This window comes from Streptomyces sp. Alt3, assembly GCF_030719215.1.
GTDB lineage: Bacteria > Actinomycetota > Actinomycetes > Streptomycetales > Streptomycetaceae > Streptomyces > Streptomyces glycanivorans.
This window is the reverse complement of the sequence record NZ_CP120983.1, coordinates 8231262-8288932: the sequence shown is the minus strand read 5'-3', so window position 1 is coordinate 8288932 and position 57671 is coordinate 8231262. Positions and strand designations below refer to the sequence as shown.

General features: G+C 70.0%; 40 protein-coding genes and 6 pseudogenes (2 of these 46 cut by a window edge). 23 read left to right on the top strand and 23 right to left on the bottom strand.

Annotated elements, in window-relative coordinates; all coding sequences use genetic code 11:
- Together P8A20_RS36790 and P8A20_RS36785 are read right to left on the bottom strand one after the other, a co-directional pair.
- A protein-coding gene (locus tag P8A20_RS36790; RefSeq protein WP_147961027.1) for an IclR family transcriptional regulator crosses the window boundary here: on the bottom strand, window positions 1-276 show its start. Its footprint begins 513 nt before the window's first position; only the first 276 of its 789 coding nucleotides appear in the window; it begins with the start codon at window positions 274-276; its stop codon lies beyond the left edge, outside the window.
- Between the two features lie 201 nt (window positions 277-477).
- A complete protein-coding gene (locus P8A20_RS36785; protein ID WP_306105075.1) occupies window positions 478-1500 on the bottom strand; it encodes an acetylxylan esterase in 1023 nt (340 codons plus the stop codon).
- Between the two features lie 486 nt (window positions 1501-1986).
- Between P8A20_RS36785 and P8A20_RS36780 the strand changes: the two are divergent.
- A pseudogene (locus tag P8A20_RS36780) lies at window positions 1987-2330 on the top strand (helix-turn-helix domain-containing protein); the annotation flags it as partial.
- A 196-nt stretch (window positions 2331-2526) separates the two neighbouring features.
- On the opposite strand, the pseudogene P8A20_RS36775 reads toward P8A20_RS36780, so the two are convergent.
- Window positions 2527-2649 (bottom strand): annotated as a pseudogene (locus P8A20_RS36775) (IS110 family transposase); the annotation flags it as partial.
- Window positions 2650-2810: 161 nt separating this feature from the next.
- On the opposite strand from P8A20_RS36775, the gene P8A20_RS36770 reads away from it, so the two are divergent.
- Both P8A20_RS36770 and P8A20_RS36765 read left to right on the top strand, forming a co-directional pair.
- A complete protein-coding gene (locus P8A20_RS36770; protein WP_147961025.1) occupies window positions 2811-3143 on the top strand; it encodes an SCO4225 family membrane protein in 333 nt (110 codons plus the stop codon).
- A 103-nt stretch (window positions 3144-3246) separates the two neighbouring features.
- A complete protein-coding gene (locus P8A20_RS36765; protein ID WP_306105074.1) occupies window positions 3247-3885 on the top strand; it encodes an SMI1/KNR4 family protein in 639 nt (212 codons plus the stop codon).
- A gap of 511 nt (window positions 3886-4396) precedes the next feature.
- On the opposite strand, the gene P8A20_RS36755 is transcribed toward P8A20_RS36765, so the two are convergent.
- Window positions 4397-4600: a hypothetical protein gene (locus P8A20_RS36755; protein ID WP_306105073.1), complete on the bottom strand. Its 204-nt coding sequence runs from the start codon at window positions 4598-4600 to the stop codon at window positions 4397-4399.
- 154 nt (window positions 4601-4754) lie between these two features.
- Window positions 4755-4848: pseudogene (locus tag P8A20_RS36750) on the bottom strand (IS5/IS1182 family transposase); the annotation flags it as partial.
- Between the two features lie 139 nt (window positions 4849-4987).
- Here P8A20_RS36750 and P8A20_RS36745 point away from each other — a divergent pair.
- The 3 genes and pseudogenes from P8A20_RS36745 to P8A20_RS36735 all read left to right on the top strand — a co-directional run bounded on the left by P8A20_RS36745 (window position 4988) and on the right by P8A20_RS36735 (window position 7879).
- Entirely contained in the window at window positions 4988-5560 is a 573-nt protein-coding gene (locus P8A20_RS36745; RefSeq protein WP_306105072.1) for a hypothetical protein, read from the top strand.
- A gap of 54 nt (window positions 5561-5614) precedes the next feature.
- Window positions 5615-6823, top strand: a complete 1209-nt coding sequence (locus P8A20_RS36740) for an IS701 family transposase (protein ID WP_306105071.1) — start codon at window positions 5615-5617, stop codon at window positions 6821-6823.
- A 152-nt stretch (window positions 6824-6975) separates the two neighbouring features.
- Window positions 6976-7879, top strand: a pseudogene (locus P8A20_RS36735) (IS5 family transposase).
- Between the two features lie 48 nt (window positions 7880-7927).
- Here the strand turns inward: P8A20_RS36735 and P8A20_RS36730 are convergent.
- Entirely contained in the window at window positions 7928-8692 is a 765-nt protein-coding gene (locus tag P8A20_RS36730) for a GNAT family N-acetyltransferase (protein ID WP_306105239.1), read from the bottom strand.
- Between the two features lie 539 nt (window positions 8693-9231).
- On the bottom strand, window positions 9232-9822 hold the full coding sequence (locus P8A20_RS36725) for a hypothetical protein (RefSeq protein WP_306105070.1): 591 nt from the start codon (window positions 9820-9822) through the stop codon (window positions 9232-9234).
- Window positions 9823-10120: 298 nt separating this feature from the next.
- Here P8A20_RS36725 and P8A20_RS36720 point away from each other — a divergent pair, with 298 nt between their 5' ends.
- The gene (locus P8A20_RS36720) at window positions 10121-11047 is read left to right on the top strand and encodes a DUF3048 domain-containing protein (RefSeq protein WP_306105069.1); all 927 of its coding nucleotides are present in this window, start codon (window positions 10121-10123) and stop codon (window positions 11045-11047) included.
- Between the two features lie 26 nt (window positions 11048-11073).
- On the opposite strand, the gene P8A20_RS36715 is transcribed toward P8A20_RS36720, so the two are convergent.
- Window positions 11074-11313, bottom strand: a complete 240-nt coding sequence (locus tag P8A20_RS36715; RefSeq protein WP_147961019.1) for a hypothetical protein — start codon at window positions 11311-11313, stop codon at window positions 11074-11076.
- A gap of 161 nt (window positions 11314-11474) precedes the next feature.
- Here P8A20_RS36715 and P8A20_RS36710 point away from each other — a divergent pair, with 161 nt between their 5' ends.
- The 7 genes from P8A20_RS36710 to P8A20_RS36680 all read left to right on the top strand — a co-directional run bounded on the left by P8A20_RS36710 (window position 11475) and on the right by P8A20_RS36680 (window position 19707).
- Window positions 11475-12875, top strand: coding sequence for a cytochrome P450 (locus P8A20_RS36710; protein ID WP_306105068.1), 1401 nt, complete (start codon window positions 11475-11477; stop codon window positions 12873-12875).
- A 484-nt stretch (window positions 12876-13359) separates the two neighbouring features.
- The gene (locus tag P8A20_RS36705; protein WP_306105067.1) at window positions 13360-14649 is read left to right on the top strand and encodes an MFS transporter; all 1290 of its coding nucleotides are present in this window, start codon (window positions 13360-13362) and stop codon (window positions 14647-14649) included.
- Window positions 14650-14983: 334 nt separating this feature from the next.
- The gene (locus P8A20_RS36700; RefSeq protein WP_306105066.1) at window positions 14984-15739 is read left to right on the top strand and encodes a glucose 1-dehydrogenase; all 756 of its coding nucleotides are present in this window, start codon (window positions 14984-14986) and stop codon (window positions 15737-15739) included.
- Between the two features lie 170 nt (window positions 15740-15909).
- Entirely contained in the window at window positions 15910-16575 is a 666-nt protein-coding gene (locus P8A20_RS36695; RefSeq protein WP_306105065.1) for an SDR family NAD(P)-dependent oxidoreductase, read from the top strand.
- A 444-nt stretch (window positions 16576-17019) separates the two neighbouring features.
- Window positions 17020-17934 carry a helix-turn-helix transcriptional regulator gene (locus P8A20_RS36690; RefSeq protein WP_306105064.1) on the top strand — a complete coding sequence of 305 codons (915 nt, stop codon included), beginning with the start codon at window positions 17020-17022 and terminating at the stop codon, window positions 17932-17934.
- A complete protein-coding gene (locus P8A20_RS36685; protein ID WP_306105063.1) occupies window positions 17931-18731 on the top strand; it encodes an SDR family NAD(P)-dependent oxidoreductase in 801 nt (266 codons plus the stop codon). The genes P8A20_RS36690 and P8A20_RS36685 overlap by 4 nt, the downstream gene beginning before the upstream one ends.
- Before the next feature lie 196 nt (window positions 18732-18927).
- The gene (locus tag P8A20_RS36680) at window positions 18928-19707 is read left to right on the top strand and encodes a hypothetical protein (protein ID WP_147958104.1); all 780 of its coding nucleotides are present in this window, start codon (window positions 18928-18930) and stop codon (window positions 19705-19707) included.
- Between the two features lie 187 nt (window positions 19708-19894).
- Here the strand turns inward: P8A20_RS36680 and P8A20_RS36675 are convergent, their stop codons facing one another.
- From P8A20_RS36675 to P8A20_RS36665, 3 genes are all read right to left on the bottom strand, one after another.
- Window positions 19895-22909 carry a hypothetical protein gene (locus P8A20_RS36675; RefSeq protein ID WP_147958103.1) on the bottom strand — a complete coding sequence of 1005 codons (3015 nt, stop codon included), beginning with the start codon at window positions 22907-22909 and terminating at the stop codon, window positions 19895-19897.
- On the bottom strand, window positions 22910-24790 hold the full coding sequence (locus P8A20_RS36670) for an HSP90 family protein (RefSeq protein ID WP_306105062.1): 1881 nt from the start codon (window positions 24788-24790) through the stop codon (window positions 22910-22912).
- A 450-nt stretch (window positions 24791-25240) separates the two neighbouring features.
- Window positions 25241-26218, bottom strand: coding sequence for a hypothetical protein (locus P8A20_RS36665; protein WP_306105061.1), 978 nt, complete (start codon window positions 26216-26218; stop codon window positions 25241-25243).
- A 452-nt stretch (window positions 26219-26670) separates the two neighbouring features.
- Here P8A20_RS36665 and P8A20_RS36660 point away from each other — a divergent pair, with 452 nt between their 5' ends.
- Both P8A20_RS36660 and P8A20_RS36655 read left to right on the top strand, forming a co-directional pair.
- Window positions 26671-27753, top strand: coding sequence for a hypothetical protein (locus P8A20_RS36660; protein ID WP_261988541.1), 1083 nt, complete (start codon window positions 26671-26673; stop codon window positions 27751-27753).
- Window positions 27754-28120: 367 nt separating this feature from the next.
- Window positions 28121-28567, top strand: a complete 447-nt coding sequence (locus P8A20_RS36655) for a hypothetical protein (protein ID WP_147958198.1) — start codon at window positions 28121-28123, stop codon at window positions 28565-28567.
- A 42-nt stretch (window positions 28568-28609) separates the two neighbouring features.
- On the opposite strand, the gene P8A20_RS36650 is transcribed toward P8A20_RS36655, so the two are convergent.
- A complete protein-coding gene (locus P8A20_RS36650; RefSeq protein ID WP_306105060.1) occupies window positions 28610-30100 on the bottom strand; it encodes a sensor histidine kinase in 1491 nt (496 codons plus the stop codon).
- Window positions 30087-30767, bottom strand: a complete 681-nt coding sequence (locus tag P8A20_RS36645) for a response regulator transcription factor (RefSeq protein ID WP_147958200.1) — start codon at window positions 30765-30767, stop codon at window positions 30087-30089. Before P8A20_RS36645 ends, P8A20_RS36650 begins: the two co-directional genes overlap by 14 nt.
- Before the next feature lie 123 nt (window positions 30768-30890).
- On the opposite strand from P8A20_RS36645, the gene P8A20_RS36640 reads away from it, so the two are divergent.
- The 4 genes and pseudogenes from P8A20_RS36640 (at window position 30891) to P8A20_RS36625 (ending at window position 33425) form a co-directional block, all read left to right on the top strand.
- Window positions 30891-32381 carry a glycosyltransferase family 39 protein gene (locus P8A20_RS36640; protein WP_306105059.1) on the top strand — a complete coding sequence of 497 codons (1491 nt, stop codon included), beginning with the start codon at window positions 30891-30893 and terminating at the stop codon, window positions 32379-32381.
- A gap of 5 nt (window positions 32382-32386) precedes the next feature.
- Window positions 32387-32595 (top strand): annotated as a pseudogene (locus P8A20_RS36635) (ISAzo13-like element transposase-related protein); the annotation flags it as partial.
- 158 nt (window positions 32596-32753) lie between these two features.
- Window positions 32754-32966: a hypothetical protein gene (locus P8A20_RS36630; RefSeq protein ID WP_147958202.1), complete on the top strand. Its 213-nt coding sequence runs from the start codon at window positions 32754-32756 to the stop codon at window positions 32964-32966.
- Between the two features lie 147 nt (window positions 32967-33113).
- Window positions 33114-33425: a hypothetical protein gene (locus tag P8A20_RS36625; protein WP_147958203.1), complete on the top strand. Its 312-nt coding sequence runs from the start codon at window positions 33114-33116 to the stop codon at window positions 33423-33425.
- Window positions 33426-33553: 128 nt separating this feature from the next.
- Here P8A20_RS36625 and P8A20_RS36620 read toward each other — a convergent pair whose 3' ends face one another.
- The 9 genes and pseudogenes from P8A20_RS36620 to P8A20_RS36575 form a co-directional block, all read right to left on the bottom strand.
- Window positions 33554-33709, bottom strand: a complete 156-nt coding sequence (locus P8A20_RS36620; protein WP_261988539.1) for a hypothetical protein — start codon at window positions 33707-33709, stop codon at window positions 33554-33556.
- Window positions 33710-34087: 378 nt separating this feature from the next.
- On the bottom strand, window positions 34088-34978 hold the full coding sequence (locus P8A20_RS36610) for a TauD/TfdA dioxygenase family protein (protein WP_147958204.1): 891 nt from the start codon (window positions 34976-34978) through the stop codon (window positions 34088-34090).
- Window positions 34979-35048: 70 nt separating this feature from the next.
- Window positions 35049-44468 (bottom strand): non-ribosomal peptide synthetase, encoded by a 9420-nt coding sequence (locus tag P8A20_RS36605; RefSeq protein WP_306105058.1) that lies wholly within the window; start codon window positions 44466-44468, stop codon window positions 35049-35051.
- Window positions 44468-48490, bottom strand: a complete 4023-nt coding sequence (locus P8A20_RS36600) for a non-ribosomal peptide synthetase (protein WP_306105057.1) — start codon at window positions 48488-48490, stop codon at window positions 44468-44470. Before P8A20_RS36600 ends, P8A20_RS36605 begins: the two co-directional genes overlap by 1 nt.
- A 650-nt stretch (window positions 48491-49140) precedes the next feature.
- Window positions 49141-50522, bottom strand: a pseudogene (locus P8A20_RS36595) (MFS transporter).
- Between the two features lie 53 nt (window positions 50523-50575).
- Window positions 50576-51499 carry an amidohydrolase family protein gene (locus P8A20_RS36590; RefSeq protein ID WP_306105056.1) on the bottom strand — a complete coding sequence of 308 codons (924 nt, stop codon included), beginning with the start codon at window positions 51497-51499 and terminating at the stop codon, window positions 50576-50578.
- Window positions 51500-51519: 20 nt separating this feature from the next.
- Window positions 51520-52203, bottom strand: coding sequence for a 4-carboxy-4-hydroxy-2-oxoadipate aldolase/oxaloacetate decarboxylase (ligK, locus tag P8A20_RS36585; RefSeq protein ID WP_147958209.1), 684 nt, complete (start codon window positions 52201-52203; stop codon window positions 51520-51522).
- A gap of 75 nt (window positions 52204-52278) precedes the next feature.
- Window positions 52279-53304, bottom strand: a complete 1026-nt coding sequence (locus P8A20_RS36580; protein ID WP_147958210.1) for an amidohydrolase family protein — start codon at window positions 53302-53304, stop codon at window positions 52279-52281.
- Window positions 53301-54488: a 4-oxalomesaconate tautomerase gene (locus P8A20_RS36575; protein ID WP_147958211.1), complete on the bottom strand. Its 1188-nt coding sequence runs from the start codon at window positions 54486-54488 to the stop codon at window positions 53301-53303. Before P8A20_RS36575 ends, P8A20_RS36580 begins: the two co-directional genes overlap by 4 nt.
- A gap of 171 nt (window positions 54489-54659) precedes the next feature.
- Between P8A20_RS36575 and P8A20_RS36570 the strand changes: the two genes are divergently transcribed.
- Entirely contained in the window at window positions 54660-55340 is a 681-nt protein-coding gene (locus tag P8A20_RS36570; RefSeq protein WP_147958212.1) for a GntR family transcriptional regulator, read from the top strand.
- Window positions 55341-55722: 382 nt separating this feature from the next.
- Window positions 55723-55983: a hypothetical protein gene (locus tag P8A20_RS36565; RefSeq protein WP_147958213.1), complete on the top strand. Its 261-nt coding sequence runs from the start codon at window positions 55723-55725 to the stop codon at window positions 55981-55983.
- Between the two features lie 170 nt (window positions 55984-56153).
- Here P8A20_RS36565 and P8A20_RS36560 read toward each other — a convergent pair whose 3' ends face one another.
- Window positions 56154-56603: a hypothetical protein gene (locus tag P8A20_RS36560; RefSeq protein ID WP_306105055.1), complete on the bottom strand. Its 450-nt coding sequence runs from the start codon at window positions 56601-56603 to the stop codon at window positions 56154-56156.
- A gap of 561 nt (window positions 56604-57164) precedes the next feature.
- Between P8A20_RS36560 and P8A20_RS36555 the strand changes: the two genes are divergently transcribed.
- A protein-coding gene (locus P8A20_RS36555; protein WP_147958224.1) for an AfsR/SARP family transcriptional regulator crosses the window boundary here: on the top strand, window positions 57165-57671 show its beginning. Its footprint extends 2535 nt past the window's final position; the window shows 507 of its 3042 coding nt (coding positions 1-507); its start codon is at window positions 57165-57167; its stop codon lies beyond the right edge, outside the window.

The window sequence follows — 57671 nt, the reverse complement described above, 5'->3', positions numbered from 1 at the left end:
GGCGGCCCGGTGCACGGGGTGGCGGTTGGTGGCGGTGGCGGCCAGCGGAAGAAGGCCGAGACTGAGGCGGTAGAGGTTGCTGACCGGATCGCGTTCGACCATGTCGAGGCGTTCCAGGGTGGACAACAGGCGGGAGGTCGTCGAGGAGCCCAGCCCGGTGAGCTCGGCGACGTCGGAGACACGGAGTTCGGGCCGGCCGGAGTCGAGTGCGCGCAGCACCGAGACCGCTCGTTCGACGCTCTGGTTCGTCCCTGCATCAGTCGCCCGCGTAACCATGGCCCTCCTCGTTCTGCAAATCCCTTGCACATTCTGCATCAGCATATCGCGCATGGTCGGCGTCCGTACCTGGAATCAGCGACCGTGGCGGTCCCGCGACGTCCTGCGGGCCGGGCGTCGACGGCGTCGCGGAACCACCGGGTCACGGGGCAGGAAACCGTGAGCTCCTCGGCACTGCGGGTCCGACCGTGCGGCAGGAGGTCAGGCGGCGGGGCGCGGACCCGCGGCACCGGCCCCCGACAGGAAACGTCGCTGGGCTTCTTCCAGGGCTGCCGTCTCGGCCCGCTCCCCCGGGTGGTCGAAGTGGCCGGCCCTCAGGACCAACAGCTCGCGCGGTCCGGCCAGGCCGTTGTACACCGCGAACTGCCCCGGAGGGGGCACCGACGGATCGAACAGGGCGGCACCCACATGTACGGGGATCTTGATGTGCCGGGCCGCCGTCGCAGCATCGAAGTACGCCAGGACGTCCAGCACCGAGGGGTCCTCGGCCAGCCGCGTACGCACCGACTCACCGCTGCCCGTGCACGGGAGTGTCACCCGGAGCGGATGGTTTCCGAAGGTCGGCACCGTCAGCCCGGCGGCGTGGAAACGGTCGTCCCAGGGGAGCGCCAGTGCCCCGATGCCGCCGCCGAAACTCGTGCCCAGGTAGGTCAGCCGTCCGGCGGCCTCCGGCACCAGTCGCCGAAGTGCGGTGGCCGCGCACCAGACGTCCGCCACACACCCGCCGATGAGGTACGACTCCCGGGCGCCGATACCGTGCAGGACGTGCCCCGCCGACTTCGGGGGAACGCCGGGCAGCAGGCTCCGCGTCCCCAGCCCACGCAGGCAGGGCCAGATGGTCGCGGTCTCCGGCGGGGACTGCCAGGAGTCCGGGGCCACCCGGCCTCCGTAGCCGTGTGTCGCCACACAGCCGCGTGTGACCCGGCCGTCGGCGGGGACGGTCAGCCATCCGCCGATACGGACGCCGTCGGCGGACGTGTACGAGACGTCGGCGACCCGCATGCCGTCCACCGTGGCCCAAGGCCCCTCGACGCGAGGCGACGGGTCGACTCGCAGCGCACTCGCGTAGCGCTCTCGCCAGAAGTCGGCGAAGTCGTCCGGGCCCGGCGGCGCCTTCACCGCGAGGAGGCGCGGCAGGTCGTAGCCGTGGGTGGGGTCGAAGGGAAAATCATGGGGCAGCGGGCCGAGTTCGCCGGTGTCCGTCGTGAGCGGATGGGTGGACAAGATCTCTCCTTGTTCGGTGTGCGGGACGACGAGCACATCTTCCGGAACGGTTCTCGGCGCGACGCGGCCTGTCCTGTCGGCGCCGATCCCCCGCTACGGGCCTGACAAGCCGACTCGGCGGTCGCGTCCTGCTGGGCGGTGTGGTCACGGGCAACTGCTTCGACGGGAACGGCGGTGGTCGGTACGGGGCGGCGGTGAGGGAGGCCGGGACGACGCCGGTCCGTCGCTCGATCTCCCGGTCCGGGCCGGATGGGCGCGGCCCTCCGCCGCCGTGCGCGCGTCGCGAATCCGTCGCCGGGCATCGGACCGAGGGCCTCGCGGTCGGCCCGAGGACCTCACAGTGCCCGCCGGTGGAATTCCCGTCGTGATCATCGCTGCCCGCGAGACCATACGGTGCTCGGCCTGCACCTTGCAACAGGTCGCGGCCCGGCCCTCCAGCCCGACTTCTCCGTCGACGCCGGTCAGCGGCTCGACCGCGATTCCGCAGTGGCTGGTGTGATCACGGGGTCGGAGCCTTCCTGGATAGCCCCGTTCGCCGGGCTGAGCCCGCGTGTCCTAGGCAAGCCGGTGACGGCACTGCGCCGCGAGGGTGTGGATCCGGTCCGCAATAGCCGCCCGTGGTCACTTCCGCTGGACGACCGTGTGCTGCTGGTAGTGACTTACTGGCGCACGAACTTGACGTTGCGTCAGCATAACCCTCTCTTCGGTATCTCAAAGTCCGCGGCCGACCGCATCATCGACCACCTCGGCCCATTGCTCGCGCTGCAACCCCGCAGGGGTTCCGCAAGGACACTGTGCTCATCGTGGACGGCACCCTTGCGCCCACCCGCCTCCGAAGCAACCCTCCCGGTGCCCCGGAGCCCCGACCCAGGACGAGCCGGACAACACGACCTGGAAATCGTCATCGCCCTGTGTCAGAGCTTCGAAATGCGCCGCGAACCCACCGGCAAACGCATCAAGCCACCATCACACTCGCCAACGGCCCCATCGGAAGCGCAGCAGGCCAAGTCCTCTGACCGGATCCCACCCCACCCGCCGGTTGGCTGCCCTGGTGACCTCGCCAGGCAGGTCGTCGTCGAAGCCGACGATCATCTCCAGCGCGGCGAGCGTCTCGTCCTCGCCGTCGATCGCCCGCAGCGTGTGCGGCATTTCGAGGACCGGTCTTCCCTGGCATTCAGATCAACCTCCGCAGCAGATTGGCCGGCGTGAGTATGGCTACTCATGTGGCGGATAACGGCGGACGGCATTGTTCAGATCGTCAGCAGATCAGTCACCGCACCGGGCATTCCGGCATCCCCAGGAGATCCGACATGGACAAGAATTCTCGCTCGCTGCCCCAGGCTCTCCGCCACTACCTGGTCAACCCTCTGGCCCTGGGATATCTGGGCGTTGTACTCGCGGTGTGCCTGTGGGTGACCGTAGATGCCATCTCCCACTCTTCGTCCGGAGACGCCAGCTTCGCCGGAATGTGGGCCATCCTGGCCACCGCACCGACCTCGATGCCGTTCCTCGTCGCCGGCCCCGCAGGATTGATAGGCATTCCCATCGGTGCCATCGTCCAGGCCGCCGCGCTCGGCGCCCTGTACCGCCACATCACCGAACGGCAGGCCCATGGCACCGGGAGCGGCGTCAGCAACGCCTGACTGAAGCCTTTGCCATGCCCGCGTCACTGGCGGCAACCGCGAACCTGCTCTCGCACGCGGTACTGCCGGGCGGCCTTCGGCATTGTCGTAGCCACCTGGCACCATGATCGGCATGAGTGAGACAACTGAGCCTGGAGACAATGGCGTTGCCGCCGTTCTGACCACGCCACAGGCGTGGCGTGACTTTCTGGAGCAATACAGCAAGCTGTACGTGAAGGTCCGTGCCGACGAGGAAGAGCTGGACGAACTCCTGGACGAGGATCAGCTGGAGGCGCTGGACCAAGACGGGCAAGTCGAGCTGTGGCTGGGTGAAGCCCCTGCCCGAGAGGAAGCTCTGGCGGCAGCCGAGGAGCGGCTCGGCGTGCGGTTCCCACCCGGCCTGCGGGGATTCTTCCTGGCGAGCGACGGGTGGAAGCGCCTCGATGACCATGTGGACGGCGCCCATCCGTGCGGCCGCGTCAGATGGATGCGGGACAGCGAGGCAGGCAGCCGCGTGATCGAGACCTACGCCTCCATACCCGGCAACGAGGACGACGTTCAGCTGTTCCGCAGGTCCATCGAGATCGCCCGGGGAGAGGACTTCTGGCTGCTCGATCCGACCGACGCCGGGCCGGACGGCGAGTGGGCCGCCTACGAGTTCGCGCCGAAGTACGGCGACACCACCAAGCACCCCAGCTTCTCCGCACTCTTCCGCTCCGGGTACGAGAGCATGGAGGAAGATGCGGACGAGGACATGGACTGAGTCGGTTCGTCAGCCTTCACGCCCACGCCAGGAGTGAGGCAATGGCGACGGGCACTTCGTAGGACCGAGCGGTTTCGTCGTACCGGGTGATGATCCCTCGTGAGCGGAATGCCCCGGCGGCGGAGCCACGCGCGGAGCGCCTTCGAGTGGCCCTTGCCGCCCAGGACGTGATCGGGCCGGGTACCGGGGCGGCCCGGTCCGGCCCTGGACACCCGGATTGCTTCCATCACGGCGGTGAACCCCGCCTGTAGGCGAGGGCCGGTGAATGACGACCGGCTCGCTCATCTCTCCGGCGTGCGATGCCCAGCAGGCTGCGGCATCCCGGGGAGCGGACCCGGAAAGTAAAGTGGCCGGCACCCTCAGCCCGCCGAAGCGGGTGGCACAGGGACCAGCCGACGCCAAGAAGCACTCCAGAAGAGAACCGCTCCTCAGACGGTCCTTGACCCCGGTTCCTGGATACGGGTCATGCGTCTTGCGCCAGCGTGGTTGATGTCGTTCAGAAGGTGTTCTCTCAGGCGATCGGACTGCGATGTCCGAGGCGGCAGTGACGGATCGGCGCGCTGGGATCGGTCCGCTCGGTGTACACGTGCACCGCTGAGGCGTCGGTGTTGTCGGTTAGCACCGCGATGTTGTTCTCGTCGAGCAGCGGGCCGCCGGAGTCAGGCCCGCGAGGCGTACCGCCGACCGGTTGCAGTGCCGCTATCGGCGACGGCACAGGTTTCCTCCGCCTGCTCCGGCAGGCGTCGACAGTTGTGAGCGGCGGTTTTTACCTCCTCTATGACGCCGGTGGCGCAGGACCGCCGGATTCCATGTTCGATCAGAGCGGCAACGGTCAACTACAGGTGCTGTGCCTGCTGTCCAGCCGGACCGGCGGATCCGGAACAGGATTCCGTTGAGCACCGTGCGGTGGTCGTTCCACCGGCCGCCTCGACCACCCGCAGGCGGCAGAAGCGGCTCCAGCAGCGATCACTCGCGATTCGCCAGGTCCCCCGGCCCATGCCCCAACCAACGAGAGACCGGTCGGAAAGTCACATGATCCGCCGGACAGTGCTTAGGCGATCGCGGCTGGCTCGGCCATCGCACCGGGCGGTAGTCTCTCGCCATGAGTCACGGGGGGGGGAACGAGGGCTCTCTGGTCCTGGAGGCGCAGGAATTGCTCGCCGCAGGGCAAAGGGACGAGGAGGCTTTCGCGGTGCTGGCCGCGAGGACCGGCAACTGGGGCACCTGTGTGTTGGCCGTGTGCTTGGCCCTGGGCGTGCCCCGGACTGACGCCGAGGCCCGGCTCCGCGAGGTTGAGCCACTCTTCTCGGACTTCGCGGTGGGCGAGGAGGAGGACCTCGCTTTCCTTCTCAAGTGTGGGCACGTCTTCATCGTGGATCGAGCACTTGGGGAACACGACGAGCGTATCCGCGGCCTTTTGGGAATCGCCGCTGGTGCCCGCGGGGGCTATCCCAGCGGCCTACTCGCGTGGTTTCGCACCGGGGAACTCACGAAGATCTTCCTCTACTTCGCCAAAACCCGGTTCCAGGACTGGCGCGGCTCACCACCCGACTTCTGGGCCGCCATGACTGCGGCTGGCGAACTTCTGGACAGCCCGGACTGTCCCGCCCACGAAGAGGTGACTGCGGGGCTGGAACGATGCCGCGCGCAGGCAGCGGTCATCAGCGCCGACTAGTAGGGCTTTGTTAGGTATCTAGGCAGGTGGTCGCTGTGCTGGTTTCCTGCTGGTATGAGGGCAGATGAACTCGGGACGTGTCGGGACCGGTTGGAGGACTTCGCCGGGGAGGTGTTCGCGCCTTTGGCGCGTGCTGACCAGCGGGCGAAGGGCGGGCTGTATCTGCAGGGCCTGCTGCTGGACGGGCGCCGGAAGTCAATGCAGCCGATGGCCGGACGCCTCGGCGTGGACCATCAGCAGCTGCAGCAGTTCATGACCTCGTCGACCTGGCCGGTCAACGAGGTCCGCGCCAGGCTGGCCCGCCGGGCGGTGGCTGTGGTCCGTCCGCAGGTGTGGGTGGTGGATGACACCGGGTTCCCGAAGGACGGGACATCCTCGCCCGGGGTTGCCAGACAGTACTCCGGCACTTTGGGCAAGGTCGGGAACTGCCAGATAGGGGTCAGCGTGCATGCTGCCTCCGACACCGCGTCGTGCCCGTTGTCCTGGCGGCTGTTCCTACCCGGCAGCTGGGACCAGCCGGAGGCTGCGGACCGTCGGGCTCTCTGCCGGATCCCCGAAGGGGAGCATCACCGCCCGAAGTGGCAGCTGGCGCTGGACATGCTCGACGAACTGGCCGCGCTCGGACTACGTCCGGCAGTGCTGGTCGCGGACACCGGATACGGGGCGAATGCCGACTTCCGCCACGGTCTGGAAGACCGCGGGCTGGCCTATGCCTTGCAGGTCAAGGGCGAGATGACAGCCCATGCCGAGACCGCTGAACCTTACGAGCCGCCCTATGGAGGACTCGGGCCCAGACCGTTGCCCCGCTACCGCACCCGTCCGGTCAGCCTGCGCGAACACGTCCTGGCCGCAGGACGCGACAAGGCAGTAGCGGTCACCTGGCGCAAGGGCTCGAAAGCCGCCATGTCCGCCCACTTCGTGTTCCTGCGGGTCCGCCTCGCCGGCCGTCGCCCGAAACCCGCCCCCAACGGTGTCATCGGTCTGCGGTGGCTGATCGCCCAGTGGCCCGAAGGTGAGAACGAGCCGGTCAAGTACTGGATCTCCAACCTGCCCGCCGACATCCCCGCCCGCGATCTCGTCCGCCTCGCGAAACTCCGCTGGCGCATCGAACACGACTACCGCGAGCTGAAGACCACCCTCGGACTGGACCACTTCGAGGGCCGCTCGTTCACCGGCTGGCACCGCCACGTCACCCTCGTCACCGCAGCCCACCTCTTCCTGACCGAACAGCGGTCCTGCCCAAAAGTCCCTGCCAGGGCCTGACCCTCTACCAGGCCCTGGCCCTCCTCCAGCACCTGTTAGCCACCTGGACCGGCACCTGCCCCACCTGCCAGCAACCCACCCCATGGCAGACCTACGACACCACCTAACAAAGCCCTACTAGGGCGTGTATCGAAACGGATCTTGAGCTGTGAATGATCACCGTTCAGGGGACGAGGAGATCTCACGGACGAGGAGATCTCACGGACGAGCAGTGGGCAGTGCTGGAACCGTTGCTGCCGAAGGGCGCGAGAGTGGGACGGCCCCTTGTCTGACCGCGCCGGCAGTTGATCGACGGCATACGGTTCCGCGTGCGGACCGGTGTGCCGTGGCGGGACGTGCCCGTCGAGTACGGACCATGGAGCCGGGTCTACGACTTGTTCCGACGGTGGCAGCGCAACGGTACCTGGCAGCGGATCCTCATTCGGCTTCAGTCCCTGGCCGATGCGAGAGGAGCGATCGTCTGGGACCTGAGTATCGACTCCACGGTCTGCCGCGCTCACCAGCATGCAGCCGGGGCCCATAAACGGGGTGACCTGCAGAAGGAACCGCCTGGCGGTGTGTTCACCGAGCCCGGAGATCACGGGCTGGGAAGGTCCCGCGGCGGATTCACCACCAAGTTGCACCTGGCGGTCGAGCAGGGCCAGAAGCCCATGTCGATCGTGATCACGGTAGGGCAACGCGGCGATTCGCCGCAGCTCGAGCCCGTGCTGGAGAGGGCGTGTGCCCCGCCTAGGGCCGGGTCGGCCGCGTGTCCGCCCCAACCGGGTCCGTGCGGACAAGGCGTACGCCTCCCGCAGGAACCGCGGCTACCTGCGCCGCCGCGGCATCCGCTGCACCATTCCAGACAAGGCCGACCAGGCACGCAACCGCAAGAAGCTCGGTTCCCTCGGTGGCCTGCCGCCCGGCTTCAACGCCGAGGACTACAAGGCTCGGCATGCAGTCGAGTGCGGCATCAACCGCCTCAAAAGGAACCGGGCCGTGGCCACGAGATTCGACAAGCTCGCGGGCCGCTACGAGGCCACTGTCCTCGTAGCGGCCATCAATGAGTGGCTGTGAACAGCTCAATCAGGGGCGACGGACGGACGTCCGTGGAGTCGTGGAGGTTCAGGTGTTGATGGCGTGTTCGACGAACTGGCCGCAGGCGCGGAACCCCAGGCGGCGGTACACAGGCTCGCCGTCGGCCGATGCCTGCAGGACCGCGATGCCATGGTCTCGCTCGCGGGCAGCGTGAAGGGCCACGAGCGTGATGGCTCCGCCGTAGCCGCGCCGGCGGTGGGCGGCCAGGGTGGAGATGTTGTAGACGCCGGCGACTCCGGCGTGGTGGAACACCTCGGCGGAGCAGACCGGACGGTTCTCCACGTAGCCCACCAGGTACCGGGCCGGACAAGTCGCGGCCAGCGCCTGGGAAGCAGCCCGGGCGAAGAAGTCGCGGACGGTTTCGGCGGGTGGGTTCCAGTTCGCGGCGAGGACCGTGGCGTAGTCGGCGAGCTGCTCGGGCGTGGTCACCGTTCGGATGTCGAGACCCGGAACAGAGGGAATCGGCAGGATGTCGTCCAGCTCGGCCCACATGGCCGTCTCACGCTCGGACACCGGCAGGCCAGCTGCTGTCAGGCGGGTGGTGAGGTCTGTCGGTGTCGAGGCAGGTCCCACCCACCAGGAGAAACTGCGGCCGGTACCGGCCAACGTCCCGACAGTCTCGGAGATACGGGCTGCGGCGTCGTCGGCGGTGAAGCGGGCCGCAGCGACGATGTTGAACGTGTCGTCGTCCAGGCCGCTGTCCGCGACCAGGAGGTCGCCGGTCTCCGTGACCGTCGCACCGGACATGCTCCGGTGCAGATGGCAGGCGTGTTCCGCCAGGTTCCGTTCCATCCTGTCCGTCAAGTCGGCTTCATCGGGAAAGTAATCATTCATAGGGATCGATACCAGCACGACCGGGCGAAGACTGCATGTCATTTTGGGCGGTGTCACGCCGACGACCAGCACTTTCGATACACGCCCCAGCATCGCGGCACGGAACTGATGCAGGCCTTCCCCTTCTTCAACGCAGCCAATCTCTCTGAGTCCTTGTGCGTGCGCGATGGGTGATCACCGAGAAGGTGACCGACCGCGAGAAGCGCCACCCGGTCGGCGGCACCACCGTCCACAGCGCATGCGCGAAGGTCCGGAACACCGAGGTCCACGGCAGGGGCTCCAAACCCGTGGGCCGCCGGCGAGGACGACCACGTCAATCCGGGCACCTACCGCATGGAGGGCGCCATGGTGGCTGGCCCTCCCGCGCACGACCCGGTTCCGGGAAGAAACCTCCGGCGTCTGCCCCAGCGTGCGCGACCTGGTGAACGCCGGCCCGACTGTGACAGCAGCAACGTGCTGCCCGTCGCCCCGGTCCTCGCGTTCGAGGCCTGGGAGCGTCAACTGAGGGTGCTGGCGAACAGGGGATCAAGCGGATCGCCCTCGGACCCGACGACGCGGCAGGCCGCGGCAACCGGTCCTCGGGAGAGTTCCACGAGCCGGGCCAGGGCTGCCGCCGCGGACGTCAGTCCCGCCGGATCGAGGCCGAGCGCCCGGGCCGCGCGGTCGCGTCGGCGGTCGAGGCCGGGCATGTCCTCCCGGTACTCCTCGGCGACCGCCTGGAGTTCTCCGGCCGTCCGTCCGGGAGCGTCCCGCCACCACGGTGCCACCAGACACAGCCGCACCAACTCCGGCAGTCCGAGGGCGAGCGGTCCGGCCTCCCCGTCGAGGCTGACGTACACCACGGGGCGTTCCTCTCCGCCCTCGCCGACGAAGCAGAACGCGTCACCTGAGCCCGCGCGCGCAAACTGCTCCAGCCGGGCTCCGGAGGCAAGCCGGACCCCGTCCTCCAGTTCCTGGTCGGCCGGGTCCGTCGCGTCGAGATCCGCGACGCCGACGAAGAAGTCGATGACCGCCTGGTCGGCACCCAGGAGAGGCAACAACGCGCCGTGGTGGGTGGGTACGTCGGCTGGCGCATTCGATCCGTTCACCTGGAAACCGTAGCTGGGGCCTCCGACAGCGGCGGCGCCAGACAACCAGGGGCCTGGGCGGGGAAAAGGTGGCGAGACCCGCAGGCTTGGTGCACGACCTGTTCGACTAGCTGGTGCTCAAGCTTCCACGAGGCGTATCGACGGTCGCCGAGCTTCGGAAGGACTGGTCGAATTCCGAGAAGAGAGCATCGCGCCCGAGACGCTCCGGCCGGTCTCCTACGTGATGATGGACAAGAAAGTCTTCGCCGCAGCAGACACGCGCCGATGCCGCAGAGTCGGCTCGAAAGGGGCGCCAGCCATGCCTACCTCCAGAACGAACAGACCGGCCGCCGCCGCGCTCGCCGCGCTCACGCTCGTCATCGCCGCGGCCTGCGGCAGCCCGGGCGGAGGGAAGATGACATCCGGAGCACGCGCCGAGGTGCTCGCCGTGAAGATCGACAACGTCGCCGCGGCCCGGCCGCCGACCGGACTCGAGAAGGCAGACATCGTCTACGTGGAGCAGGTGGAGGCAGGCCTCAGTCGCATACTCGCCGCCTACTCCTCCGGCCTGCCGCCCGTCGTCGGCCCCGTACGCAGTGCTCGCGAAACGGATCTGGAGCTGCTCCGGCAGTTCGACGAGCCCACGCTTGCGTACTCGGGCGCCCAGTCCGCTCTCCAGCCGTCGATCGAAGCTGCCCCCCTCGATGCGCTGCCGCCGTCGAAGGCACCGGACGCCTATTTCCGTGGTGGGGAGCGCGCCGCACCACACAATCTGTATCTGCGCCCGGGGAAGGTCCAGCACGCCTCCACCGGGGTGAACGCGGCCGAGGACATCGGGCTCCGCTTCGCCGCGCCGCCCCCGGGCGGCACCCCCGTCAACGAGCGAAGCGTGTCCTACCCCTCGGCACGGTTCACCTTCACCTGGGCCTTGGACCGGGACGAGTGGCTGGTGAGCATGGACGGAACCCCCGCCCGTACGTCCTCCGGGGACCGGCTCGCAGCAGCCACAGTGGTCCTGCAGAACGTGGACGTGCAGCCTTCCCGCTTCCGGGACCGAGGAGGCAACACCTCGCCGTTCAGCGCGACCGTGGGTTCCGGCTCGGCTGTGGTCCTGCGTGACGGCAAGTCGTACGACGTGACATGGCAGCGCGACACCGCCGAGTCAGCCACCGGCTTCACCACCAGGGACGGCAAACCGATGACGTTCGCGACCGGGCAGGTCTGGATCGTGCTCCTACCGAATTGACGGCGGCTACATCACCCTCGACGGTGTCACCGAGGACGGGCGTTTCCATTTCCGAGGCCCGCGGCGAGCTGACCGCCGAACAGCGCGTCCAGGTCACTCGCCTCGTACCCCGGTGCCGGCGAGGGCGACTCGATCGCATCCGCAGACAGCTGCCGCCGCAGTTTCGTCGCCACCCCTCCCAGGTGCCAGCAGTGCGCCACCGGTACCGAGGGCAGGAGGTCGGCCATGTCCTGGCTGCACGTCTGACGGTCGGCACGAGCGGTCACCACCGGAGCGAGGTCTGTGCACCGCGCTTCATCGTCCGGCGAGCCTATATCACACCCCAGCCATCTGTCGCAAAGATCGAAGGTCAGTGGCATCCGGTGATGTGATCATGGGAATGCATGGGCCGCAGTCCGGACCCCCCACGTCAGGAGCAGATGACACCATGCATCCCCCCACCGCGCCGTCGTCCCCCACACCGGCCGCGCCCGGCGGCCTCCCCTTGATCGGCCATGTACACCGACTCGCCCGCGATCCCCTGCCGTTCATCACCTCACTTCGTGAGCACGGCAGCGTCGTGCGTATACGCATAGGCCCGACGCCCGCCTATGTCGTCACCGACCCCGCGCTCACCCGACGCGTGCTCGTGACAGAAGCAGCGGACTTCGCCAAGGGCGGCAAGATCATCGACGCCTTGCGCGTCTTCTTCGGTGACGGCCTGGCCACCGTCGCCGACGGTGACGCCCACCTCCGTCAGCGGCGCCTCATGCAGCCGATGTTCAACAAGGCGCACATCGCGACCCGCGGCCCCGCCATGATCGACCAGGTGCGCGCGATGGTCACCTCCTGGCCGGAAGAAAGCCGTCGCGACGTCTTCGCGGACATGAACGATGTCGCCCTCGCTGTCTTCCTCGTCGCCCTGTTCGGCGACGGCCTCCCTGCCCACCTGCAGGGCGAGTTCACCGCCCTCATGCCCGAAATCATGAAAGGAACGATTCGGCAGACCGTCCTTCCCTCCTGGCTGACGCGGTTGCCCCTGCCAGCACACCGGGCGCACGCAGAACGCGTCCGGCGCCTCCGTGAGCTCGTCGACCAGGCCATCGAGCACCGCACAGCCTCCGCGCCCGCTCACCGTCCCGCAGCCGAGCTACCCCAACCCCCCGCGTGCCCCCACGATCCCCCGGCACAGCAGGAGGCCGGATTGTTCGACACCCTTCTCAACGCGGAGCATCCACTCACACACCAGCAGCTGCAGGACGAGGCGATCACGCTCTTGACCGGCGCGATCGAGACGACCGGAACCACCTTGGCCTGGACGCTCTACGAGATATCCCGGAACCCCCAGGTGGAAAAGCGGCTTCGCGCCGAGATCGCCGCCGTGTGCCCCGGCCGCCCCCTGGTGCACGACGACCTCGACAACCTCCCCTACGCGCGAATGGTGCTGCAGGAGAGCATTCGCAAGTACGGCCCTGCGTGGATGGTGACCCGGTCGGCCACGCGGGACGTCGACCTCGGAGGGCACCACATCCCCCAGGGCGCCGATGTCGTGTGGAGCCCCTACCTTCACCAGCACGACCCGGCCTTCTTCCCCGCGCCCGAAGCATTTGACCCGGACCGCTGGACAGCCGAGCGTGCCCACCTCACACGAGGATCGTTCCTCGCCTTCGGCGACGGCCGACGCAAGTGCATCGGCGAGAACTTCGCCTGGACAGAGCTGCAGATCATCTTGGCCACCATTCTTCAGACGTGGCCACGGTTGGAACTCACCTCGCGCCCCCCTAAGGCTCAGGCCGTAGTCACTGTCAAGCCCGACGCGATGACCATGACCTTCCAGCAGCAGCCCTAGAGGCGCAGAAGCAGGTGGCAGCCTCCGCAGCCGCCACCTGCTTCGGCCCATCCGACGCTATCGGCTGGCGCTTGTTGCTGAACGCCCAGGACAGAGCATTCCTGTTGCGTGGGTCGGGTGTTGCGGGCTGAGCCATTTGCGGGTGGAAACGTTCACCGGCTCCCGAACGGGCCGGTTCGAGAAGTTGATGAAGGCGCGGCAGGAGCGGGGGGAAGGGGCCTGCTGCCAACGATCACGACATGATCCTCTCTCAGCGCTTCGCCATCGGAAGCCGCGGCATTCACGTCGACTCGATCCGTTCGCCACGAATACGCATCGCGGTACGACACCAACAACAGAACAGCCGAGCCGTCCCGCGCCCGTCGTGCTCCCGACCCGGCGATGTACTGCCAGTACACCCTTCATCAGTGCCTCGCCCCCCTTCTTGAATGCCGGTTTCCTGGGATGCGTAATCCCGCAGTGACACCCCTTTTGGAGCACCAGCATGCAAGGAGCGACCCTCCAGGCCCCCGTCGACGAACGCGTCGCGGAAAGGCCACCTGCCTCCCGCCGGCTTCCCGGCGTGGTCTACGTGATGGCCCTGGGGACGTTCCTGATGGGCACGACCGAGTTCGTCGTGGCGGGTCTGCTGCCGGAGATCGCGGGCGACCTGCAGGTGAGCGTGGCCCGGGCCGGCCTGGCGATCACGGTGTTCGCGGTCGGGATGATCATCGGTGCGCCCCTGATGTCGATGCTGACCCTTCGGCTGCCCGCCCGGTGGACGCTGGTACTGGCCCTGGGCGTCTTCGCCGCGGGACATGTGATCGCCGCGGTCGGTGACAGTTTCGGGCTGCTGCTCGCAGCGCGGTTCCTGACCGCACTGGCGACCGGGGCGTTCTGGGCGGTGGCGAACGTCGTGGCCACCCGGGCGGCCGACCCGGCCGCGAGCTCGCGGGCCGTCGGGGTGGTTGGTTCCGGTGCCATGCTCGCCAACGTCGTCGGTGTTCCGCTCGGCGCTTTCGCCGGACAGCTGGTGGGCTGGCGCGGACCCTTCTGGATCCTGGCCGTCCTGGCGGTGGCCGCGACAGGGCTGATCGCGCGCTCGGTCCCGAACGAGCCCCGCGGAAGGCAGACGGTGTCGATCCGCTCGGAGCTGTCCGCGCTGCGCTCGGGCCGGCTCTGGCTGGTGCTGGTGGCCTGCGCGACCACGAACGCCGGGGTGCTCGGCACATACACCTACATCGCTCCGCTACTGACCGACCGGGCGGGGATCGCCGGGAGCCTCGTACCCCTCGTCCTCGTCGGATTCGGTGCGGGCGCCCTGGCCGGGTTCCTCATCGGCGGCCGGGCCGGCGACGTCCGCCCCTACGCGACCACCATCCTGGCCGCGGGATCCAGCTCGGCGGCCCTGCTGGCCCTGGGCCTGTTGTCGGCTTCGGCCGCCCCCACGGTGGTGCTCGTGGCCCTGCTCGGGCTGGTCGGCTTCCTCGGTACCCCGGTACTGATCGCCCTCGGCGTCCGCTTCGCAGGCAAAGCCCCCACGCTGGGCTCCGCCCTGACCGTGTCGGCCTTCAACCTCGGCACCGCGGCCGGCTCCTGGATCGCCGGGCTCACCCTCGACTCGCCCTTCCACACAGCCGGGCCGCCCCTGATCGGCGCCGCCATCGCCGCTCTGACCCTCATCCCCACGATCACCATCGCGCTGGTTCAGCTCCGTCGCACCCGGCCCGCCCTCGACCAGGGCACCAATCGCGGGACGGCGCCACCACAACACCAAAACAGGATATTTCGATAGATTTCCTAGAAAGCTGTGCACTCCTGATCACATACAGGCCCCCCGGGCGCTGGGACACGCAGCAAGGAGAGCCACCATGCGTGAAGTAGTCGTGCACACCGCCGGAGATGTCCGGTTCGGAATCTCGACGACCCACCCTCGTCGCCACCGCAGGTCAGCCGCACGAGGAGCTGATCCCCTCGCCGCTGGCCGCCTCCGATGTGCTCGGCACCGGCTGGTACGGCGCCGCGCCACCAAGGTCCTCCTGCACCCCTGAACCGACCCGTGCGGCGCCGCCCGATGGCGGCGCCGCAGCCCCCCGCACATCCCGATCACCGAACAGGATTCTTCACTGATGAACCCCACCTACGACTTCACCGGCCAGGTCGCCCTCGTCACCGGCGCCGCCTCCGGCATGGGCCTGGCCACCGCCCGTGCCTTTGCACAGGCCGGCGCCGCTGTCGCGCTCGCCGACCTCGACCAGAAGGCCGCCGAACGCGCGGCGCAGGAACTGACCGCCGCCGGCCATCAGGCCATCGGGATCGGCTGCGACGTGGCCGACGAGGACCAGGCCGCCGCCATGGTCGCCCGCACCGTGGAAGCCTTCGGACGCCTGGACATGGCCTTCAACAACGCCGGCATCCAGGTTCCGCCTACCGACGCCGCCGACGAGACGGCTGCGAACTTCGATCGCGTCAACGCGGTCAACCTGCGCGGCATCTGGACGTGCCAGAAGCACGAACTGCGGCAGATGCGCATCCAGGGCTCCGGCGCGATCGTCAACTGCTCCTCCCTCGGCGGCCTGGTCGGCCTGCCCGAACGCGCCGCGTACCACGCCTCCAAGCACGGAGTGATCGGCCTGACCAAGAGCGCCGCCGTCGAGTACGCCCCCAAGGGCATCCGCGTCAACGCCGTGTGCCCCGGCGTCATCGAGACCCCGATGGTCGCCGGCATGCTCGAGGGCCAGGCCGAGATCATGAAGCAGCAGCCCATCGGCCGCCTGGGCACCGCCGAAGAGATCGCCGCCGCCGCCCTGTGGCTGTGCAGTCCGGCCGCCTCCTTCGTCGTCGGCGTCGCCCTCCCCGTGGACGGCGGCTTCACCACCCACTGAATCCGTTCCACCTGCACCGCTACCTGCCCGGCCTCTTCGGCCCCGTTTCAGGGCCGGCTCGACCCGAACAAAGTCATCGACGAGGGTGACGACGTCGTGCCCGGGCTCGCTCCCCGTCGCCGACCAGGACACCGCCGCCCTGACCACTGCCTCAACCAAGGAGGAACCCTGTGACCACCTTCGCCCTCATCGGCGCCGGCCCCGGCCTGGGCCTGGCCGCCGCCCACCGCTTCGGCACTGCCGGCCACCACGTCGCCCTCATCTCGCGCAACGCCCGGCACCAGGACGACCTGGCCGCGGAACTGGCTCGCGAGAACATCCACGCCCGCGGGTTCACCGCCGATGTCCTGGACCCTGCCTCCCTGACCGCCGCCCTGCGCGAGGCCGCCGACACACTCGGGCCCGTCGAGATCCTCCAGTTCAGCCCCGTGCCCCGCGGTGACTTCATGAAGCCGGTCCTGGAGACGACCGCTGCGGACCTGGACGATCCGCTGGCATTCTCGGTCAAAGGCCCGGTGACCTGCCTGCATGCAGTCCTGCCGGGGATGCGGGAGCTGGGCCGGGGCACACTGCTCTTCGTCAACGGCGGCAGTGCCGTGCGCCCGAACCCTCGCGTGGCCGGCACCTCGGTCGCGTTCGCCGCAGAGAGTGCCTACGCGGCGATGCTCCACGACGTCCTCGCGCCGGAGAACATCCACGTCGCTCAGCTGATCGTCCCCGGCGCCATCCACCCGGACGCCGAGCACTCCAGCCCCCAAGCACTGGCCGAGCGCCTGTACACCGTCCACACCGAGCGCGGCGCCTTCCGGCACTACTCCGAGCCCATGCCCACCTGAGTGTCCCGCACCGCCCCGCATCGCACCTGCGCCCCACCTCGGGTGCCACGGAGCGGGGGGCCGAGGTTTCTGCCCTGCGCCGGGGTCGGCCGTGCGGTAACGACGGCGGGGCGCCGCGGGCCGGCACGGTGGCGGCGAGCCCGCGGCCGAAGCCGGTGGAACAGCCCGTGATCTGCCAGGTGGTCATCGAAAAAATCATCGCATCGTGAATTATTTCAAATGGTCGGAACCCTTGGCCGCCTGCCGGGAGGGTCCGGTCCCTACAGCCGCCTGAGGCCGTGCCGCACCCCCGGCCGACCGGGTGCCTCATCCGGAAAACCACCGTCGGCGCGGCCTCCAGCCTGCGGTTCCGGGGCCGCTTCGACCCGGGGACACGGTTTCCTAGGACGCAGCGACCCACCCACCGCGATCGCGACGCTCATGACCGGGCGGGAGGATGGAGTCATGGCCGGCAACGTGGACCTCACCCAGTTCTTGCGCCGCTGCCGGGACCGCATCGACCCCGAGTCGCTCGGCCTCCCGGAGCGCGGTGCCTACCGCCGCGTGCCTGGTCTGCGCCGTGAAGAGGTCGCCCAGCTCGCCGGAGTGAGCACCGACTACTACATCCGTCTCGAACAAGGCCGCAACATCACCCCCTCCGACAGCGTGCTGGATGCCGTCGCCGATGCCCTGCGCCTGGACGACGCGGAGCGGACGCACCTGCACGACCTCGTCAAGGCCAAGCCCGGCCGCCGCGCGCGCCGCGCCGCACCCGGCGTGCAGCGCGCCCGTCCCGGCCTACTGCGGCTCCTGGACTCCTTCAACGACCATGCCGCGTTCATCCTGGGCAAGCGCGGTGACATCCTGGCCATCAACCATCTGTGCCGGGTCCTGATCGCCGACTTCGACGCCATGCCCTACCGCGAGCGCAACCTCACCCGCTGGATCGTCCTGACCCCCGAGGCCCGCGCGCTGTATCCGGACTGGGAGCAAATCGCGGCAGAGATGACCGCGATCCTGCGCCTGGACGCCGGCCGGTACCCGGACGACGCCCGCACCGCCGAACTCGTCGGCGAGCTGACCATGAAGAGCGAGCACTTCCGCCGCTGGTGGGACGACCACAAGGTCCTCACCCGTACCCACGGCCAGAAACGCTTCAACCACCCCCTGGTCGGTGAGCTGACCATCGACTACCAGGCACTGACCCCGCCCGGCGAGGACGGCCAGACCCTCTTCCTCTACATGCCGGCCCCCGACCGCACCTCCCAGGAGGCCTGGCGCCTGCTGGCCGACTGGAACACCCCCACCGCCCCCGACCACAACCCCGAACCGGACGACAGCCCGTCCCACTCCCCCTCCGACGACAGGAGCAGCCTGTGAGCACCCCCTCCAAACGCCCCTTGGCCCTGGTCACCGGCGCATCCAACGGCATCGGCTACGAGATCGCCCGCCTCTGCGCCCTCAACGGCTTCGACCTCGTCGTCACCGGGCGCAGCGACAAGATCGACGAAACGGCCGAGCAGTTCACCCGCGACGGCGCCCACGTCATCCCCGTGCGCGCCGACCTCGCCGACGCCGACGGGGTCCAGACGGTGTGGCAGGCGGTGGAGAAGACCGGCCGCCCCCTGGCCGCAGCGGTACTCAACGCCGGCCGCAGCATCGGCGGCGCGTTCCTCGACACCGGCCTGGACGACGAGCTCTCCCTGATCTCTCTCAACGTCACCTCCGTCGTCCACCTCGCCAAGCGCGTCACCCGGCACATGGCCGAACACGGCGAAGGGAAGATCCTCATCACCTCCTCCCTCTCCGCGACGCTGCCCACCCCCTACGAGACCGTGTACGGGCCCTCCCGCGCCTTCACCCGCATGTTCGCCCTCGGACTGCGCGAAGAACTCAAGGAACACGGCGTCACCGTCACCTGCCTCATGCCCGGCGCCACCGACAGCGACTTCCACGCCCGCGCCGGCATGAACAACACCGCATTCGGAACCGGCGCGAAGAAGAACAGCCGCAAGGTGGTCGCCCGCCAGGGCTTCGTCGCCATGATGGAAGGGCGCGCCGAGATCGTCGGCGGCGACGCCGCCACCAAGCGCAGCGCCATCGAGCACCGCTTCCTGCCAGAGACCTACAAGGCCGCCCGCCACGCCACCAAGGCCAAGCCCCGCCCCCACCGGTGAGCAGCCACCAGTCGTCCGGTGCCCCCAGCGGGCTGCAGCGGGTACGGACATACCTGGATGCGGGGACAGACGTGCCCTCGGCAGTGATGTCGCAATGGTTGAACACGGCGACACCGGCTCGTCAGGACGCTGGGCATGCGCGGATATCGTTCGCCAAGACGTATGTGGACAGTGCGAGTTCGAGGGTGGGGACCTGATGGGGCCGAAGAGCGGACGATATCTGGTGTCGGCGGTGGTGTTCGTGTCGGCGACAGGACTGACCGCAGGGTGCGGGGCCAGCGCCGAGCCCGCCGAAGCCGGGAGAAAGCCGGGGCCGGCGACGAGCACGGCAGCCGGTAAGGCGGCGGAGCACTCCGAACCGCTGACCGGTGCCCGACTGAAGGCCGCGCTGCTCACCGCGGACCAGGCCATCGGTTTCGAGATCACGGGGAGCAGTTCTCGGGACGGGGCCGAACCGGACTCCTCCCTCAATGTCGAGGAGACCGTTTCCCCGGAGGTCTGCCGGCATGTGAGGGAGGCCACCAGGGGTGATGGTGAGGAGGCTGCCGCAGCCTCGTCGATCATGTACCGGTCCGGCACCTCCATGGCTCCCAGGAGCACCAGCCTGATGAGCTATCAGGAGGAGGCTGCACGGGCCCGCATGAACCAGTTGCGCGAGGCCGTCGGGGCGTGCAGCCGGTTCAGCTTCAGCAACGCGATCGGAAACGCGTCCGTCACGACCGAGGCGCTGGACGTCCCGGCCCTCGGGGAGGACGCACTGCGCTACCGGACCCTGTCCCGGTTGGACAGCGAAGGCTTCGCCTGGACCCTGGTGACGGCCGTGCGGGTCGGAGGCGTCATCGTGACGATGGACGTCCTGGACACCACCGGGCCGATGCCACCCGAGAAGCTCGCCGCGTTCAAGCCTGATCCGGGCCCCGACGAGGCGGTCATCGCCACTCTCGTCGAGAACGTCACCACAGCCCGGAGCGCCTGAACTCGGCCACGGCGCGCCGCGCGCCTCGGCTCGTTGAACGCATCGACTCTCTCGCGGTTCGGCTCCAGCTACCCATCGGGCACGCTCTCCAGACCGTCAACCGCATATCCCCCTGGCCGTCAGCACGCAGGGTGCGCTGCGCCGGCCAGGTGGCCGACGCAGCGCCCTGTCGTTCTCTTCCCGCCGGTCAGCGGGTGCGGAGGTCCTGGTGAAGAGCGTCCAGAACCGCGGCCGCCTCGGGGTTGCCCGTCTGATGGCAGCGGGCAGAGGCCTCGGTCAGACGGGCGATGGCCTCGGTGACGCGGTCGAGGCCGTTGCCCTCGATCAGGGCTGCGATGCGGACCGCCTCGGCGCGCGGGAGTTCGCCACGTTCGCCGCCGTCGTCGTGCGCGGCAATCGCGGCCTCGGCCTCCGGGAGCGCCTCGTCGAAGCGGCCCGCCTCGGCGAAGACCCGGGCGCGGCGGTAGTGGTTCTCTCCGCGTTCGTACCAGACGGCGAAGTCCTTCTCGCCGGAGGGCAGGGCGGCGAGGACCGCGTCGGCGCGGGCCAGGTGCTCCAGCGCCGTGCCGGTGCCCGCGCTGTCGCGGGTCTGGAGCGTGAGACGGGCGAACTCCCGCATCATCATGGTGATCAGCGGGGGGTTGGGCGCCTCGGCGTGGGCGGCGAGGGCGCGTTCGTACGCGGTGTCCGCCGCCTCCCAGCGCTCGGCGAGGGCGAGGGTGGTCGCCGCCTCGGCCGCCACCAGGGTGAGGACGCCGCCCCGGTCCTCCTCGGGCCAGCCCGCGACGGTGTCGGCGAGGCGGAGCAGCTCCTCGGCTGCCGGGACGTACTCCTCCAGGTCGCGCAGGCCGCGGCCGAGGGTCAGGCGCCCCTGGGCGAGCATGCGTCCGTCGACGGTGGGCGGCGCGTCGACGAGGGCATTTTCGAGGACGGCTACCGCGTCGGCCTGTCGGCCGGATCGGGCGAGGACATCGGCGAGTTGGAGGCGCGCCTCGATGGCGCTTCCGGCGTCTTCCGCCTGGTCGAAGCGAGCCGCGGCCTCGGAGAGGTGGCGTACGGCTCCGTTGGCGTCGTCGAGGTGCGTGGCGGCGTGACCGAGCAGCAGGTACGTCGGGCCGAGTGGGAGGGTCGGGTCATCGTGGGCGACGGCGTCCGCGATGGCGGAGTGGAGCAGGTCCGTCGCCTCCTGCGGCCGGTCCTGGGCGAGGAGCAGCTGAGCGAGATGGATGGACAGGCGCGGTCGGCGCCAGGGCCGGTCGGCGGATGCGATCTCCTGCAGAGCGGCCCGGAGTTCCTGTTCCGCGTCGGCCAGGGCACCGCGGCGGGCCAGCAGATCGGCGCGGAACTGGCGAGCGTTGGCGGCCTGGTGGGGGTAGCCGAGGCGGGCCGCCTCGGAGCAGAGGGTGTCGACGCTGCGCTCGAACCGCTCGGTGAGTGGGTCGAGGTCGCCCGTCCCCTCCTGGTCCTCCTCCATGCTGGAGAGAGCGGCGTGCAGTTCCTGGTGCGCGGCGAAGGCCACCGAGTGGTGGAGGGAGAGATGGCTGAGGATGCGCTCGGCACGCAGATCGGTGCCGAAGGCGGCCTCCGCCTCTCCGAGGGGCTCACTGTCGAAGGGAGTCGCGGTGAGCAGCTCGTCCGCCTCGCGGAGCATCGCGTCGAGCTCGGTCCGGATCGAGGCGTGGTCGGGTGCGGTCCTTTCACCGTCGTCGTCGCGGGAGCCCGGGGTGGCCGTCAACGCCCGAGAGCGAGCTTTGGCCGCGAGCGCGTGCCAGGGCATGTTCAGTCGCGTGAAGTACGCGACGGCCGTGTCGAGTTCGGCGGCTCCTTCGGTGTGGCGGTCCTTGAACCAGAGCTGCTGCGCCCTGTGTTCGGCGAGTTCCGCGGCCAGTAGGTCCTCGGGGCCGCGGGTGCCGTCGTACGGCTCTGTGGCGTCGGCGAGTCGTTCGGCGACGCGTGTCCAGAGCCTGTCGTCGAAGGGGTGGCCGTCCCGTGCCAGGCGGCGGGCCTCGCCCACCAGGGTGGCGAAGTCGTCGGGGATGGCGGCCCGTGCGGGAGCCGGCGTGGCGGGCGCGGCGCCGACCGACGCGGTGTGGGCCACGGTCGCGCGCAGGCCGAGTGGCAGGGGCTCGTCAAGCAGCGGGGCGAGAGCGAGCCGGGACCGGCGCCGGTCGCCGACGGCCGTGGTGCCGTTGCGGGTGTCGAAGGCGGCGGCGAGGGTCTCGGCTTCGGCGCGCACGTGTGTGAGGAGTTCGGCGGCGGTCCAGGCGCGGCCCGGCGGACCGGCGACGGCGGTGTCGTCATGTCCGGCATCGACGAGCCTGGCGAGGAACGCCTCCGTGCCGGTGAGGAAGTGCAGGTGGTCCAGCGGGGCGCCCTTGGCCTCGAAGAGTGGCCTGTTCTCCGCCAGGATCTCCAGGCCGCGGCCCTCGTTGCGGGAGTGGGCGCAGAACTCCAGGTGGTAGCCGACCTCGGCCTGCATGCCGGTGGCGCCGCGCACCTTGCGGTAGCCGGTGAGGTGGTGGGAGCGCGCCTCGTCGGTGCGTCCCGCGCGCAGCAGCGGGAGCAGCGCCCGGGCCTGGCTCATCTGGGGTTCCTCGCTGCATCCCTGCTCACGGTCGAGGACCTGCTGCCAGACGGCGAGGGCGGCGGTGTCGTCGCCCTCGGCCAGACGGTGCCAGGCGTGGTGCCGGGTCTCGCAGGCCTCACAGTCGCTGAGGTCGGTGCGGGAGCGGGTGGCCCAGAGGTCGTAAGCGTCCGCGACGCCGGTGCCGGTGTGGTGCGCGAGGTGGTAACGCATGGCCGCCACGGGCTGCACGGCGTGGTCAGCGGCCTCGTACCGGCTGCGCATCTGGTCGATCCAGCCATCGATCGATGCCAGGGGTATCTCGGGCACCTGGAGGAGCGCGGTGGTCACCCACTTGAAGCGCCAGAAGACATGGTGGGCCTCGTAAGGGCTGAAGGACTCGGGGGTGGTGTCCCACAGCTTGAGGATGCGGGCGAAGACGACGGGCGACTTGCGGTGCTCGCCGGTGAACTCGTAGGCCGTCATGAGTTCCAGAAGCGCGGTGACGAGCACATCGGGCTTCTCGAAGGCCTCAGCGGTCTCGACGAGTTCTTCGGCGGTGACGGTGCGCGCCAGTCCGTGGGGGCGCTCGTCGTTCTCGCGGAGCGCCTCGACCACGGCCTCGGGGGTGTCCAGCATCTACATTTCCTTCCGGGGCTCGGAGCCGGGGGCCGCCTCGCCGGGCTGGTGCATGGCGTGGGTGAGCAGGCCGATGAAGGCCCGGTTGAGCAGGGCGGTCTCGCCGGCGCGCAGGGGGCGTCGGCTGAGCAGCAGCGCCTGGCCGTAGAGGGCTTCGGCGGTGGCGACCGCGAGTCCGCGTTCGGCGATGGTGAGGGCTTGGCGGACCAGCGGGTTGAGGTGGTTCAGGACGAGCTGGGCGCGCGGGATCTCCTCGCGCAGGGAGCCGAGGATGTCGGCCCACAGGCCGTCACTGTCGGCGGCGAGGCTCGACCGGGTGCGTTCGTGCCGGGCGTCGCGGTTGTCGAGCAGCAGGGCGGGGGCGGTGACGGGCTGGAAGTCGCGCAGGACGACGTCGCAGTCATGGACGCCGATGGTCTCGCGGGCGATCGCGAGGAAGGCGGCGGCCCGCAGTTCGGCGCCGGGGTCGACGGCGTCGAGGTGGGCGGTGACGGTGGTCGGGTCGAGGTCGGTCACCGTGGTGCCGGGCCTGATCTCGGGCAGGCGGTGGACGAGGTCGCGGTCGTAGGTGTAGCCGCCGTTGACGACCCCGAGTCCGGCGGCCGAGGCGATCGGTGCGACCTGACGGAACTCCTCGACGCTTCGGGTCACGAGGAGCGTGGGGTGGGTCCGCGCGAACTCCTCCAGGGTGACGTTCCCGTCAGTGGTCTCGAACGGCAGCCAGGGCAGCACGATACGCAGCAGTTCGTCGTCGTGGCGGGCGAGCGCCTTGACCGCGAGGTGGTGGGTGTCGATGAAGCGGTGCAGGAGAGCGGGGTCACGGGCCGCGAGTCCGGTGAGCCACTCGCGGATCCGGTCGCCGAGGGCGTCCCGTACGGCGGACAGCGTGCCGTCCTCGTACAGCGACTCGCGGGAGGCGGTCGGTCTCAGGCTGGTGGTGTCGACGACGCAGCGGAGGAAGAACGCCCATTCGGGCAGCAGTTCAGGGGCCTGGTCGGTGAGGAGCATGCCCTTGAGGTGGACGCGGTGCCCGGCGCGCTGGGCCGGGCTGACCGTCGTCGGCATGACGTAGGCGACACCGCGCAGTCCGGCGGCCGGCAGGTCGAGCTCGATTGTGTCGAGCGGAGCGAAGTCGAAAAGCTCGCGGCAGTACGCGGTGTACGCCTCCCGCTTGGCGAGCGGGGAGCGGTGCGTCCGCTCCCACGGCGGCGCCGCGTTGATCCGGTGGCTCTCGCCGCGTGGGTCGATGACGGTGACGTGGTGGCGCAGGAGTCCGCCGTAGTGCCGGGCGAGGGAGACGACCTGCTGGGGGCTGGTCCATTCGGCGTTGTCCGCACGCGGGACGAGCTTCACGGTCGTGCCGGGCTCGGGAAGCGTCGCGGATGGCAGGGTGCGGATGGTGTACCGGCCGTCGGAGTGGCCGCGCCATTCGACGGTGGGCGCTGCCGGGTCGGCGGCGGAGCGGCTCAGTACGGTGATCTCGTCGGCGACGACGAAGCAGGCGAGCAGGCCGATACCGAACTGGCCGATGAACTCGCCGCGGGCCGCGTCGAGGCCCGCGCCGTCGAGAGCGCCGTCCACGGTCCGCTTGGAGCTGCGTCCGATGGTGGCGAGAAACCGGTGCACGTCGGCCTCGGACAGGCCGATGCCGGTGTCCGTGATGGTCAGTGTCTCTCCGGTGCGCACGGTGATCGTGCCGGCGGCACCGGGTGTGAGGGCCTGCCGGGCGGTGATGGCGTCGACGGCGTTCTGCAGCAGCTCGCGCAGATAGACGCGGGGGCTGGAGTACAGGTGGTGGGAGAGCAGGTCGACCAGGCCGCGCAGATCCACTTGGAAGGTGTGGTCGGTCGGGGAGGTCTCGGAAGTCTGGGACTGGGACACCTGGGGCGGTCCTTCGGTGTGTGCCCGCCCGCTCCTGGGAGTGGGTGGGTCGTGATCGGGTGTGTCGGAGGGCGGCTTCAGGGGCGGGGTGGGCGGGGCTCGGAGTTCGGGCCGTGGATGGTGCGGACCTCGTCCGGCACACGGCTGGGGACGTGACGGTTGTTCCGGGCGGGCCGGACTTGGACCGTGCCCGGGTAGTTCCTGGAATCGACCCGAGGGCGGGTCCGGACCCCATGCGTGGGTCCGGACTCGGCCCGTGGGTGTGGCCGGACGCGACCGGTTCGCCGCGCGGTGCGTCGTACCCGAACGGCGTGCATGGCGAAGGTCCGTGCACGGGCCCCGGGCTTCCGGACAACGGGCCGTGGACGGGCTGGGATCCGCCGCACGCGGCCTCTGTCCCGGTCCCGACGGATCCGTGCCCGTCCCGGGCCCGTTCCCGTCCCGCTCCGGTCAGCCTCCGGCGTAGGCGCGGTACTCCTTGTACGCCTTCGCCGGGTCGGAGCCGTTGAGGTAGTTCCAGGGGAACTCGGTGACCCGCCCCTCCGTGGCTCGGAAGCACTCCCGCGCGGAGGTGACGTCGCCTGCCAGCGAGAACGCCATGGCAAAGGTGTTGTAGACCTGAAGCCAGCCGCGTCCCTGTACGAACTCCGGGTGGCGGATCGAGTGGTCTGCGGCCTCGCCGAGCGAGGCGACCACCTCGGGGCGCCCGATATAGCGGGAGTCAGGGCCGGAGTCGAGGGCGAGCCAGTGTTCCAGGTGCGCGACCGCGACCAACTGACCGAGGAGCGCTCCCCCGGGCGCAGCGAACGCCGACGAACGGGCGAACGCGTGCATCTCCTCGTGGGAGCCGCCCCACTTCTCGCAGACTTGCTGCAACTGCTGCTGGTGCGCGCCCAGGTGGCGGGGGTCACGGCGCACGGCCGCCTCGAAGCGACGCCGTGCCACGTCCCCCTCGACCTGGAGTCCCCGGCCCGTGACCTGGAGGGCATACCAGGGCGAGGTCCAGCTGGGTTCACACTCGGCAACCTCGTAGAGCCAGGTCTCGGCCGTGGCCAGCCGGTCGTGGAAGAGCTGGAACTGCTCGCGGGACACGTGCGAGGCACGGGCGCCGGTCCTGGCCTCCCACGCCCAGCTGATGTGGCGGACGGCCGCCACGAGTCGCGGCAACGGGGCCTGGGGCTCGGCCGCCACGACATCGGTGATCCACCGTTCCGTGCCGGACACGTCACCGACGGCCCACAGGAGGCCCGTACGGTCCTCGCTCTCGGGCCGCGCGTCGAGCACGTCCCGTACGGTCGCCCAGTCCCCGGCCTCGGCTGCCTCACGGACTCGCCGAGCGTCCGGATCGCCGGAGTCCTTGTCGACGCGCGCGACGGGCCTGCCCGTCCATCGTCCCAGCGTGTTCCCCAAGTCCCGGATCAACGCCATATCCCCACCCCTTGCTGTATCGCACGGGTAGTTGATGATCTCCCCCCACCCGTGGGTGTAGTAACTATCACGCGCGACCGACAATCGCACACCTGTATTGATGCACCGAGGGATGTGCTGATGCCGTCATGATCCGGAAGCCCGAGGTGCGCTCGGGCTCGGGGGTGCTGCCCTGGTGGCAGACCGCTGGAGCGCGGCCGGAGACCGCGTGGACGGTGGGCGCGGATCGCGCTCGAACAGGTGGACTCGGGCCACGTCCACGCTCTGACGTGAGAGGGGGTGGATGCCGCGTGACGCGCTCGCAAACGGTCACGGTGCGCTCGGCCGCCGGGGAGGGCGGTCAACCGATCCACCACTGACCCCACCATTCCGTTGGCCTGAAGTATTGCGGAGAGTGGCCGGTTCGGGAATGATCTCCCGCCGTGACACTTTTCCTCGGAGCCTTGCTCGCAGTGCTACTCGTAGGGCTCCACCGCATCCTGATCAGCCCCCGACGCGCCTCCACCTGGGTCGCGGATCACTTCGTCGCCACCGATCACGGCCTTCCTCCGCGCGAGGCACTCGACTCCCGACGCCCCGGCCCTCCCCCGGCGACGCACCGTCAGGAAGAGCGGCAAGCCGTCGTCGACGCCGCCCGGCAGGGGAGCTGGAAGACCGCAGCGCGCTACGTCGGCGAAGCAGGCGAGGACTGGGACGAGCGCTGGACCAGGCTCGCGCTCCTCCAGCACGTAGCCGAGAAGGACGACGCCTGGCTCAATGCCTGGCGCACCGCCGAGCCGGACGACTGCGACGCCGCGACCCTCACCGCGAGCCTGATGGTCCACCGCGCGTGGGCGATCCGAGGCAGCGGATACGCACACGAGGTCATGACCTCGGACATGGAGCGTTTCAAGGCACTGCTCCCGGCCGCCATCGAGGAAGCTCGCAAGGCAGCGCTGCTCGACCCCGCGAACCCGGGCCCGTGGGTCGTCATGATCACTGCGTCTCGAGGTGCGCAGTACTCTCGCGCGGCGTTCAGGCCACTCTGGGACGGGCTCGTCGCCCGCGCGCCGCACCACTACGAGGGTCACTGGCAGGCGCTCCAGTACTGGTGCGCCAAGTGGTTCGGCAGCGACCGGCGCATGCTGCACTTCGCGCGCAAGGCGGTGCGCAACTCTCCGTCCGGCAGCCCGCTCGCCGGGATCTACCTGCACGCGCTCGACGAACTCACCGAGGGGTCCTCCTTCGGTACCGCTGCCGTGACCCCGCTGTCCAGGAGCACGCTCAAGCTGGTCGCCGCTTCGTTCGAGCAAGTCCCGCCGGACGACGAGCGTCTGCCGGTCCTGCGGCACCTGCTGGCCCACCACATGCTGAGGTCGATGCTGTACGCGGGCGCCCTGGAGCAGTTCCGTCAGATCGGACCGTGGTGCGGCGCCCCGCCCTGGCGGAAGGAAGGCGACGCGGTGGCGGCCTTCGAGAACGCCCGCGGAACCGCCGCAAGGCTCTCCCGCGCCCGCCCCTCCTCGGGCCCACAGACCCACGGCATCGTCCGCTGACACGACCAGGGGACGGGTACAGCGCGATTTGCCGACCGGATGGCGGTTCGGATGGTGCTGCATCTCACCGCCGTCGAGTCACTGTCGGCCTGCGTCCTCGGCCTGACCAGTGGTGGAGCGAGGACAGCCTGCTAGCGTCTCGCTGCTCACCTCCAGCTCCGCCCACCATCCCGCTGCCCGGGCCACCACGGCCGGTTCCGGCTTCAGGAGATGATGCTCCGGCGAATCGTCGGCAAGGTCGACGGCCGGAAAAGGCTGGTGGGCAGGGCCGAGGTGTGCTTCAACGATCGGCATACGTCACCACGGTCTGCCGGGCAGAACAGCATGTAGTCGCCAGGTAGGAGCGGTCTGTCTGTGAGGGGGGTCCGTGGATCAGAGCGAAGACCAGATCTTGGCTGAGGAGCTCGCTGCGCTCGGCGCAATGGGTGGGGGTAGTGGTCGCCTGGTCCGGGTGGTGGCCAAGCTGATGAGGAAGAACGTCCATGAGATCGATCTGCTTGTTCCCCTTCCTTTCGACGATGCGGTGAAGCGCGTCTCCGGTGTACTCGCGAGGGCCGGCCACGCTATTGAGACCGTGCCGGTACGCCCTGGTGAGGACGAGACTGTCCGCGTCGTCGCCGGCGGCGGTGCCGACGGTCTGAATCCCGTGGTGGTGACCGCGCGAGTACTGAAGACCGATGAGAACAGCTCGGAGGTCTGGCTTCGTGCAGCAGCCAAAGAGGGTCTGATCAGACAACGAGCCGGGGAGAAGACCGCCGTCCGCCTCGCCGCCCAGTTGAGCAGGGCAACCGGCGCGGGCAGAGCAGGCGGGTGAGCGGCAGGCCGACAGCAGCCCTGCCCATTCCCAAGGAGCGGGTCACGGTTCGGGCGGAGCAGGCGCTCGGGGAAGGCGCAGCCGGAAGCACGCCCCGAGGTCGGAGGGGACGAGAGCCAGCGTTCCTCGGTGGCGGTGGGCGAGTTCGCGGGCGATGGGGAGGCCGAGGCCGGTGCCCCCGCGGTCGCGGGAGCGGGCGTCGTCGAGCCGGACGAAGCGTTCGAAGACGCGCTCGGCGTCCTCGCCGGGTACGCCCGGCCCGTCGTCGTGCACGGACAGGACGACCTGCTCGTCCTGGTTACGGACGTTGACCTGGACACGGCTCGTGGCGTGGCGAGCGGCGTTGTCGACGAGGTTGCGCAGCAGTCGCTCGTAGTCGCCCTTGCTGCCGCGCACATACGCGGGCGCGGCCGTGTCCGCGGTGAGTGCCACCGGTCGGTCCGGCAGGCCGTACTGCTCTACGAGCAGGGAGACGAGGGCGGCCAGGTCCACGGTGCCGCTGCCGGTCGTCGGTGCGTGGGCGTCGAGGCGGGCGAGGAGCAGCAGGTCCTCGGCGAGGGCCTGCAGCCGTCTGGTCTGCCGTGCGGCGGTGGTGACCGCAGTGGGCCAGTCGGTGCGGTCCGGGTAGGCGAGGGCCACTTCAAGGCTGGCCAGCAGGGTGGTGAGCGGGCTGCGCAGTTCGTGTGCCGCGTCCGCGATGAAGCGTCGTTGCTGGGCTGCGGCGTCGTCGAGGCGTTGCAGGGTGGTGTTGATGGTGGTGGCCAGGGCGGTGATCTCGTGTCCCGTAGCGGGAACGGAGACACGCTCGCGGGGGTCGCTCGCGGTGACGGAGGCGGTGGCGACGCGAATCGCTTCGACCGGCCGCAGAGCGATGCGTACGGTGAAATAGGTGATGGCGGAGATCAGCACGAGGCTCACGAGTCCGGCCCGCACCAGCAGGGAATTCACGCTGTCGGTGATCGCATTGGTCGTGTGCGGGAGCACCACCACATGGACCCGCAGTGTGGCGTCCGGGGAGACGCCCAGGTTCGCGGCCCCGGTACTGCTGAGTTCACCGGCCCAGATGTCGGTGGACAGGACTGCGTAGGTACCACCGCCCAAGTCGAACCTGCCCGCGGGCTCGTCGCGGCGCTCCGGAATGCGGATGGTGCGCTGCTCGTAGTACCAGCCCGAATCGGTGACCAGTGGCTCGGAGAGCCGGGGCGGAGCGGGCAGAACATGAGGGGAGCCCGGGGCGAAGACGTCCATTCCTCCGCCGGAGGCGACGGCCGTGCTGCGACCGGTCGCGACGACCTCGAACGGCACGGCGCTTCTGCGGCTGGGAATCTTGCCCTCACGCAGCTGGTCGGCCAGCGCGAGGAGAGGTGCCTGAGCCTGGCCAAGGGCGATCTGGGTGCTCTGGCGGTAGACGTCGCGGTGCAGCCACCAGCCGATGGCGACCAGGATGACGGCGGCGGTCGAGGCGACGGCCAGGGCGGTTCGGGCCCGCACGGACCGTGGCCACCAGCGGCGCCGTGGCTCAGCCGTGTTCACGGTCGTCCACCAAGCGGTAGCCGATACCTCGCACGGTCTGTAGGGACTGCCGGCTGAACGCCGCGTCCACCTTCTTGCGCAGCACGCTGACGCGCGCCTCCACCAGATTCGGGTCCAGAGCGTCATCGGGCCATGCGTGGTACAGCAGATCCGCCTTGGAAACGGCCTGGCCCGCCCGGCGGGCCAGCAGTTCCAGCACCGAGAACTCCCTAGGAGTGAGGTCCACCCGCGCTCCGGCCCGGCGGCAGATGCGGGCGGCGACGTCCAGCGAGAGGTCACCGACGGCGAGGACGGGCGGGGCGACGGCTGCGGCACGTCGGACCAGGGCCCGCAGCCGTGCGACCAGCACGAGGTACGAGAAGGGCTTGGCCAGGTAGTCATCGGCACCCGTGTCCAGAGCCTCCGCCTGGTCCCACTCCCCGTCCTTCGCGGTGAGCACCAGGATCGGGGTCGCGTTGCCCTCCCGGCGCAACTGGGCACAGACCTTGTAGCCGTTGAGGCCGGGCAACATCAAGTCCAGGACGACCACGGCGTACTCACCGGTCCTGGCCATCCACAGCCCCTGCCGGCCGTCATGGGCCAGGTCGACGCTGTAGCCCTCGGCGGTCAGACCGGTGTGCAGGGTCCGGGCGAGGTCCACCTCGTCTTCGACCACCAGGATGCGCATGCCGTGCAGCCTCGCACAGCATCCGCAAAGTTCCTGATCGGCCGGTCAGGTTGGGTCAGCAACCGGTCACCTGGGGCCGGGCAAAGTGGCGGCTTCTCCCGCCGCCGAAAGGTCCCGCCGCCGATGTCCATCGACGTACGCGCTCCCGCCGCCACCGGCTGCCCTCCGGCCCGGCTACCCTCCGACCCGGTCAGAGCCCTGGTCATCATCGCACCCGCGTCACTGACCGCAGCTCTGGGACTCTGGGGCATCCGCAGGCGGAACACGATGTGGGGCGACGAAGCCGTCACCTACCAACTCGCGCAGCGCGAGCCGTCCCAGATATGGGACACGATCCAGCAGGTCGACCTGGTCCACGCCCTCTACTACGCCGTGATGCACGTGATCTTCGATCTCTTCGGCCCCGGGCTGTTGTCCTTGCGGCTGCCGTCCGTACTGGCCATGTCCGCCGCAGCCGGCGGAGTCGGACTTCTAGGACTGCGTCTGGCGGGACCCCGCGCCGGAGTGCTGGCCGGGCTGGTGTTCGCGCTCCTTCCCCAGGTGCAGAAATACTCGCAGGAAGGCCGGTCCTACGCCATGGTCTGCGCCCTGATCGCCTGGGCCACCTACGCACTTGTGGCCAACGTGCCACGGCGCCACCGGTGGCGGTGGACGGTGTACGGCCTCACGATGCTCCTGGCCTGCCTGCTCCACGAGTTCGCGGTCCTCGCGCTGGCCGCACACGGCGTCACACTGATCGTCTCCCGCACGCCGAAAGGAGTGCTGAGGGCGTGGAGTGTCGCCGCTGCCGGCGTGGTGATCGGGCTGTTGCCGCTCGCAGTCGTCAGCGCGGGACAGTCGGAGCAGGTGTCCTGGATCGACGGACCGGTGCGCCCCTACCACTTGCTGGTCGCGGTGATCGTCGGGGTGGCGTGCGCCCGGGCGCCGCTACGGAGTGACGGGCCCGTGCGGCTCGCCGCGCTGGCCGTACCGATTCTCGTACTCCCGGGTGCTCTGCTGCTGACCGCCTCCCTGGTCAAACCGCTGTTCGTCGACCGCTACCTCCTCTTCAGCAACATCGGAGTCGCCCTGCTGGTTGGTGCCTGGCTGGAGTACGTCCACCGGCTGCCGCGATACTCCCGGACCGCCCACATCGCGGCGGCCGCGGCCCTGGTGGCGCTCGTACCGCCGAGTCTCTCGCTCAGAACTCCACAGAGCCGGAGCAATGACGTCACCGCCATCGGCGCCGCTGTGCGGGAAGCAGCCCGCCCTGGTGACGGGCTGGTCTACCTCGCCGGCCGACACAGAATTCTGGCTGCGACCTACCCCGGGGACTCCCGTCGACCGACGGACCTCGCCCTGGCACAGGGCCCGGTTGAGTCGAACACGCTCGCCGGTATCGAGCTTCCCGCCCGTGACATCGCGGCACGCATGATGCGGTTCCACCGGATCATCACGGTCCGAGTGGCGCGTAAAGACTCTCTCTCCGATCCACAGGAGAAGGCGAAAACAGACACCCTGGAGCGTCACTTTCGCGAGTACGCGACAACGCGGGTCAACGGGGCGCGCATCACTGTCTACGTCCGGGACCACGGCCCATCCGCGAAGGCCGGTCCTCCGGTGCGACGCTCCTAGGGCTCGGTGGCGGGCGCAAGTGGGCGGACGAGGTGGATCCCGGACTGCGGCCCGCACTGTTGGCCCTGGTCGAGCCGGATATGCGCGGGGATCCGATGTCACCGCTGCGATGGACGATGAAGTCCACCTGCAGACTCGCCGACGAGCTCACATGCAGGGTCACCGTGTCTCGGATACCGTCGCCGACCTGCTGAGGGAGGAGGGGTTCAGCCTCACGGCGGGGCGCGGGGCGGGCCTGCTCCCTGCGCGGCGGAACTCCGGCTCGACGAACCACCGCGTGAGGCGTACACGAGGAGCGGTGTGTGGCAGGAATGACTTCTGGATCTTCGGGCATGTGAACCGCGTTACAGAACGGTCTAGTTGGAGGACGACATGGGTAATCGCACATGGCAGATGATCCCGTCGAGCCGTGGCATGAGTGCCCTCTACCTGGTGGTCGGCGTCATACTCGCCATCAGTGCCGCGAATCAGCTGACGAACGAAATGGCCGTGCTTCCCCTGCTCTCCGGCTGTGCCGCCGTAGCGCTCGTGATCACCGCAGTCGTAGGCCTGGTCCGTCCCGGCTCACGCACCTCCCCTCGCTGACCCGGCCGGCCCACGCGAGATCGTCCGGCAAGCACCACGGGGCGCCGTGGAACGCGACGGCGGGGCCTGCTCGTCTCCCCATATCCCCGTGATGCTCCTCTGACGACGTGGACCGGGTGCATGTAGCGTCAGCGCCGGGGGGACGAGATGAGCTTCGACGAGAACGAACCGCAGTCTGTTCGAGAGGAGCGCTTCGCCGCAGAACGGGCCGAACGCAGAAAGACACGCAAGGCTGCATCGCTCGGCTCTCGGGGAGCCCACATCGGCTTGGTCATCGTGACCATCGCCCTGGTCCTCCTCAGCTGGAACGGGAAACTAATCGCTCTGGGCATCGTCAGCGGAGTCTTTCTGCTCTGGTTCTCCGCAGCCCTCGCATGGGCCTACGCCGACGGGGACCACGGCCGACACGCACTCCAGCGCGCGTACAACGTCACTTTCGGATGGGGCGACGGGTTCTGAACAGACCCCTCAGATGTCGGGGGGATCATGGCGTGCACTCCTTCCTGGGCACATCGGCGCCGCTCGCTGCGGTGTGCCCTGGTGGCCGGCCGCCGCCGCCCGACGCAGGGAATGATCCAGAGTGCTCATCAGCCGGGCGACACGACTGCTGCCGCGGCCGCGTCGATCGCCGCACGGGGGCGCGGATCATCGGGAACAGCCTGCTCGAAGAACGACAGGGGGTCCTCCGCGTGCCGAACCACGTAACGCGTCAGCCGTACAGCACCGGTGAACTCGCGCGCCACCTCGCGCTCAACCCGGCCACCCTGCGTGCCTGGGGGCGCGCTGGAGCTCGCCGGGCCGGTCACTGCACCTCTGCGCCGACCGGGCCGCCATGTCCACGTGGGCGCGCCGCTCGAGCCGGCCGACGGCCGCACCTCAAGACGGCCCGGGCGCGCACCGCGGTGACCGCAGCGTGGCGGACGGCCGCCTCCCCTCCGGACGAGGCCGCCGCGCTCACCGTCTGACCGGCCGGGGCCCTCAACGGGTGGGGGTACACGGGACGTCCCCCACCCAGGGCCGGTGCACCGAACCTGGCACGCCCGGACTTCCCTGACCTCGCGCCGGCCGACGACACCGGTACCGGAAGGCCCGTCGGCGGCGGGCCGGGTGGCGCCGCGGGGTCAGGTCGTGGAACCCCGCTGGGGGCGGGTTCCGTTGATGGCTACCCGCTGGCCGTAGCGGCCGTGGGGGAAGTAGTCCCAGACCGCGTGGTGCTGTACACACCGGTTGTCCCAGAACACCAGGGTGCGCGGCTGCCAGCGGATACGGCACTGGAGCAGGGGCGTGCGGGCTATGTGGGCGTAGAGCATCTGAAGGAGCGCATCGCTCTCCGGCCTTGCCAGTTGGGTGATGTGCGAGGTGTAGGGGCCGTTCACGAAGAGCAGCTTGCGTCCGGTCTCCGGGTGCAGGACGACCACGGGGTGCTCGGTGCGGGGGATGTCGTAGTCCGCCGGTGGGGTCTGCCCGGCGGCGGCCCAGGGCAGGGCGCCGTCGTGCAGTGCGCTGAGCCCGTCCAGGAAGGACCTCATGGCCGGGGAGAGGAGTTCGTAGGCCAGGTGCATGTTGGCGAACAGGGTGTCTCCGCCGCTGCCCCCCTCGGGGATCTCCGTGATGTACAGCATGGAGCCGAGCGAGGGGTCGGCGTCGGCGGTGCCGTCGGCGTGCCAGCCGTTGCCCGCGATGGCCCGGGACTCCTTCGTCGCCCTGATCTCCAGGATGTGCGGGTCGGAGCCGTCGGCCGCGAGCGCCACAGGGTGCAGCTCACCGAAGCGGGTGGCGAAGCGCTTGTGCTGCTCGGGGGTGATGTCCTGCTCGCGGAAGACCAGCACGTGGTGGGTGAGGAACGCGTGTATCAATTCCTTTTCCTGGCGGGGCGTCAGTTCCTGTGACAGGTCGAGGCCCGTCACCTCGGCGCCCAGCACCGGAGTGACGGGCGTGACGGAGATCGTCTCGTACGGTTCGGCCGGGCGGGTCGTCAGACGTTCGACCGCCTGGAGTGCGTACTCCTCCATGGAAGGGACCTCTTCTGCTCGTGGGTGATGTCACTCGTGCGTGCTGTGTCGGGTGAGTTGGTGGTGGCGGTCAGCGCGGGGGGCTGAAGTCCCGCGTCGGCCTCGGTCCGGTGCCGTGTCCGGCTTCTCCGCGCGGTGCCGCGTCGTGCAGGATGGCGGCGGCTATGGACTCCACGTGGGGTGCGGCGACGAGCGTGTAGTGGTCCGCGTCGATTCTGTGGGCGCGCACGGGGGACGGGAGATGGGCCTCCCATTCCTCGGTCGGCACAGGCTCCGGCGCGAGGGACGGTACGTCTGGGACGGTACGTTCCGCGATCCACAGGGAACTCGGGGTGAGGCTCAGGTGTGGCAGCCGGTGGCCGGCCATGGCCGACAGGTTGGCACGGCAGCACCGGGCCAGGTGTTCGGCGTATTCACGTCCGCTGTCGCTCAGCCCACCTGCGCGATTGCCGCCCAGTTCGCGGGCGAAGACGGCGTCCACCTGTCGGTCGTCGTAGGCAGCCACCAGCGCGCCCGCGCCGGGCGGCGGCGGGTCAAGCAGGTACAGGCCGGCCACAGGCTGGTCCTGCTTCTCCGCAAGAGCGGCCATCGACAGGGCCACCCAGGCACCGAAGGACCACCCGGCCAGGAACAGTCGGCCGCCGGATCCGGCGTGTTCGGCCCGGACCGCCTCGAGGTAACTTGCGGCACGCTCGGCGATGGGCTCGGTGGGCCGGCCCGGGACGTCGCGCAGTGCGGGATCCGCGATCAGGCACACGGTGAGCCGGTCGCCCAGTGCGGACACGAGCGGGCGGTAGGCCTGGATGTCACCGCCGACCGGGTGGACCAGACAGAGCATGTCCGAACCGTCGACGCCCCGCTGCCACACCTCGACCTGCACCGGATCCGAGGTGGTGGAACGTGCGTCGCGGGCGGCGGCGTCGATGAGGCCGGAGATCTCCGCGACGCTGACCCGGTGGCTGAAACGGGAGAGGTCGAGGTCCACGCCGAAGCGCTCCTTTATCCGGTCCGCGAGTTCCAGCAGCATCAGGGAGTCCGCGCCGAGGTCGTACAGCGACACGTCGGTCCCCAGGTCGTCCACCCCGAGCAGCGGGGCCACGGTGTCGACGAGTTGCGCGACGCGATCGTGGCCGGGCGCCGGACTCCGCGTCGGCCGTGCTGCTTCGGCGGCAGGGCGCGTCGTCTCCACGGAGGCGGCCGACGGCCGTTCGTAGAAGCTTCGGGCCTGGGCGAGATCGGTGGTGTTGACCATGAGGTGCGGGAGTTGCAGCCGCATGGCCTGTTCGAACAGGGCAGCACCTTCGTCGGATGTCAGGCCGGTGAGCAGGTGTCTCTGGTGCTGTCCGTCGTGGCCGAGCGCGCTCAGCGCCATACCGGCCTCGCGCCAGACGTCCCAGCCGATGCCCATGCGGACCGTACGGCTCGTGCCGTTGTCGGCCCGGTACTGGGCGAACGCGTCCAGGCAGCCGTTGGCCGCGGCGTAGTCGAACTGTCCGACGCCGCCGAACAAGGAGGCCATGGACGAGCAGTAGACGGCGTGGTCCGGGTCGTACGAAGCGATGAGCCGCTCCATGAGCAGGGCGCCACGGAGTTTGACATCCGTCCCCCGGCGGGCGGTTTCCGAGTCGCGCAGCGCGAGTAGCCCACCGGCGGGCGTTCCGGCCGCGTGCACGATGCCGGCCAGGCCACCGTCCAGTTGGGGTGCCAGGCGATCCGCGATCTCGGCCGACTCCTCGACGGCGAGGTCCGCCCGCACCAGTGTGATCCGGTCCCGCCAGGGTTCCAGGGCCGGCGGGAGCAGGGCGTGGCGGGACAGCAGGACGACGCGGCTCTCCGGATGTCTCAGGATCCGGGCGGCTACGACGGCGCCGATGCCACCGGTACCGCCGAGGACCAGGTGCGTGCCGGAGCTCCGTGCCCATGCTTCAGTGCTGCGGTCCGTGTCCTTTCGGGGCGTGGCCGGAGCAGCCACGGGGTGGACGGCGCGGTGCCACCAGAAGGAGTCGCGCAGGGCGACGACGGACATCTCCGCCGGGAAGTCGAGGAGGAGGTCCGGGAGGAACGCCGACCACGAGGTCGGATCGGGGCCGGGCAGGTCGATCCAGTGCAGTTCCGTGCCCAGTTCCTGTCTCGGCACCTGTGTCGCCGCGGCCAGCAGACCTGCCTCAGGCCGCCGGACCGGACCGGTGACCGGCTGGGCGCCGCAGGAGAGCAAGTACAGGCGGGGCCGGTCACGGCCGTGTGTCCGTGCGACGTCGGCGACGGCCAGGGACAGGGCGGCGACGGTGTCGAGGCACGCCCATCGGGCCGTGTCGAGGGACGGCTCGCCGATGTCGCCGTCGATGGCGAGAGGCAGCGCGTGCAGCCAGTCGACTGCGGTGCCCGGGCCCGGTGCGCCCGCCTCGAGCAGTACGGCGGCCAGGTGCTCGGTGTCGGAAGGGTCCGCCTCGTAGCGGTCGTCGTCGATCCGGACGAGGTCCTTGCCGGGCAGCAGCCACAGCACCCGTGTGTATCGGCGCTCCAGTTCCGCCCACGCCGTCGGGTCGGTCCGCTCGTCGGCGACGATCACGGCGGTGCGCACCAGGGCCGACTCGTCGGTCCGTGCCCTGCGGAGCCGTGTCCACTGCGGTTGGTGCGTCCACCGGCCGATCGGGAGCCGCTGCGGGTCCGGGGTCCGGCCCGGCACCGGCATCGGTGTCCTGGGCGCAGGGGCGTCCGCCGGTGCCGGTGCCGTCGGCTTCGCGCGTGGGAAGTCGTAGTCCGCCAGGTCGAACGCGGGCGGCGGGAAGTCCCAGGGCGCGGGGGCCGGGCCCGGCGTCCAGTCGACGGTGTGGCCGGCTGTCCACGCCGTGGCCGGCTCCAGCGCGTCGATTCCCGCTGCCGGTACGCCGCTCGGTTGCACCGGGACGGCCGGCGGTACGAGTGCGCGCAGCCACGCGACGGCCGATTCGGCGTCCTCGCAGGTGGCGGCGGCCCGGTAGGCCCGTACCGGACGGCCCGACTGGAGGTGGCGCAGCACCTGTGCGTAGTCGCGCGGGCAGGCGCTGAGGTGGTCGGCGATCCGGTGGGCGTCCGCTATCAGGGCGGCGGGCGAGTTGGCGGACAGTACGAGGCAGGGTAGTGGCCGGCGGACAGGCTGGTCGCGCGGCTGCGGTGTCGTGTCCGTACCGGCCGGACTCTCCACCAGTAGATGGGCGTTGGTCCCGCCGATGCCGAAGCTGCTCACGCCCGCGACGCGCGACGCCGCGTGGGGCCAGGGCTGTGCGGTCACCGGTATCCGGAACGGCCCCGCGTCGACGGCCGGGTTGAGACGGTCGAAGTCGGCGGTCGGCGGGATGGTTCCGTGATGCACGGCAAGCACCGCCCGCACCAGCCCCACCACACCTGCGGCCGCGCCCAGGTGCCCGATCTGGCTCTTGACGGAGGACAGGGCGAGGCCCGCGTCGTCGGCCAGTTCGTATCCGGCACGCAGGGCGGCGGCTTCGATCGGGTCGCCCAGCCGGGTTCCGGTTCCGTGGGCCTCCACGTAGCCGACTTCGGAGGCGGTACGGCCGCTGCGGCGCAGGGCGGTACTCACCGCGGCCCGCTGTCCGGCCAGCGAGGGTGCGCTGTAACTCATCTTGTCCGCACCGTCGTTGTTGACGGCGGAGCCCGTGATCACGGCGTAGACGGTGTCGCCGTCGCGGCGCGCCGCGGCAAGCGGCTTGAGTACGACGACGCCCACACCGCTGGCGCCCACGGTACCGGCGGCGTCCGCGCTGAAGGGCCGGCAGTGACCGTCCGGGGAGAAGATGTGGTTCGGCCGGTGGATGTACCCGTCCGTCAGCTCACGGTCCACGAGGACGCCGCCGACGAGCATCACGTCGGCGTCGTCCTGCCGCAGCAGCCCGGCGGCGAGGTGGACGCCGACGAGGGAGCTGGAGCAGGCGGATTGGACGGTGAGCGCAGGCCCCCGCAGGCCGAGGTGGTACGCGGCCCGGGTGGACAGGAAGTCCTTCTCGTGGTGCAGGGCGAGCCGGAAGGAGTCGGGCAGTGCTGCGGGATCGGCTTCCCTCAGCAGGCTCTGGAAGTAGGTGTTCTCACCGCACGCGGCGACGAGGCCGACACGCCCGCCTCCGGCGTCGGCGACGCCGGCGTGTGCGAGCGCCTGCACGCAGGCCATCAGCAGGTGCCGCTGCTGCGGGTCCATGAGCCGGGCCTCGTGCGGGCTGATGCCGAAGTGGCCGGGGTCGAAGGCGAGGAGCCCGTCCATCTGGCTGCGGGCGCCGACCAGCCCATCGGCGGCGGGGAAGTCTTCGATCCCTCGCCCGCCGGAGGTGACCAGGTCCCAGAAGGCGGCCAGGTCGGTGGCGCCGGGCAGGCGGACGGCCATGCCGATGACAGCAACCGGTTCGTCGCCCTCGGCGGGACGTGTGCGGCCGGTGTCCGGGGCGGCCATGGGAAGGTCCGGGTCGGAGGAGGCGGGTGCGGAGGCGCCCAGGGGTGTCTCGCCGTCGGCCGCCCGCGCACCTCGCTCCTCGATGAGGCGCGCCAGGGAGTGGATCGTGACGTGCTCGAACAGCTCCGGCACGCCGAAGTGCAGATCGCCCTCGCCCGCACAGCGCAGTTGGAAGCGCATCAGGTCCAGGCTGGTGGCTCCCGCGTCGAAGAACCGCTGCCGCGCACCGGGGCTCCGGCCGGTCACCGCCCGGAACAGGTCGGTGAGCCGTCGTTCCAGTGCGGAGAGAGCCGGGGCGGCCCCGCCGCCGGGGCGCAGGTCGTGTCCGGCGGCGGACAGGGCCGCCTGGCGGTCCACTTTTCCGCTGGGCGTGCGCGGCAGCCGGGTCAGGCGCCGGAAGCGGCTGACGCGGACGTGGGAGGGGAGCATCGTGCTCAGGTGGCGGTCGAGCGCGTCGACGTCGGGGTCCTGGTCGGCCTGGAGGCAGGCCACGAGGGAACCGTGCGTCTCTGTGACGACCGCGTTGGTCACCCCGGGGTACTGGAGCAGCGCGGCTTCGACGGCGCCCAGTTCCAGCCGGTGTCCACTGATCTTGACCTGGGTGTCCATCCGTCCCGCGTAGTGCAGCAGGCCCCGACGGTCGAAGCGGGCGAGGTCGCCGCTGCGGTAGAAGGTGCCGGCCTCGGGGTCGTCCAGGAAGCGGGTGCGGTTCAGTTCGCTGTCGCCCAGGTAGCAGCGCCCGACCATGGGGCCGCCGAGCCAGAGGTGGCCGGTCGCTCCGGGCGGAAGGGCGTGGCCGTCCTTGTCCAGCACCCGGAGAAGGGCGCCCGAGACGGGCCGTCCGATCGCCGGCCGCAGTGGCCATCGGGCGGGGTCGCCCTCCAGACAGAGGCCGCTGACCACGTGTGTCTCGGTGGGGCCGTAGTGGTTGAAGAGGCGCGCGGAGGGCATTCCGGCGAACCATCCGCGGATCGCGTCCGTGCAGACCAACTGCTCGCCCGCGGTGATGACGTCGCGTAGCCGGGAGGGGTGGCGGCCGGTCCGCACTCCGTGTTCCGCGAGCAGTTGCAGGGCGACGTAGGGGAGGAAGAGGCGCTCCACGCCCGTGCTCTCCAGCCGGTCCAGGAGGGCAGGCATGTCCTGCCGCCAGGCGGGATCGACCAGGCGGAGGAGGCCCCCGGAGCACAGGGTGGTGAAGACTTCCTGGAAGGAGACGTCGAAGGACAGCATGGAGAACTGCTGAGTGACGGCGGGAGCGGACAGTCCGCCGTGGTCGCGCTGCCAGGTCAGCAGGTTGCACACCGTGCGGTCAGGCACTTGCACGCCCTTGGGCGTTCCGGTGGAGCCCGAGGTGAACAGCGTGTACAGGGGGCGCAGCGCTCGGTGTCCTGGCCAGATTTCCGCGGCCGGGGGGTCCGCCGGACACACGAGAGGGTGGCGGGGCAGGCCTGCAGGTGCGATGGCGTCGAGCGCGTCGACCCGTTCCGGTGTCACCAGGACGCACACCGGGGCGGCCTGGGCCAGCACCTGGCGCAGCAGGGACGGCGGGTACGACGGGTCGAGCGGCACGGCGGTCAGGTTGAGCCGAGCGGCTGCGAGGAGTGACACCACGTGCTCGACCGAGGGCTCCAGGTACAGGGCGACGGCTGCCGGTGCGGCCGGATCGGCGGGCAGGTAGGGGCGCAGGCTCTCCGCCAGCGCAGCTGCCTGTGCGTCGAGTTCGGCGTAGCTGAGGGTGGTGTGAGCCGTCGCCACCGCCGGGGCGTCGGGGGTGCGGCGCGCCTGGCGCTGGAAACCCTCGGCCACGGTGGCGAACTCCGGTGCGGATGCGGGGCCTCGGCCGTGCTCGGGGAGCGTGCGGCGGTACGGTGCCACCAGGTCGCGCAGGGTGACGTCGGCGCCGTCGGCCATCCGGTCGACGGCCTGACCGAGAAGGCGGGGGGCGGCCCGTACCTCCTTCTCGTCGACGTCCTCCCGGTACTCCCACAGGCAGTCGATTCCGGAGGCGTGCTCGACGACCGAGAGGGTGATCCGGCACTTGGCTCCGAGCGGTGCCGGCCAGAGCGGGCCGACGGCGCAGCCGGGGAGCCGCAGGGCCGAGAAGTCGGTGTTCTCCTGGACGAACAGGTAGTCGAAGAGGTCGCCCCGGGCGCTGGCCCCCCGGTCCGCCACCACGTCGGCAAGGAGCACCTCCTGTCCGCGCAGGACCTCTGCGGACGCCGCCGCGTGCCGGCCCAGCAGGACGTCCAGTGAGGCGTCCGGCTCCATGTCCAGAGGCAGGAGCACGGTGTTCGCCAGCATGCCGACCGTGTCCGCGAACTCGGGCCGGGGCCGGTTCGCCACCGGCGCGGCCACGAGCGGCCGGGTCTGGCCGGTCACACCGTAGAGGCTCCACACGTATGCGGAAAGCAGCAGCTGGAAGCGGGTCCGGCCGTGCTCCGCGGCAAGCCGGTCGAGCGCGCCGCGCCGGACCGCGTCGAGGGTGGTACGCAGCAGGCGGGCCGAGGGCCTGGCGGGTGCACAGGACACCGTAGCGGCGGGCGCGGTCTCGGCGCCCTGCTCGTAGTACGCGCGCAGGCGGGTGCGCTGTTCGTCGTAGGCCGGGCTCGCGCGCCAGGCCCGCTGCCAGTGGGCGAAGTGCGCGACGGTCGTGGCCGGGCCGGGCACTGCCGGGGTTTCTGCGCCCTCGTACGCCGCTGCGTACGCCTCGGTGAGGTCGCCCAGGATGATGCCGAGCGAACAGCCGTCCACAGCGATGTGGTGCAGGTGCAGCAGGAGGGTCCCCCCGTCGGAGGCGCCGCGGGCCGCGCCGGCGCCGCGCTGCGGGCCTCCCGTGTCCGGCTCGACGGACGGCAGCCAGGTGGCCCGGCACATGTACGGGGAGCGCAGGTCGAAGCGGTGGGCGAAGAAGCGGGAGGCCGAGTCCTGCCACGGCTCGCCGGCGTCGGCGTCGCACGACTGCCACGGGTCGTAGGGGGCGTCCACCTCCTGCCGCAGTCCCTGCGCGGTGGGTACCAGGCGGGTGCGCAGCGACGTGTGGCGCTCCACCACCGTCCGCACCGCTCGCCGGAGCGCGGGGAGGTGCACGGTCCCGCGCACCTCGAAGGCGAGTGGGACGTCGTAGGCCGCGTCCTCGGGGTCACGTTCGTGCTCGAGCCACAGGCGCTCCTGCTCGCTGGTGGCGGGCGAGGTGGGGCCGGGGACGTCGAGGGGTACGGGCGGGTGGATGTCAACGGCTGCGTCCGGGGCGTGCACGGCGTCCGCGATGGCGGCGAAGTCGGCCCGCAGCACGAGGTCCTGGGGAAGGTCCACACCGAATCGGCGCTGGATGTCGAACCGTAGGCGCAGCGCCTTGAGCGAGTCGCCGCCGCTCGCTGTCAGCCGGTCGGCCGGACGCAGCCCCGCGATCCCGAGCACTTCGGCCGCGAGGTCGAGGATCTCCCGCTGGGCGGCGGTGGCCTCCCGTTCGCCACGGTGTTCGCCACGCCAGGGCGCCTGTGCCTCGGCGGTGCCGAGCAGGGCGGCCTCGTCCGCCTTGCCGTTGGCGCTGAGCGGGATCCGCTCGACCGGGTGCGTACGGTGGGGGCGCATGTACACCGGGAGGGTGTCGGCGAGATGCCGTTCGTAGGTCTCGTAGGAGAGATCGCCTTCCAGTACGAGGAACGCGAGCAGTTCGTGCCGATCGGCGTCCTCGCGCCGGGTGCACACGTGCGCCTGGCGCACGGCGGGGTGGGCCAGCAGGTGCCGCTCCACCTCCCCCGGCTCGATGCGGAAGCCACGCACCTTGACCTGGCGGTCGGCGCGGCCGAGGTGGGTGAGACGGCCCTCGTCGTCCGCCCGTACGAGGTCACCGGTGCGATACCAGCGTTCCTCACCGCCGTCCGCTCGTGGCAGGAGCACGAAGCACCGCTCGGTCTCCTGGGGAAGATTACGGTAGCCGAGGGCCAACGCAGGCCCTGAGAGCAGGAGTTCGGCCGTCTCACCGGGTTCGGCAACACGCCCGTCAGGGGTGCGCAGGAGGAGTCCGGTGCCGGGCAGGGCCGTGCCTATGGGGACGGCGTCGCCGGTGAACTCCCGGGCGACGGGATGACACAGGGCGAACGTGGTGGCCTCGGTGGGTCCGTACGCGTTGAACAGGACCGTGCCGCTGTCCGGGTTGTTCTCGTACCAGCGCCGGACGACGTGGGCGTTGAGCTGCTCGCCCCCGATCAGTACCCGGCCGACGGTGGCGAAGCAGTCGGGCACCGCCGCCACGACGGCGTTGAACAGGGACACGGTGATGAACATCGTGTCGATGCGCCGGTCGCGGAGGGCCGTGGCGAGCAACGCAGGGCTCTGCACCACTTCGTCGTGGAGCACCACACAGACGCCGCCGGTCAGGAGCGGGGTCCAGACCTCGAAGCTCAGTGCGTCGAAGGCGGGGTTGGACAGGCAGCCGAAGCGGCTGCCCCCGCCCTCCGGCACGTACTGCGCTCCCGCCAGCCTGAGTACGCCCGCGTCGGTGACCTCGACGCCCTTGGGCAGGCCCGTGGTCCCCGACGTGTAGAAGACGAAGGCGGCTTCGGAAGCGGTGCCCTGCCGCGGCTCGTCGGGCGGGAACGCGTCGGCGGGCTCGTCCTCTCCTGCCATCAGCCGGTCCGCGTCGAACGCCGGGAGCGAGGCCGGCAGGTCGATCCCGTCCGTCGCACGGTGGACGGCCGCCACGGCCCCGGAGTCGTCGAGTATGTGCCGGCGGCGCCGGTCGGGGCTGAGACGGTCGAGCGGTACGACGGTCGCCCCGGCACGGCGGATGCCGAGCATGACGCAGACGAGCTGCCACGACCGGGGAAGGCAGACGGCGACCGCCTGACCCGGACGTACGCCGGCGGCGCGCAGGGCTGACGCCACCCGGCCACTGAGGCGGTCGAGTCCGGCGTGGTCGACGACGACCGTTCCGTCCTCGACGGCCGGTGCGCCGGGAGTGCGCCGGGTCCGGGCGAGCACGGCCTCGGCCAGGGTCGGATACGGCGGAAGAGCCGGGGCACCGGCAGACAAGCGGCGGTGGTCCTGCATCACGCCTCCCGGGCCGGGAGGGCGTTGCCGGTGGCCGGCACGGCTGTGTGGTGCGCGAGTTCGGCGGCGATGATGTCCGCCACCTGTGGTACTTCGGTGCTTTCCAGTATCTCCCAGTGGTCGCAGTCCATGGTTTCGACCCGGAGCCCGGAGCAGCGGCGCCGCCAGAAGTCGCGCACCTCGGCGTGGAAGGGGGTGTCCTCCCGCCCGGGCACCGCCTGGGCGAGGACGACGCGTGCGCCGGAGGTGGCCGGAACGTGGTCCCGGGCGGTCATCCGGTTGTGGTTGTAGATCCGGAAGTACCGCTCCACCTGGGCGTCCTCGATTCCGGGGTACATGCCGTTGAACCGCACCAGCTTGTCGCGGAACTCGGCCATGTCCACGGGCGCGATGGCTTCGCGGGCGGCCGGTTCGTCGGTGGCCTGGGTGTCGAGCAGGACGACGCTGACGTCGGTGCGGCCGCCGAGGGCGAGCCTGCGTCCCATCTCGTGAGCGACGAGCCCTCCGTAGGACAGGCCGGTCAGTACGAGCGGCCCCGGCCCCAGGGGCTCCAGCAGCCGTAGGTACGTTTCGGCCATCGCCTCGACGCTCGGCAGGTGGTTCTCACCGACGTTCAGTCCCGGGGACTGAATGCCGTGCAGAGCCACCGAGTCAGGCAGCAGTCCGGCCAGCGGCAGATAGCAGAAGGCTGTACCTCCGGCGGGGTGTATGCAGATGACGCGCGCGCCCGTGCCGCCCCGGAACTCGATGACGTTTCCCGTGGCGCCGGGGGCCTCCCCCTCGCGCAGCAACGCGCCGAGGGCCTCGATGGTCGGCCGGAGAATGATCTCGGCCACCGGTATGGGCCTGCCGAACGTTTCGGCGACACGGTGCGCCATCTTGATCGCGGACAGGGAGGTGCCGCCCATCTCGAAGAAGTCGTCGCTGATGCCCATGTCCGGGGCGAGCAGGATCTCTCCCCATATCCGGTACAGACCGTGCTCTATGTGGTCGCGCGGGCTGGCCGCGTTGACCCCGCGGGACGTCCGGGAGCGTGCGAGCTCGAGCAGCGCCTCCCGGTCGAGTTTCCCGCTGCGGTTGAGCGGGAGGGTCGGCAGGTCCACGAAGGCGGCCGGGACCATGTAGTCGGGCAGCAGGCGTGCGAGCTCGGTGCGCCAGTCATGGGTGGTGCGCTGTGCCGCCTCGCCCCGCCCCACGCAGGCGACGAGCCGGGGCTGTCCCTCCGCGTCCGGATCGACCAGAACGACTGCCTCACGAACACCGGGCAGAGTGCCCAGCGCGGCCTCGATCTCGGCCGGCTCGATCCGGAAGCCGCGAAGCTTCACCTGGTCGTCGGCACGGCCGGCGTAGTGGGCTTGGCCGTCGGGGAGGCGGCGGGCGAGGTCACCGGTGCGGTAGACGCGTTCACCGGGCAGGAACGGGTCGGGCAGGAAGCGTTCATCAGTGAGGTCGGGGCGGTTGAGGTAACCCCGGGCGAGGCAGTCACCGCCGAGGTACACCTCGCCGACCACGCCGGGCGGGACCGGTCGCAGATCCGGGTCGAGCACGTACAGGCGGGTGTTGCCGAGCGGACGCCCCACGGGGCACTGCCGCTCCAGCGGGCCGGGCTCGTAGTAGGCGGTGCTGTAGAGCGTCGTCTCGGTGGGTCCGTAGCCGAAGCAGATCCGCAGGCCGGGCAGGTGCCTGGTCAGGCGGTGCAGGGCGGCCTCGGTGAGCGACTCGACGCCGGTGAGCAGAGTACGCAGCCGGAGTCCCGCCAGCCGCCGGGCGGGATCCTCGTCGATCCACTTCACATAGGCGGGTGGGAGGAAAGCCTGGGTGATGCCGTGCTCGCCCATCCACGTCATGAGGGAGGCCGGATCGCCGCGCAGCTCCTCGGGAACGATGTGGAGCGTTCCACCGGTGATCAGTGGGAGCAGCAGTTCGTGGACCGAGGCGTCGAACCCGATGCTGGACCATGCGGAGCCGGGTTCGCCGGGCCCGGAACCCATGCGGGACTGCCAGTTGGCGAACAGGTTGAGCACGCTGCGGTGCTCCACCGCGACGCCCTTGGGCCGTCCGGTGGAGCCGGAGGTGAAGATCACGTAGGCGAGCCGGTCCGGGGTGTGGCCGATGCCGCCCGGCGCCCGGTCGTCGGTTCCCTCGGCCTCGACGGCCGCCAGGTCCAGCCACTGGCCGGGGCATCCGTCCCCGACACGGTCGCTCAGCACCACCGGGCAGGCCGCGTCCTCGATCATGGCGGTGAGCCGGTCGTACGGCTGCCCGGGGTCGAGGGGGAGGTAGGCGGCGCCGGCCTTGAGGATGCCGAGGATGCCGACGGCGAGTGCGGTGGTGCGGCCGACATGCAGGCCCACCACGTCGCCGGGGCGCACGGAACGGGCGCCGAGAGCGCGGGCGAGGTGGTCGGCCCGACGGTCGAGGGTCGCATAGTCCAAGGTGTCGTCCCGGCCTACGACAGCCGTGCGGCGCGGCCGGGCGCGCACCTGGGCCTCGAACAGTTCCACGAGCCCGGTGGCCGCCAGGACGGACGACGGGGTCACCGAGCCCGCAGGGGCACGGGACGAGAGCTCCAGGACGCTGTCTGTGGCATCCCAGTCGCGCAGCAGGCGCAACTGCTCCTCGTCGTCCATCAACTCCAGCGCCCCGATGGTCCGCTCCGGCGCGCGAGCCATGTCCCGCAGCAGGTGTTCGAGGTGACGGGCCCAGCGCTCTGCGGTGGCCCGGTCGTAGAGCGAGGTCGCGTAGTCCAGGTGACCCGTGACGCGGTCCCCGGCGTCGACCGCCACCAGCGAAAGTTCGAAGCGCGCGGGAGCGTGGCCGATCGGCAGGGGCCGCACCCGTACCCCGGGCAGGTCGAGAAGGTCGTGCCGGTCCGGCTGCCAGGCGAACATCGTCTGGAAGAGGGGGGTGTGGGCGGCGCTGCGAGGCGGGTTGACCAGTTCCACCATGCGCTCGAAGGGCAGGTCCTGGTTCCTGAGCGCCTCGCGTACGACGGCGCGGGTGCGCGTCAGCGCCTCGGCCGCGGTGGGTGAGCCGGACAGGTCGACCCGCAGGGGCAGCGAGTTGACGAGGAAGCCGATCAGGTCCGCGGCGGCGGGCCCGCGGCGATTGGCGACCGGGCTGCCGACAACGATGTCGTCGCGTCCGGAGAGCCGGGAGAGCAGGATCGCCCATCCGGTCAGGACGGTCACGAAGAGCGTGGCACCGTGCCTGCGTGCCATGGCTCGCAGCGCGCCGGTGGTCACCGCATCGACCGCGAACTCGATCCGGCCGCCCTCGTAGGCCTGCTCGGCGGGGCGCGTGCGGTCGGCGGGGAGCTCCAACACAGCCGGGGCACCGGCGAGAACGCCTTGCCAGTAGGACTCCTGGCCGGACAGACCACCGTCGGTGACGGTGTCGTGCTGCACCTGTGCGTGGTCGGCGTACTGCACATCGAGCGGGGGTAGCGGGTCGGCATCACCGGACGTCCGGGCCGCGTAGAGCCGGCCGAGTTCTCGCATCATGACGCTCATCGAATGTCCGTCGTAGACAGTGTGATGGAACGTCAGCAGCAGGATGTGGCTCCCTGCCCCCAGAGTGACCAGATGGCCGCGCCCCAGCGGGCCGGCGGCCAGATCGAAGGGGGTGCCCGTCTCCTCCGACCGGAGCTCTTCGAGGCGCGCGTCGGAATCAGCACTGTCCGTAAGATCGACGAGAGACAGGCAGAATCCGGCACCGGGCGGATCGATGTGCTGCCACACCTCCCCGTCGTGCTCCACGAGGCGCGTTCGGAGCACCTCATGACGCTCCGTCAGCATGTCGAGGCAGCGGGCCAGGGCTTCGCTGTCGAGCAGCCCGTCGAGCCGGAAGGCGAGCGGTTCGTTGTACGCGGCACTCCCGCTGGGAAGCTGAGCCAGGAACCACAGGCGCTTCTGCGCGAACGAGGCCGGCCTGATCGCCGCTGGCGAACCGGGATCGCGTCGCTCGACCGGCTCGTGAGCCGTGGGCGAGGGGGGACTGACATGGTGTGAAGCGTGTGGCACCGGGGGCTGCCTTCCCGACTGTGTGCGTACGTGACGGTGGGACCGCGCGACCCCGCGGCCCGATGCATGGTGTGAGCTCGGGCCGCTAAGCCGCTGGTGCACAGGATCGAGCACATGCCGACCGTGTGGCGGGCTGCTACCCCGACCGCACCGGCCTCACGACCGAACAGAAACGATCAGGGCTGCCGTCCCGCGATGATTGATCATGCCGATCCGGCCTGTCAACAGTCCGCTGACAGGCGGCAGGGAGGCAGATACGATCACTTGGACGGGTTGTCCTGATTCGAGGCAACGCACGGTCGCCGCCTCGGGTTTCGGCGATCCGACCGTACGAGCTCCCCGCTCGAGCCGCTCACCGGCACCTGCCCGCGTCCCGTACCGGGCGGCACCCGCTTCCAGGTGCCGCTGCCCCCGGACGAGGAGCCGTCAAGCACCGGCGGCGCATGAGCTGCGACAAGCCAGTCATCGGAACCCGGAGACCGCAGCTTCGTCGACGTCGGCCTCACACGTGTCCTCAGCGATGTCGGCGTGCCACAGGGCGACGAAGCCCTACGCCGCATCAGCGCGCGCCGTCATGCTCCGTATGAGCCCCCGATCGATTTCTCCGGCGCACCTCCCCGTCCCGGGTGCGCATGCCGTGGCTCCGGCGTTCAGGATGTCGACGGTACGGCCTTCTGCTTCTCCAGTGCCTTGGCCTCCGCCGCCAGCCGGTGGCGGCGCGTGGCAGGGCCGAAGACGGCCAGCACGATGGCTCCGACGGTCCAGGTTCCCGCGATGAACATGAAGACCGCCTCGTAGCCGACGCCGTTGTAGATGCCGGCGATCATCAGCGGGCCGGCCGCGTTCGACAGTCGTCCCAGGCCGTAGGCGATGCTGGTGCCGAGTGAGCGGCCCCGGGTGTCGAAGAGTTCCGGCGAGTAGGCGTAGGCCAGGGCGGTGTAGCCGCGCTCGAAGAGATTGACCAGGAACCCGAAGACGACGATCAGCACCGGGGTGAACGTCAGCCCGTACATCAAACCGGTGACGGCGATGATCAGCCCGAAGACCACCAGGGACCACTTGCGCTCGAACCGGTCGGTGACCATCGCGGCGAGGAAGGAGCCGAGCGGTGCGCCGACCGTCGTCAGGGCTACGTAGAAGATCGAGTCCTCCACGCTGACGCCTTCGGCGGCCAGCAGCGTCGGCGCCCAGCTGGAGTAGCCGAAGAAGCCGATGGTCTGGGTGATCCACAGGACCGACAGCAGGATCGTGGGGAACAGGAACTTCTTTTCCTTGAGCATGCCCGGACCGGTCCTGCCGGCCGGCCCTGCGGCTGCGGTTCCTGTGCGGCGGGCAACTCGCCGTGCTCGGCTGCCACGCCCGCCTCGATGCGCGTCAGGACGGCGTCGGCCTCCTCGTGGCGGCCGCGGGACTCGAGCCACTGCGGAGACTCCTCGAGTTTCCGCACGAAGAACAGGAACAGCACACCGAGAGAGCCCCACAGGTAGACAAGGCGCCAGGACCAGTCGGACAGCGGCACCACCGCGGAGGCGATGAGGTTGGTCACGGGGGTGCCGCAGATGCCGATGACGATGGCATACGCCTGGAACTTGCCTCGCTTGGCTCGCGGGTAGAGCTCGCTGATGTAGACGACGGCGACGACGGTCATCGCGGAGAGTCCCGCCGAAGTCAGCACGCGGAAGACGCCCAGGGACCAGATGTCCCAGGCGAAGACGCACGCGAAGGACCACACGGTGAACCAGACCGTGCTCATGATGAGCATGCGCAGGCGTCCCAACCGGTCGGCCAGTCCACCGGCGACCACGGCCCCGAAGAACATGCCGACGAAGGACAACGAGATCACGTAGGCGATGTGGTTGACGTCGGCGCCCCACTGTTCGCGCACCACAGGGGCTGTGATGGCGAAGGTGTTGATGTCGGCGAACTCGAAGAAGTATGCGAACGCCACCGCGTAGAGGGCGGTCTTGTGGAACTTGGATATGGGCAACCGGTCGAGCCGGTTGGCCGCGTTGGTGGCGGGTGTGTGCTGCACTGCACGCTCCTGGGGTGGGGACGCGGCACCGTTGCGGGGCCGGTGGTTTGCGCTCAGCCGGCCTCTTCCGGCCAGTACAGGTGCCGGGGGTTGTCGACCAGCAGGGCCTGTTGCCGGGTAGGGGTCGTGGCGACATGCGGGATGTGATCGATGAGCAGACCGTCGTCGGGCATGTGGTTCTTGAGGTTGGGGTGGGGCCAGTCGGTGCCCCACAGGGCCCGGTCGGTGAACTCGTCGACGACCTTGCGGGCGAACGGCACGACGTCACGGTAGGCGTGGCGCTCGCCGTCCAGGGCGGGCGGTCCGGTGACGGTCAGGCGCTCGGGGCAGGAGACCTTGACCCAGACGTCGTTGGCCTCGACGAAGCGCAGGAAGCGGGCGAACTCGGGCCCGTCCGGGCTCCGTGTGATGTCGGGGCGGCCCATGTGGTCGATGACGAGCGGCACGGGCAGGGAGGCGAAGAACGTCTCCAGGTCGGCCAGGTCCGGAGCCTCGAAGTAGAGGACGACGTGCCATCCCAGCGGTGCGATCCTGCGGGCGATGGTCACCAGCGCCTCGGTGGGCGCGGCGTCCACCAGGCGTCGTACGAAGTTGAAGCGCACCCCTCGCACTCCGGCGTCGTGCAGACGCCGCAGTTCCTGTTCGCTGACGTCGGGGCGCACGGTCGCCACCCCGCGGGCCCGGTCGCCTGCCGTATGCAGGGCGTCCACCAGGGCGCTGTTGTCGGCACCGTGGCAGGTGGCCTGCACGATGACGTTGCGCGTGATGCCGAGGCGGTCGCGGAGGGCGAACAGGTCGTGCTTGGAGGCGTCGACGGGCGTGTACCTGCGTTCGGCCGCGAAGGGGAATTCGGCGGCGGGGCCGAATACGTGGCAGTGGGCGTCCACCGCCCCCGCCGGCAGTGCGAAGGTGGGCTCGGTGGGACCGCGGTACCAGTCGAGCCAGCCCGGGGTGATGGCGGAGGTCTGGTCAGTCATCGGGAGTGCTCCTCGTGCGGTCAGTCGACGTAGGTCAGGCCGAGCTCGGCCAGGGGTCCTCGCATGGCGTAGATGTCCAGGCCCAGTTCCCCTTCCGCGAACCGTTCCCGCTTGCCCTCCTCGGCTGCCTCGCGCCTTGCGGCCGCCTCGACCACCGCGACGGCCTGGGAAGCGGGGACCACGACCACACCGTCGGCGTCAGCGACGATCACGTCACCCGGGTTGACCAGCGCGTTGGCGACGACGACGGGAACGTTGACCGAACCGAGCGTGGCCTTGACGGTGCCCTTGGCGTTGATCGCGCGGGAGAAGACGGGGAAGTCCATCTGCCGCAGCTCGTCGACATCACGGCAGCCGCCGTCGATGACCAGGCCCTTGGCCCCGCGGGCTCGGAGGGAGGTGGCGAGCAGCTCGCCGAAGAAGCCGTCCTCGCTCTCGGTGGTGCAGCCGGCGACGACCACATCGCCCTCCCGCACCTGCTCGGCGGCCACATGCAGCATCCAGTTGTCGCCGGGCTGCAGCAGCACGGTGACGGCGGTGCCGCAGAGCTTCGCGCCCTCGTAGACGGGGCGGATGTACGGACGCATCAAGCCGAGTCGGCCCATGGCCTCGTGGACCGTGGCGACCCCGAACCGGGACATGGCCTCGACCGCCGCGTGGTCGGCGCGTTCCATCCCGCGGTGGACGACTCCGAGTTCGTGCATGATTTGACTCCTTGCGCTGTCATGGGTGATCGATCCGGGAGCGGAACCAGGCCGTGTGGGACGGGGCCCAGGGACTCAGCGGCCCTGGGCACTCAAGCGGGCATCCAGACGGGGGTACACACGCCTGGCGTTGCGTTCCTCGACCGCGGTCAGTTGTTCGTCGGACAGGCCCGCGTTCTCGACGTAGCGGCGTGTGTCGTCGAAGTGGTGGCCGGTGTGCGAGTCGATGCCACGGACGGCCCCGATCATCTCGGAGGCGAAGAGGATGTTGCCGTGCGGGACCACTTCCAACAGCAGGTCGATGCCTGGCTGGTGGTAGACGCAGGTGTCGAAGAAGACATTGCGCAACAGTGACTCCACCGCATCCGGCTTGCCCAGCGCCTGCGCCAGGCCCCGGAACCGGCCCCAGTGATACGGCACGGCGCCGCCACCGTGCGGGACGATCAGGCGCAGCTCGGGAAAGTCGGCGAACAGATCCCCGGCCAGCAGTTGCATGAACGCGGTGGTGTCGGCGTTGAGGTAGTGAGCCCCGGTGGTGTGGAAGGCCGCGTTGCAGCTGGTGGAGACGTGAACCATGGCCGGCACGTCCAGCTCGGCGAGCTTCTCCCACACCGGGTACCAGGACCGGTCTGTCAACGGTGGTGCGGTCCAGTGGCCGCCGGAGGGGTCCGGGTTGATGTTGACCGTGACGGCGCCCAGCTCCAGCACCGCGCGTTCGATTTCGGGGATGACGGTGGCCGGATCGGTTCCCGGTGACTGCGGCAGCATCGCACCGGGGGCGAATCGGCCGGGATACAGCTCGGCGACACGGTGGCACAGGTCGTTGCAGATGCGGGCCCAGGCGGAGGAGGTGGCGAAATCGCCGATGTGGTGGGCCATGAACGAGGCCCGAGGGGAGAAGACGGTGACGTCGATGCCACGCTCGTCCATGAGACGTAGTTGGTTGGTCTCGATGGATTCGCGGATCTGGTCGTCGCTGATGGCGGGCCCTGCGCGATCGGGTGCCCGTGCCGGGTCGGTGAGCGCGGCGATCTGGGCCCCACGCCACTCCCCCAGCGGGGCAGGCGCCGTCGTGTAGTGACCGTGGACGTCAATGATCACGCGGTGTTCTCCTGAGTGGTGGGGGTGGGGTCCCAGAGGGAACGGGGTATGAGGAGGTCGCCGGCCATGATGAGCCGGGCGGTACGCAGCAGCGCGGAGCGCGTGACCCGCCGGGGGACGTCCGGGGTGAGGCCGAGGGTGACGCTGGACTCCCCGGACGGGTGCTCGACGGAGACGGTGGGCTCCGTGCCGGAGACATCGGCGGCGATGTCGCGGGCGACGCTGCCTTCAAGTACACAGGCGGTCGCAACCGTGACGGCGGCGAGCACACCGATGGACTGGTGGCAGACCTGCGGGATGAGGCTGCGCGTGGAGAGGGTGCCCCCGTGACGCGGCGGCGCCACCAGCGTCATCTTCGGGTAGTTCTTCTCCGTGACGTCGCCCAGGCCCATGGCTTCGCCGCAGATCAGGCGTAGCGCCTCGACACGGGCCTTGAGCCCGCCGTCGGCGTCGATCTGTGACGGTGTCTCGTAGCCGGTGGCGCCCAGGCGCTCGGCTGCCACGATCGCCAGGGGCTGGCCGTTGTCGATCAGGGTGACGTCGACGGCACCGATTCCGGGAACCTCGACGGTGTCGCGCGCATGCCCGGTGGGGAGCATGGAGCCGGCGACAGAGCCGGCCGTGTCCAGGAAGCTGATCTCGACCGGAGCGGCAGTGCCGGGGACACCGTCGATACGGGCCTGGCCCCGGTAGTCGACGTGCCGCGCTCCGTCCGTGCCCAGTGGGGTGGCGACGGTGATCTCGGCGACCATGCCGGTGTTGTGGGTACGCACCCGGGCGGTGGTGCGGTCGGCGTCGGGGACGACCACGCCGGTCTCGACAGCGAACGGCAGCACGGCAGCCAGCATGTTGCCGCAGTTGGAGGAAGTGTCGACCGTGTCCCCGCCGGGCTGCACCTGAACGAAAGTCCACTCCACGTCGACGCCGGGTTCCGTGCCAGGACCCACGATGCCGATCTTGCTGGTCAGCGGGTGCCCGCCGCCGATGCCGTCGATCTGGCGCGGGTCGGGTGAGCCCATCGCGGCCAGCAGCACGGTGTCACGGAGCTCGGTGTCCTCCGGCAGCAGTCGCGCGTCGAAGAACGGCCCCCGCGACGTGCCGCCTCGCATGAAGAGGCACGGAATCGCGGTCTGGGAGCCGTGACGGCGCGCCCCGCTGGACCGGGTAACTGCTTCGGCAGGCATCGGGACTCCTTCGCCAAACTGGGGATACGCAGAGGAAGCTAGGTCATCAACCAGATTGTTGACAAGATGTTTGAAGAAATTACAAAAGAAGTTCGCCGGGGACGCGGCCGGAGCCCCACGAGGCTCTAGGCTTCACATGCACAGACCTGCCGACGAAAGAGGTCGAACGAGTTGACGGACAAGCTGACGGGCGCAGCCGGACGCCAGTACGTGACCGACGCCATCAGGCATTCCTTGCGCTCCGGGGACCTGGTACCCGGGCAGCGACTCGTGGAGAACGACCTCGCCGAGTCCTACGGCACGACCCGCAGCGCCGTCCGCGAGGCCCTGCAGGACCTCGCCGCCGAGGAGATCGTGGAGATCGTCCCCCGCCGCGGCGCCCGCATCCGTGCGGTCTCCATCGACGAGGCCATACAGATCACCGAGTGCCGCTCAGCACTGGAGCAACTGTGCGCCATGAAGGCGGCTACGCAGGCGAACGAGGCGCAGCGTACGGAACTGCGCCGGATAGGCACGGAGATGCGGCAGGCAGTCGCGGACGGAGCGGTGCACACGTACTCCGCCCTCAACCAGCGCCTGCACGAACTGGTGGTCGAGGCCAGCGGTCAGGAGGTCGCCAGGCGCCAGCTCGAACGTCTCAACGGACCGATGGTGCGTTTTCAGTTCCGGCTGGCCCTGCGCCCCGGCCGCCCCGCCCAGTCACTGCAGCAGCACCTGGACATCATCGACGGGATCGTCAGCGGCGACGCCACGGCAGCGGCACAGGCTGCTGCCGCGCACTTGAACGACGTGATCGAACAACTGCGGTCGTCGGCCGCCACCTCATCCACACCGGTACCGACCCGTAGATGAACCGCCACCCGCAACAAACAGGCTGACGAGGCACACAGCGCGCTGTCCGCGCAGCCATGACTTCGTCCGGCAGAACGGACGCGCCGCCCACGACAACCTGCAGGAGCAGACGCCCCGAGCCTCGCCGGTCGACCACGGACGGTGGCATTCACAGAAGGCCTTCCACGACACGAACCTCTCCGGCAGGCCGCACCACTGCACCCCGGCCCACACGCGCGGAATCCAGTCGAACACCTGCCGATGATCTCGCCACCTGCCACGACGCCCATGTTCGACTTGCTCCCCGAAGTCGGTCTTCGACTCCCCCGCTGCGCCGGCGGACCCGTCTCCTGAAATTCGTCGCCCACCGTGCCCTGCGGGAGGAGTAAGCGTTGTACCGACCATGAACGTATGGCGAACCCTCACCGCGGCCGCGGCCGGATCGGTACTGCTGACCGCCGCCCCCGCCGCACAGGCAGACAGTTTCGCTCCGGCCCTGACCGGCGCCGCCCTCACCGCTGCCACCGCCGGAGAACGCACCGGCACGGCGGTCCATGGAGTGGCCCAGGAGACCGGCTTGGCGCACAAGGCGTCGACGGCCACGGATCTCGTGGAGACAGGGGCGGAGACCTTGCTGGCGCGTGACCGGTCCGTCACGAACTGACCCGCCCGCTCCCTTCGAAATCCGGCCACCGGCCGGAGCTGGATCGATTGCTCGGCAGGGGCGGTGCGGAGTCCTGGCCGCCCCTGCTCCCCGCCGGAGGCTCGTACGGCGACGGGTGCACCTGGCGAGAAGCCATCCGGAACGGCAGGCACCGACGTGCGGCTCGTACGTCAGTCGGCCGGTCCGAGCGCGAGGACGTGTTCACACCTGGGTTCCGCCTCAGCGGCGAGAATTCGCATACGGCGCAGCAGATCGCGCGTGGCGCGTAGCGTCAGGGTGCTGCGCCAGGTGATTCCGGGGTGGAGGGACCGAAGGTGCGACAGGGCCCGCGTGCCGAGCCCGGTGGAGTGGAGCCGGCCGTCGATATCCACGCCGCTGATGACGCCCTCGCCACAGGCGGTACAGATCCGGTAGCGGATCTGGCCGACAACCTTGCGGACGTGGACAAGGAGCAGACACTCCTCCCCGGGGCCGGCGTCACCGGGGACATGGGCGGAGAGGAACTCGATGCCACGGTAGGCGAAGATCCTCAGGCGCAGTCGCCTGCCGGACACCGGCCGGCGTCCGTGTCTGGCTCCGCGCGGGGGCGTCTGGGGGACGGAGCGGGCGGGGACGCTCATGCGACGTGCGTGCTCTCCGGACATGGACCTCGTGTGCCCGCGCGGCCGCCTCTCACCCTCCCGCTCGAAAATCGTCACCTGCGTCCACACCTCGTGTGCACTTCACGACCGTAGACAACGGCGGCCGGTCGACGCGTGCGAACGCGTCGACCGACGGCCTCGCTCGGGCGGAAGTTCGGCACCACGCATCCGACGATTCGTGCAGGCTTCTCGCCGCCGCGACGGCGTACCGGCGGGGAGGTGCGGCTGCCTCGCACCTGGGCGTTCCGTCGGGCTGGGCTCCGAGGCCATGAGGTGGATATGCCAGGAGAGGGTCCGGCGGTCACAGTCACGGGCTTCCGCATCGACGGTCCGCGTGCATGGCCGATACGCGGCGATGAGTGTTGACAGTAAATCAATTCTGTACGACGAACGTTGCCTTGTGGCCATGAAGCGGAGGGCCGTCTTGCCGCCCACCTCGCCGCACTGGTGTGATGAACCATTCGGACCGGCAGGACTGGGAGCGTCGGCATTGGTGGGGTGGCAGGCGTCGCTCCAAGGCCCGCTGGAGGGAAACGTTTCATGGGCGAGGACGCAGGGGAACACAGAGTGCGGTTCCGGATTCTGGGCTCGTTCGAATGCTGGGACGGAGCGGAACGCGTACGGGTGGGTGGCCCGGTGCACGAGAAGGTTCTGGTGACTCTCCTGCTGGAGCCCCAGCGCGTGCTTCCCGTCTTCCGCCTGGTGGAAGCCGTGTGGGACGAGAACGCGCCCGCCACCGCCGCCCACCAGGTGCGCAAGGCCGTGGCAGAGCTGCGTCAGCGCATCCCGGACGGACGCAATCTGATCGTCACGGAGGGGCCGGGCTACCGGGCTCTCACGACGCCTGACCAGGTGGACCTCAGCAGGTTCACCGAGGGGCTGAAACAGGCCAGGGAGGCCACGGCCGCCGGACGGAGCGCGTTCGCCGCCACGGCACTCCGAGAGGCGCTCGACCTGTGGCGGGGGCCGCTGCTGTCCGGCAGCGCCGGATCGGTGCTCTCGGCCGCCTCCGCAGCTCTGGAGGAACGGCGTCTCTCGGCTGTCGAG

What these genes read in the sequence shown, in the direction of transcription:
- P8A20_RS36765 (WP_306105074.1), top strand. Translation starts at nt 3,247, where the DNA reads ATGATCGGCATGAGTGAGACAACTGAGCCTGGAGACAATGGCGTTGCC.
- P8A20_RS36665 (WP_306105061.1), bottom strand. Translation starts at nt 26,218, where the DNA reads ATGGCGTTGATCCGGGACTTGGGGAACACGCTGGGACGATGGACGGGC.
- P8A20_RS36590 (WP_306105056.1), bottom strand. Translation starts at nt 51,499, where the DNA reads ATGACTGACCAGACCTCCGCCATCACCCCGGGCTGGCTCGACTGGTAC.
- P8A20_RS36705 (WP_306105067.1), top strand. Translation starts at nt 13,360, where the DNA reads ATGCAAGGAGCGACCCTCCAGGCCCCCGTCGACGAACGCGTCGCGGAA.
- P8A20_RS36645 (WP_147958200.1), bottom strand. Translation starts at nt 30,767, where the DNA reads ATGCGCATCCTGGTGGTCGAAGACGAGGTGGACCTCGCCCGGACCCTG.
- P8A20_RS36675 (WP_147958103.1), bottom strand. Translation starts at nt 22,909, where the DNA reads ATGCTGGACACCCCCGAGGCCGTGGTCGAGGCGCTCCGCGAGAACGAC.
- P8A20_RS36720 (WP_306105069.1), top strand. Translation starts at nt 10,121, where the DNA reads ATGCCTACCTCCAGAACGAACAGACCGGCCGCCGCCGCGCTCGCCGCG.
- P8A20_RS36575 (WP_147958211.1), bottom strand. Translation starts at nt 54,488, where the DNA reads ATGCCTGCCGAAGCAGTTACCCGGTCCAGCGGGGCGCGCCGTCACGGC.
- P8A20_RS36680 (WP_147958104.1), top strand. Translation starts at nt 18,928, where the DNA reads ATGGGGCCGAAGAGCGGACGATATCTGGTGTCGGCGGTGGTGTTCGTG.
- P8A20_RS36770 (WP_147961025.1), top strand. Translation starts at nt 2,811, where the DNA reads ATGGACAAGAATTCTCGCTCGCTGCCCCAGGCTCTCCGCCACTACCTG.
- ligK (WP_147958209.1), bottom strand. Translation starts at nt 52,203, where the DNA reads ATGCACGAACTCGGAGTCGTCCACCGCGGGATGGAACGCGCCGACCAC.
- P8A20_RS36710 (WP_306105068.1), top strand. Translation starts at nt 11,475, where the DNA reads ATGCATCCCCCCACCGCGCCGTCGTCCCCCACACCGGCCGCGCCCGGC.
- P8A20_RS36745 (WP_306105072.1), top strand. Translation starts at nt 4,988, where the DNA reads ATGAGTCACGGGGGGGGGAACGAGGGCTCTCTGGTCCTGGAGGCGCAG.
- P8A20_RS36610 (WP_147958204.1), bottom strand. Translation starts at nt 34,978, where the DNA reads ATGGAGGAGTACGCACTCCAGGCGGTCGAACGTCTGACGACCCGCCCG.
- P8A20_RS36630 (WP_147958202.1), top strand. Translation starts at nt 32,754, where the DNA reads ATGGGTAATCGCACATGGCAGATGATCCCGTCGAGCCGTGGCATGAGT.
- P8A20_RS36625 (WP_147958203.1), top strand. Translation starts at nt 33,114, where the DNA reads ATGAGCTTCGACGAGAACGAACCGCAGTCTGTTCGAGAGGAGCGCTTC.
- P8A20_RS36565 (WP_147958213.1), top strand. Translation starts at nt 55,723, where the DNA reads ATGAACGTATGGCGAACCCTCACCGCGGCCGCGGCCGGATCGGTACTG.
- P8A20_RS36740 (WP_306105071.1), top strand. Translation starts at nt 5,615, where the DNA reads ATGAGGGCAGATGAACTCGGGACGTGTCGGGACCGGTTGGAGGACTTC.
- P8A20_RS36605 (WP_306105058.1), bottom strand. Translation starts at nt 44,468, where the DNA reads ATGCAGGACCACCGCCGCTTGTCTGCCGGTGCCCCGGCTCTTCCGCCG.
- P8A20_RS36730 (WP_306105239.1), bottom strand. Translation starts at nt 8,692, where the DNA reads ATGGAACGGAACCTGGCGGAACACGCCTGCCATCTGCACCGGAGCATG.
- P8A20_RS36690 (WP_306105064.1), top strand. Translation starts at nt 17,020, where the DNA reads ATGGCCGGCAACGTGGACCTCACCCAGTTCTTGCGCCGCTGCCGGGAC.
- P8A20_RS36640 (WP_306105059.1), top strand. Translation starts at nt 30,891, where the DNA reads ATGTCCATCGACGTACGCGCTCCCGCCGCCACCGGCTGCCCTCCGGCC.
- P8A20_RS36700 (WP_306105066.1), top strand. Translation starts at nt 14,984, where the DNA reads ATGAACCCCACCTACGACTTCACCGGCCAGGTCGCCCTCGTCACCGGC.
- P8A20_RS36560 (WP_306105055.1), bottom strand. Translation starts at nt 56,603, where the DNA reads ATGAGCGTCCCCGCCCGCTCCGTCCCCCAGACGCCCCCGCGCGGAGCC.